The 47,307-nt window shown below is 40.2% G+C and carries 39 protein-coding genes and 1 pseudogene (1 of these 40 cut by a window edge); 9 read left to right on the forward strand and 31 right to left on the reverse strand.

The window, feature by feature from the left end; all coding sequences use genetic code 11:
- On the reverse strand, positions 1–1,324 hold the 5' portion of the coding sequence (locus GARC_RS05720; RefSeq protein ID WP_007617717.1) for a putative bifunctional diguanylate cyclase/phosphodiesterase. It extends 623 nt beyond the left edge of the window; only the first 1,324 of its 1,947 coding nucleotides appear in the window; it begins with the start codon at positions 1,322–1,324; its stop codon lies off the left edge, out of view.
- 371 nt (positions 1,325–1,695) lie between these two features.
- On the opposite strand from GARC_RS05720, the gene GARC_RS05725 reads away from it, so the two are divergent.
- Both GARC_RS05725 and GARC_RS05730 read left to right on the forward strand, forming a co-directional pair.
- Positions 1,696–3,429, forward strand: a complete 1,734-nt coding sequence (locus GARC_RS05725) for a GNAT family N-acyltransferase (RefSeq protein WP_039988862.1) — start codon at positions 1,696–1,698, stop codon at positions 3,427–3,429.
- A 136-nt stretch (positions 3,430–3,565) separates the two neighbouring features.
- Entirely contained in the window at positions 3,566–4,537 is a 972-nt protein-coding gene (locus GARC_RS05730; protein WP_007617729.1) for a D-2-hydroxyacid dehydrogenase, read from the forward strand.
- A 57-nt stretch (positions 4,538–4,594) separates the two neighbouring features.
- On the opposite strand, the gene GARC_RS05735 is transcribed toward GARC_RS05730, so the two are convergent.
- The 3 genes from GARC_RS05735 to GARC_RS05745 all read right to left on the reverse strand — a co-directional run bounded on the left by GARC_RS05735 (position 4,595) and on the right by GARC_RS05745 (position 8,765).
- Positions 4,595–7,798, reverse strand: coding sequence for a DEAD/DEAH box helicase (locus GARC_RS05735; RefSeq protein WP_007617731.1), 3,204 nt, complete (start codon positions 7,796–7,798; stop codon positions 4,595–4,597).
- A 332-nt stretch (positions 7,799–8,130) separates the two neighbouring features.
- Positions 8,131–8,334, reverse strand: a complete 204-nt coding sequence (locus GARC_RS05740; RefSeq protein WP_007617733.1) for a hypothetical protein — start codon at positions 8,332–8,334, stop codon at positions 8,131–8,133.
- Positions 8,335–8,342: 8 nt separating this feature from the next.
- Positions 8,343–8,765 carry a PH domain-containing protein gene (locus tag GARC_RS05745; protein WP_007617735.1) on the reverse strand — a complete coding sequence of 141 codons (423 nt, stop codon included), beginning with the start codon at positions 8,763–8,765 and terminating at the stop codon, positions 8,343–8,345.
- A gap of 430 nt (positions 8,766–9,195) precedes the next feature.
- Here GARC_RS05745 and GARC_RS05750 point away from each other — a divergent pair, with 430 nt between their 5' ends.
- On the forward strand, positions 9,196–10,203 hold the full coding sequence (locus GARC_RS05750; protein ID WP_007617736.1) for a hypothetical protein: 1,008 nt from the start codon (positions 9,196–9,198) through the stop codon (positions 10,201–10,203).
- A gap of 131 nt (positions 10,204–10,334) precedes the next feature.
- Here the strand turns inward: GARC_RS05750 and GARC_RS05755 are convergent, their stop codons facing one another.
- The 3 genes from GARC_RS05755 to GARC_RS05765 all read right to left on the reverse strand — a co-directional run bounded on the left by GARC_RS05755 (position 10,335) and on the right by GARC_RS05765 (position 11,948).
- The gene (locus tag GARC_RS05755; protein WP_007617737.1) at positions 10,335–11,015 is read right to left on the reverse strand and encodes a helix-turn-helix transcriptional regulator; all 681 of its coding nucleotides are present in this window, start codon (positions 11,013–11,015) and stop codon (positions 10,335–10,337) included.
- Between the two features lie 69 nt (positions 11,016–11,084).
- Positions 11,085–11,501 carry a GFA family protein gene (locus GARC_RS05760; RefSeq protein ID WP_007617738.1) on the reverse strand — a complete coding sequence of 139 codons (417 nt, stop codon included), beginning with the start codon at positions 11,499–11,501 and terminating at the stop codon, positions 11,085–11,087.
- Between the two features lie 33 nt (positions 11,502–11,534).
- On the reverse strand, positions 11,535–11,948 hold the full coding sequence (locus GARC_RS05765) for a VOC family protein (protein WP_007617739.1): 414 nt from the start codon (positions 11,946–11,948) through the stop codon (positions 11,535–11,537).
- A 272-nt stretch (positions 11,949–12,220) separates the two neighbouring features.
- On the opposite strand from GARC_RS05765, the gene srmB reads away from it, so the two are divergent.
- Genes srmB through hemW form a run of 3 tightly spaced genes read left to right on the forward strand, consistent with a single transcriptional unit; the run spans position 12,221 to position 15,266 of the window.
- Positions 12,221–13,480 carry an ATP-dependent RNA helicase SrmB gene (srmB, locus tag GARC_RS05770; protein ID WP_007617740.1) on the forward strand — a complete coding sequence of 420 codons (1,260 nt, stop codon included), beginning with the start codon at positions 12,221–12,223 and terminating at the stop codon, positions 13,478–13,480.
- A complete protein-coding gene (locus GARC_RS05775) occupies positions 13,481–14,098 on the forward strand; it encodes an XTP/dITP diphosphatase (protein ID WP_007617741.1) in 618 nt (205 codons plus the stop codon).
- Positions 14,099–14,102: 4 nt separating this feature from the next.
- On the forward strand, positions 14,103–15,266 hold the full coding sequence (gene hemW, locus GARC_RS05780) for a radical SAM family heme chaperone HemW (RefSeq protein ID WP_007617742.1): 1,164 nt from the start codon (positions 14,103–14,105) through the stop codon (positions 15,264–15,266).
- Between the two features lie 491 nt (positions 15,267–15,757).
- On the opposite strand, the gene GARC_RS05785 is transcribed toward hemW, so the two are convergent.
- The 23 genes and pseudogenes from GARC_RS05785 to GARC_RS05895 all read right to left on the reverse strand — a co-directional run bounded on the left by GARC_RS05785 (position 15,758) and on the right by GARC_RS05895 (position 41,485).
- Positions 15,758–16,540 carry a YggN family protein gene (locus GARC_RS05785; protein WP_007617743.1) on the reverse strand — a complete coding sequence of 261 codons (783 nt, stop codon included), beginning with the start codon at positions 16,538–16,540 and terminating at the stop codon, positions 15,758–15,760.
- A gap of 89 nt (positions 16,541–16,629) precedes the next feature.
- Positions 16,630–17,130, reverse strand: a complete 501-nt coding sequence (locus GARC_RS05790) for an Lcl C-terminal domain-containing protein (RefSeq protein WP_007617744.1) — start codon at positions 17,128–17,130, stop codon at positions 16,630–16,632.
- 15 nt (positions 17,131–17,145) lie between these two features.
- Positions 17,146–18,849 carry an Lcl C-terminal domain-containing protein gene (locus tag GARC_RS05795; protein ID WP_081587503.1) on the reverse strand — a complete coding sequence of 568 codons (1,704 nt, stop codon included), beginning with the start codon at positions 18,847–18,849 and terminating at the stop codon, positions 17,146–17,148.
- A gap of 98 nt (positions 18,850–18,947) precedes the next feature.
- Complete coding sequence (locus GARC_RS05800; protein WP_052151471.1) at positions 18,948–19,679, reverse strand: LrgB family protein; 732 nt, start codon at positions 19,677–19,679, stop codon at positions 18,948–18,950.
- The gene (locus tag GARC_RS05805) at positions 19,666–20,061 is read right to left on the reverse strand and encodes a CidA/LrgA family protein (RefSeq protein ID WP_007617757.1); all 396 of its coding nucleotides are present in this window, start codon (positions 20,059–20,061) and stop codon (positions 19,666–19,668) included. Before GARC_RS05805 ends, GARC_RS05800 begins: the two co-directional genes overlap by 14 nt.
- 26 nt (positions 20,062–20,087) lie before the next feature.
- A complete protein-coding gene (gene prsR / locus GARC_RS05810) occupies positions 20,088–21,446 on the reverse strand; it encodes a PEP-CTERM-box response regulator transcription factor (RefSeq protein ID WP_007617759.1) in 1,359 nt (452 codons plus the stop codon).
- A 30-nt stretch (positions 21,447–21,476) separates the two neighbouring features.
- Positions 21,477–23,496 (reverse strand): annotated as a pseudogene (gene prsK / locus GARC_RS05815) (XrtA/PEP-CTERM system histidine kinase PrsK).
- Between the two features lie 10 nt (positions 23,497–23,506).
- Positions 23,507–24,631, reverse strand: a complete 1,125-nt coding sequence (locus tag GARC_RS05820) for a beta-ketoacyl-ACP synthase III (protein WP_007617769.1) — start codon at positions 24,629–24,631, stop codon at positions 23,507–23,509.
- A gap of 133 nt (positions 24,632–24,764) precedes the next feature.
- The gene (locus tag GARC_RS05825) at positions 24,765–25,703 is read right to left on the reverse strand and encodes a hypothetical protein (protein ID WP_007617770.1); all 939 of its coding nucleotides are present in this window, start codon (positions 25,701–25,703) and stop codon (positions 24,765–24,767) included.
- A gap of 10 nt (positions 25,704–25,713) precedes the next feature.
- On the reverse strand, positions 25,714–26,403 hold the full coding sequence (locus GARC_RS05830; protein WP_007617771.1) for a hypothetical protein: 690 nt from the start codon (positions 26,401–26,403) through the stop codon (positions 25,714–25,716).
- Entirely contained in the window at positions 26,396–26,938 is a 543-nt protein-coding gene (locus tag GARC_RS05835; protein ID WP_007617772.1) for an RNA polymerase sigma factor, read from the reverse strand. The genes GARC_RS05830 and GARC_RS05835 overlap by 8 nt, the downstream gene beginning before the upstream one ends.
- A gap of 99 nt (positions 26,939–27,037) precedes the next feature.
- Positions 27,038–27,949: a hydrogen peroxide-inducible genes activator gene (locus GARC_RS05840; protein ID WP_007617773.1), complete on the reverse strand. Its 912-nt coding sequence runs from the start codon at positions 27,947–27,949 to the stop codon at positions 27,038–27,040.
- Positions 27,950–28,051: 102 nt separating this feature from the next.
- Complete coding sequence (locus GARC_RS05845) at positions 28,052–29,374, reverse strand: tetratricopeptide repeat protein (RefSeq protein ID WP_007617776.1); 1,323 nt, start codon at positions 29,372–29,374, stop codon at positions 28,052–28,054.
- A gap of 1 nt (position 29,375) precedes the next feature.
- Positions 29,376–29,921 (reverse strand): energy transducer TonB, encoded by a 546-nt coding sequence (locus GARC_RS05850; protein ID WP_081587505.1) that lies wholly within the window; start codon positions 29,919–29,921, stop codon positions 29,376–29,378.
- A 105-nt stretch (positions 29,922–30,026) separates the two neighbouring features.
- Positions 30,027–30,434: an ExbD/TolR family protein gene (locus tag GARC_RS05855; protein ID WP_007617782.1), complete on the reverse strand. Its 408-nt coding sequence runs from the start codon at positions 30,432–30,434 to the stop codon at positions 30,027–30,029.
- Positions 30,435–30,482: 48 nt separating this feature from the next.
- Positions 30,483–31,007, reverse strand: coding sequence for a MotA/TolQ/ExbB proton channel family protein (locus tag GARC_RS05860; protein ID WP_007617785.1), 525 nt, complete (start codon positions 31,005–31,007; stop codon positions 30,483–30,485).
- Between the two features lie 6 nt (positions 31,008–31,013).
- Positions 31,014–32,405 (reverse strand): MotA/TolQ/ExbB proton channel family protein, encoded by a 1,392-nt coding sequence (locus GARC_RS05865; RefSeq protein ID WP_039988866.1) that lies wholly within the window; start codon positions 32,403–32,405, stop codon positions 31,014–31,016.
- Between the two features lie 22 nt (positions 32,406–32,427).
- Positions 32,428–33,195 (reverse strand): DUF3450 domain-containing protein, encoded by a 768-nt coding sequence (locus tag GARC_RS05870; protein WP_007617789.1) that lies wholly within the window; start codon positions 33,193–33,195, stop codon positions 32,428–32,430.
- Between the two features lie 337 nt (positions 33,196–33,532).
- Positions 33,533–36,202: a TonB-dependent receptor plug domain-containing protein gene (locus GARC_RS05875; protein ID WP_007617793.1), complete on the reverse strand. Its 2,670-nt coding sequence runs from the start codon at positions 36,200–36,202 to the stop codon at positions 33,533–33,535.
- 78 nt (positions 36,203–36,280) lie between these two features.
- Positions 36,281–37,879 (reverse strand): hypothetical protein, encoded by a 1,599-nt coding sequence (locus GARC_RS05880; RefSeq protein WP_007617795.1) that lies wholly within the window; start codon positions 37,877–37,879, stop codon positions 36,281–36,283.
- 263 nt (positions 37,880–38,142) lie between these two features.
- The gene (locus GARC_RS05885) at positions 38,143–39,051 is read right to left on the reverse strand and encodes a porin (protein WP_007617797.1); all 909 of its coding nucleotides are present in this window, start codon (positions 39,049–39,051) and stop codon (positions 38,143–38,145) included.
- A gap of 476 nt (positions 39,052–39,527) precedes the next feature.
- Positions 39,528–40,796: an inorganic phosphate transporter gene (locus GARC_RS05890; RefSeq protein WP_007617806.1), complete on the reverse strand. Its 1,269-nt coding sequence runs from the start codon at positions 40,794–40,796 to the stop codon at positions 39,528–39,530.
- A gap of 11 nt (positions 40,797–40,807) precedes the next feature.
- Positions 40,808–41,485 (reverse strand): TIGR00153 family protein, encoded by a 678-nt coding sequence (locus GARC_RS05895; RefSeq protein WP_007617821.1) that lies wholly within the window; start codon positions 41,483–41,485, stop codon positions 40,808–40,810.
- 279 nt (positions 41,486–41,764) lie between these two features.
- Here GARC_RS05895 and GARC_RS05900 point away from each other — a divergent pair, with 279 nt between their 5' ends.
- The 3 genes from GARC_RS05900 to ppx all read left to right on the forward strand — a co-directional run bounded on the left by GARC_RS05900 (position 41,765) and on the right by ppx (position 45,960).
- Positions 41,765–42,268: a glycine cleavage system protein R gene (locus tag GARC_RS05900; RefSeq protein ID WP_007617835.1), complete on the forward strand. Its 504-nt coding sequence runs from the start codon at positions 41,765–41,767 to the stop codon at positions 42,266–42,268.
- A 76-nt stretch (positions 42,269–42,344) separates the two neighbouring features.
- Complete coding sequence (gene ppk1, locus GARC_RS05905) at positions 42,345–44,426, forward strand: polyphosphate kinase 1 (protein ID WP_007617837.1); 2,082 nt, start codon at positions 42,345–42,347, stop codon at positions 44,424–44,426.
- Positions 44,419–45,960, forward strand: a complete 1,542-nt coding sequence (gene ppx, locus GARC_RS05910) for an exopolyphosphatase (protein ID WP_007617838.1) — start codon at positions 44,419–44,421, stop codon at positions 45,958–45,960. Before ppk1 ends, ppx begins: the two co-directional genes overlap by 8 nt.
- A gap of 560 nt (positions 45,961–46,520) precedes the next feature.
- Here the strand turns inward: ppx and GARC_RS05915 are convergent.
- Positions 46,521–47,198, reverse strand: coding sequence for a response regulator (locus tag GARC_RS05915; protein WP_007617839.1), 678 nt, complete (start codon positions 47,196–47,198; stop codon positions 46,521–46,523).
- Positions 47,199–47,307 lie beyond the last annotated feature (109 nt).

Consider the following 47,307-nt stretch of genomic DNA (forward strand, 5'->3'; position numbering starts at 1 on the left):
GGCCTAGTTCAGCATTGGTCCAGCGTAATAACGCTTCAAAGGAGTAAATGCTGCCAGTTTCGATATTATAAATTGGCTGATAGAACAATTCTAATTCGTTATTTTGTATCGCAGACGACAATTTATAAGCAATGCTACTGGCACGTTTATGCACATTTTCCATTCCACTGATGTAATTAACCCACCTCTTTTTACCTAATTTTTTGGCTTGATACATTGCTGCATCGGCGCAGGTAATAAGATGTTCTATCTCATCACCGTCTTCAGGGAAACAAGAAATTCCAATACTAGCGGATAGAGATAGAGAACTGCCTTTAACATTTTCATAAGGCTCTGATATTTGTTTAATCAATTGCTCAGATAAAACATTTATTTGGCCTTTAATATCATCGTTATGGATCGCAAATACAAACTCATCACCGCCGAATCGGCACAATTGCCCTGACGAGTATTGATGTTGACGTAAACGATTAGCGACTTCTTTTAAGATCAAATCGCCTTTACCATGACCTAATGAGTCATTCACCATTTTAAAGCCATCTAAATCAATATACAGCAGCGTGAAAGGTGTGTTGTTATCAATACTCTGCGTTAACGCATGAGCAAGGCCTCTTCGGTTTAACAGGGCAGTAAGGGGGTCAGTCCATGCTTGTTCGCGTAACGTTTGTTCTATGCTTTTTCTTTCATGAATATTATATTGATGCAGAAGTATTGTGGCTTCCCCCTGTTCATTAATAGACTTGGTAGCAAATAGCCTATACCAGGTTTCTCCGACTTTAGTGCGCATCAACACATCTTGCTCAAAACGTAGTTCTTTAACCATGGATTGATATAAGTTGGTTAACACATCAGGATTACAAAATAATTGTTTAAGGTGTTTAACTTGATGACCAAATTCAGGAATAAAAGGAGGGTTACCACTTAGAAAATCACCATTTTCACGGTAAATCGATATTAAAGCTGTTGAACCTAATTGCAAATCTGAGTGTAAAACGTTGGTCGGTATCGCTTCGACTAGCATAGCCATGCTGTTGTTTTCTAATAGATACCCAGAAAATTGACAAAACGCTTGAGCAACTCGACCTTTGGGTGAAAACTGCCAGCTTTCTTGTATCACTTCATTGTTTTGAAAAGCCTGTTGAAATTGAAGCATGGTTTCTTTTACGGCTGCAGATAAGTCTGATTTAAAATCTCTGGTTAATAGCTCCTCTAAAGAGGGACTATCCCACAATTTCAGTGCTGCTTGATTGGCCCAAATCATACATAACTGATCAATATCAAATATCCACACTGCAGTATGTAATCTGTCTAACGCAATTTTCATATAAAAATAGTTCCAAGTTAAAATGAAATATAAGAGGCCACCCCATACAAACTAATCATATAACTTTGATTATACAACGAAAAACTAAGAATAATGGATACTATTCCAATGGCGGCTAATCAATAATCAGATGCACTTCAAACCAACTAACATCAGTTTTCACAAATACATTTAACGAGTCGGTCAATAACCGTTCTAATTGAATTAGTTTATCTGTCAAAAGCCAATACGTCGCTAAAGAAAATAAAATATCATTGCTGAGCATTAGATAACACTAAGCGCTGTCATCAAACCGCCACTTTAGTAGCACTAAAGTGTCACACTTAATGATTACCCTTAGCTCAGCCAAATCCTGAGCTGTAGGTAAATCTATGTTCACTGTGTCCGAAGTCCTTGAAAAACACTATCCCAAGGCGGTTAATAAGCCACTTTTATCGAAAACACTAAGTTTCGTGCTTAGGCATCTCTTACACGAACGAGAGATGCAAGAGTTTGCTAAAGAGTATCCCCATTACCAAGGTATAGACTTTGCTGAACAAGTACTGGAGTACTTTAATATCAGCTACTCTGCGCGAGATGTCGAAAAAGAGCGACTGCCCAACCAAGGCAAATTGGTAATTATTGCCAACCATCCGATCGGCTCACTCGACGCTTTGGCTTTAATCAAATTAGTCAGCGAAGTCAGGCAAGATATTAAAGTGATTGGCAACGACATGTTAATGGCACTCAAGCCGATGCATTCGATATTATTGCCGGTTAACAACATACAAGGCGGTACCGCAAAACAGCACATTCAAAATATCCAGGCACACCTTCAAGCCGAGGGTGTGGTGATAGTATTCCCAGCCGGCGAAGTATCGCGCCTACGGCCACAAGGCATTAGAGACACCCGCTGGCAAAGTGGTTTTTTACGCATTGCAAAACAAGCTAAGTCACCTATTTTACCAGTCTTTATAGACGCCAAAAATTCTCCACTGTTTTATGGGGTATCGATGCTCTACAAACCCTTAGCCAGTATGTTGCTGGTAAAAGAAATGTTTAACCACAAACGCCACCATTTACCTATGCGCATCGGCGAACTTATTCCCTTCGAGTCATACAGCAACAACAAAATCACCCGCAATCAACATGTGGCACTATTTAAAAAACACCTCTATAAAATAGGTCATAACAAACCCGGAATATTCGATACCCAAAAAGCCATAGCTCCAGCAGAAAACCGCGCAGAATTACAACACGCCTTAAAAACGCAATGTGAAGATTTAGGTGATACCAGCGACGGCAAGGTGATGTATCTATATCAACATCAAGGCAGTTCACCCATACTCAGGGAAATTGGTCGTTTAAGAGAATTAGCTTTTAGGGCCGTGGGTGAAGGCACTAACAAACGCCGTGATATCGACCGCTACGATGCATTTTATTACCACCTAGTTTTGTGGGATAAAGAAGACTTAGAAATTGCAGGAGCCTATCGTTTTGGTGATGCCAAAACGATCATCGAAAATCAATCAGTTAATGGCCTATATTCAGCAAGTTTATTTAATTACGGCCCTGCAATGGCTCCATATTTTGCACAAGGTTTAGAGCTAGGCAGAAGTTTTGTGCAGCCTAAGTACTGGGGGAAACGAAGCCTAGACTACTTATGGTTTGGCATTGGGGCTTTTCTGCATCGCCATCCTAGGTTTCGTTACCTATTTGGCCCAGTCAGCTTAAGCGACCACTACCCTAAAGCGGCCAAAGATTTATTGGTCCAGTTTTACACTTTATATTTTGGCCGCTCAGACGGCATTGCCAACTCTAAATTGCCTTATCTATTACCTAAAGATTATTCACATTGTTTTAGCGGTGAAAACTACAAAGCAGACTTCAACCAACTCAAACATCAGTTGGCGAATATGGCCATGGCCGTGCCTACCCTTTTTAAACAATATACTGAAACCTACCAAGAAGGTGGTGTACATTTTATCGACTTTAATATCGATCCAGACTTTAACCACTGCGTAGATGGCTTAGTGTTAGCAGATTTAGATACTTTAAAACCTAAAAAGCGCGCCAGATATATGCCGAGTCCAAAAATCAGTGAAACGCCAGCAAAGACAGCCTGACGTAGAAGAGTGTTTATTTAGTTATTAACAAGTTTGGTAAAAAATGGAAAATTTCACTTATTTCAATCATCTTCTTGAGCTTACAAAAATATACTCGTAAGCTCGAGCTCTCTTTGAGCTAGTAACAAGTAGCGCTATGCACGCAGTATTTTTAGATCAACAGACTTTCAGTTCAAACATTTCCCTGAGCGCCATTGAACAGCAGCTAGGTTCGTTAACTTGTTTCCCTACCACATTAACCGAACAAATCATCGAACGTTGCCAACATGCCGATATCGTCATAACCAATAAAGTACTACTAAACGCGCAAACCTTAAATCAATTACCCAAGCTTAAATTAATCTGTATTGCCGCTACAGGCACTAACAATGTTGACCTACACGCAGCCCTAGAATTAGGCATTGCAGTCAATAACGTCAGTGGCTATTCAACCGCTTCTTTAAGTCAATATGTGTTCGCGCAAATGCTTGAATACTTCAATCAAACCAGTCATCATAATCACAACACCAGCCAAGGTTTATGGCAACAAAGTCCCACCTTTTGCCATCATGGAAATGGTGTGAGTGAACTGAATGGAAAAACATTAGGCATTATTGGCAATGGTGATTTAGGTCAAGCCGTAGCAAAACTGGGGCTAGCTTTTGGTATGCAAATACTTATTGCAGAAAGGCCTAATGCAACCACTATTCGAACGGGTAGACACAGTTTTGAACAGGTATTAGCCCAAGCGGATGTACTCAGTTTACATTGTCCACAAACACCTGAAACAGAAAACCTAATCAACACCAATACTTTAAGTCAAATGAAACCAAGTGCTATGTTAATCAACACGGCTCGTGGAGCTTTAGTCAATAGTGATGACTTACTTGTTGCATTAAAAACTAAACAAATCGCCTATGCCGTATTAGATGTTTTAGAACAAGAACCGCCACCAGCAGATCATGTTTTATTAGCTGCTATTGCAGATAAACAATCAGGCGCGCAGCTAAACAACTTAAAGATCACCGCCCATATTGCCTGGGCCAGTATTGAATCGCAGCAACGATTACTCGATTTAATCGCAGAGAATATTGCCGCGTATAAAGCCGCGGCAAACGAAATAGGATGAAGGTTTAAGGGATACTCACTCTGAATTTTTAATGCAAAAACCCATTATTGTTTTTTCTTAAGCTAAAGGCGCTAATAATGTATCCAAAATATCATCCGTTAGACTTAAGTTACCTTGGCTGACTTCCTCTGATAATAGTGCACTTGCCAGCTCGGCTTTTCTCTCTTGGATCTGTAGAATTTTTTCTTCAATAGAGTTTTCAATAATCAATTTATACACAAACACTGGTTTGTCTTGACCTATACGGTAAGCTCGGTCAGTCGCTTGATTTTCTACTGCAGGATTCCACCAAGGATCAAAATGGATCACAGTATCGGCGGCCGTTAAATTCAAACCTACTCCGCCGGCTTTTAAGCTAATTAAAAATACCGGTACTTTACCCGATTGGAAGGTCTCAACCAGTTCTTGACGATTTCGACTACTACCAGTGAGTTTAACGTAAGCTATTTTACTCGCGATTAACTCTTTTTCTATCAAGGCTAACATGCTGGTGAACTGTGAAAAAATTAACACCTTTCTGCCTTCCTCAACCATCTCCGGTAGGGTTTCCATCAAAAACTCTAACTTAGCTGATTGATGAACAGATTTAGCGCTAGGCAAAGAAAGTAACTGAGGATGGTTGCAAACTTGGCGCAATTTTAATAACGCATCAAGAATTTCAATTTGGCTGCGCTGCAGACCTTTTGCAGCAATAATTTCTTTTAAACGAGAATCCATAGTTAAACGTACAGATTCATATAGTTCAGCTTGTTTACCTTCAATTTTTAGGGATTGTATAATGATGGTTTTTTCTGGTAACTCTTTAGCTATGAGTTCTTTACTACGGCGTAATATAAAGGGTTTGATACGTTGATTGAGAATGAGCTTACGCTCATGATCATTGTGTTTTTCGATAGGGGTTTTAAACAACTTAGTAAACTGTTGATAACCGGATAAAAATCCTGGCAATAAAAAGTTAAATTGCGCCCAAAATTCACCAAGATGATTTTCCATAGGTGTACCTGTCAAACACAGCTTATGCTCAGACTTGAGTGTCAACATCGCTTGATAAAGCTTGGTTTTAGGATTTTTGATATAGTGAGCTTCGTCTAAAATTAAATAATAAAAAACTTGCTGTTGATGTACCTCAATGTCTTTTAACACTAGCGGATAGCTGGTGATCACTATGTCATATTGATCTAATTTCTCAAAATGCTCTTGCCGTTTGGCCCCATTTATCACTATATAAGATAAGTTAGGGGTAAACTTTTCTATTTCTTTGGCCCAATTAAATAACACACTGGTTGGCGCAATAATTAAACTCGGTCCACTCAGCCGCCCCTGCTCTTTCTCAAGTAACAAATGACTGAGCGCTTGGATAGTTTTACCTAAGCCCATATCGTCGGCCAAAATACCATTTAGCTCATATTCTCGTAAAAACTGTAGCCAATTAAGTCCTTGATGCTGATATTCACGTAATTCAGCCAATAACAACTTGGGAATAGGTGCAGTCTGAATTGCATCAAAATTTCGTAGTTTTTCGGCCAGATGACGTAATCTATTTGCCCCCTTAGTGACAATACCTTGATTATCTAATTCACTGAGGGTTTGATGACTTTGAAAGCGTGACAAACGCATAGTGCCATCGTCTTGCAAAGCGCCAGGCATAAACAATTCGACAAACTGTTTAAGTAAAGGCCGAATGCTCTGATAAGACAGCGCAATGAACTTTCCATCAGAAAGCTCAACAAATACCTTGTCGTCACCCTCGACATAAGTTTGATCATTCAACAGCATTTCTTTTGGGAGTTGCTCTAAAGCACTGAGTAAAATAGGAAAAGCCGCGACACTTTGACCATCTATGTTTAAATTCAATCCAATCGAGAAAAAATCATTCCCTTCGTTTTGTTCGACATTGGCATCAAATACACTATCGGTATCTAACTCTTGATAATGAAAACTAGCATCATGTTCAACTTGCCATCCCTGCTTTTTCAACATTGGTAGCTGATTATGTAAAAACGACAAATTAAGATGTCGTCCTTGCAACACCATCAAATAACCTCTCTCAATGTTATTCTGTGTGGAGAAAGATTGTAATTGAGGAATAAAATTCCATGATTGAAGAGACTCGATGATCATTTTTTCAAAAGAAAAATCGCGATAAATGCTTTCTTCACCCTTTTGCGATACTACTTGATGTTTATTATTTAAGGGACTGACATGTTGCCCATCATATGCAAACCACAATGAGAGTTGCGTATAATAAGCTTGATTACTATTGGGCGTGGCTAGGCGTATATGAGGCACGGGGCGGGTCAAGCTAAACTCTTTTTTAAGTTTTGGCTTGGGCAATTTCTGTGCGACTTCACCTAAAGACATATCCAGTTTACTCAACACCCAAGGCATTTTTTCTTCAGAAAAAGCGGGACTGTCTAAAAACTGACCATCAAATTCACTATTTAAATCTGTTTCAACTAAACCCAAACTATTGGTTTTGCTATTGTAGTAACTAATAGGCTGTGACTTTATCAATTTAATATCAGCATTACTTTTTTCTAGTACCAAATTTAGCTTATGCACCGTCCTATTATTCTGCCACTGCCAGCTTGCCTTTAGAGGCTCGCCAAAAGAAATCGGATGATTGAGATCTGCGTCATCTTGCCAGAAACATCGCCCAGTACTCACCAATAGCTGCAGGGCTTTATGTGTCTCAATGGCACTGGAGTAATGTTTGCTTCTGATGGCAGAGCTAATAATTTGCACATCATTATCATCTACAAAAGGCTGTTTAATCAGGTAGCTATCTAAATTTTCAAAATTCAGGGTTCGGCTCCAACTACCATTCTTTTTTAAGCTAGAACTTTTGACTTCCAGTTGTAAATAATCACTACTATTCTGCTTAAGAAAATACAACAGTGCTTTTTTTTGCTGAAAAACCAAAGGCTCTTGATCTGAAAACTTATTCAGCCATTCTTGTATTGAGCTGTTTGATGCCGAACCAACATACATATGTTCAAGGTAATGGTGAGCCAGTGCAGCCGCATGTTTACAATCAGTTTTAAGGTAACAATTACAATATGCTTTGGCTTGATTTTTACCTTCATCATATTCAAATCGGGTTAAGTAAGTCTGATGTCTATTAGTCTCACTTCTAACAGAACCTCTCAATATATGCTCATCCACAGCAGCACTGAGAACAAAGTTTAATTGATGGAGTCTTGTGCCTTTCGCCCAAGTTTGTTTGCTTAAAGAGGCTTGTAAGTTAGTTTTGTTAAACATATTTAAATCGAGTACCCGATGCTAAGTTGAATTGACTAAGTGAGGAAACGCGATACAGCATATATCAATTGTTGTAACCTACTATTTTTTAAGATGTTTTTCATGAATAGGCGCGAATCAAATCGCCTTTCAACAGGGTCAGTATTTTGAGCTTGTTGATATATTAAAACTTTAAATAACAAAAATACGTATTTTGAAACATACAGAACCTGCCTTAGTAGAGTTTGAGGGGTCTTCTCTGACTGCTGTTGCAGATATTGTCTACATCTGGCTTATCCTACAACAGGATTAAGTCGCCGAAAAAGCTCGCGACCTGCCCCAATTTATTAGCCTTACGATGGTAATGACCACCAAACCAGCAACAACCCAGCGGACAAACCTAAAATAAATAGGCCCCATAAAGTCCCCACATTGGTTTCGTCACCAAATTTATCTGAAATTTTTAATGCGCGAGCAAAAAGGGCGTATCCCGACACTGATCCAAGCATCAATAAACCACAACCTACAACAAGTACTATATATGAAAAAACAGACATAATGACACCTACTCGAAATCAACTTCACGTACATTCTTTTTAGTTCGGCAAGCCTCTACGTGGGTTCTTAATTTTTCCCGAAGTTCTTCGCCATTAGATATCGCTTTTATCACTATTGTTGGGTGTGAACGATCAGATGTTTCTAGAATGATATTACCTAAAGAGAACATACGAAGGAAAAATGGCTGTTCTAACTTGTAATCTCGAACTCTATATAGCTCCAACTCGTCGGTTTCTTTATTAAGGATCCCATGTCTAGTGCGAATTCTTTCTGTAGTTAACTCATATTTAGTATTCTTAACATCGAGCCATTTCCATAAAATGACAAATAATGGGATCACTAACCAAAAAAATAACCCCAATAAAATATAACTTCCTAAATTGACTACTTGAGACGGGGTTCCTAACCACACATTTTTTTCTTCACTCATATATATCTCCTTCCCGCCATATTAAAATTCTGGTGATGCGGGTTATCTCCAGAAGCCCAACCAAGCTTTAGAATAACTCGTTTTAGGTTTTTTTATCCACAAACGATATCTGAGTTCATATTTTGGTTCAATCCTTTAGTTAATTTGAACTAGGATTGCTTAACCTAAACTCTGGTTATAAAAATGCTGTTCGGTGTAGATTTGTTTACTGTGATGCTAGCTATTTCCGGACTCAATGTAAGGTTGTAAAGGAAGAGTCTAATGTATTGCCTTGGGCAGATCCCCTAAATTATAAACTAGGCGATGCAGATAATTGACACGTTAAATCATCGACTTGTGCATTATAGCATGCCTACTTATTAAGCTATTCCATCTTACTTGATATTACTATATTCTTTTTTCTGGGGTTAATTCATAAAAGGGAATCAAAATGTCACAGCAACTCACCATGGCTGATTTTGCCGCCATGTCCGAACTTGCAACAGCGCGTCGTATGGCAATGCAAAACATGTTCGGCGGCACAAAACTTGTTTTTGGTAGCATGGAAAAGGTCCAGACTGGTAAAAAACTCATCCAGTCGGGAAAAAAGATCAAAAAGAGCGCTGACAAAGTCAAAAACGCAAGTCATTCCGGTGGTGGATTTGCTGCGCAACAACTGCAAACAGTCGCCAAAGAATTTATCAAAACCTGCGCTGACGTTGACAACATAGAAGACATTATAACTGCGTTAACCTCTGAAGTATTAAACGAATTAATTTCTGAGATCATCCCTTTTATCAGTGTTGCAGCAAGCGCCTTAAAAACCGCCAAAGCCGCTAAGGCTGTGGCTACTGATGCCAAGTCGCTTTATCATAGTCGGGAATACAAAAGTGGATTTCGTGGAGGTGACCCTTTGGCCGCCGCAGAGGCTGTCATTACGCTAATCAAACGCAATTTGGCAAAGGATTCAATCAATCTAGCAAGGCACAGTGCCGCCACCGGAGGCAAAATAGCAGGTCTAGTGTTAGATGGTGGTACCGCAACCACAGCAGCAATAGGCATGTGTAACGCTGTTGCTGCACTAGGCATGGAGTTATTTACTCTTGGCTTGGAAATCAAAGAAATGCAAGCCGGTAATAAACGCCTGAGTAGTCCTGCTACCTTAGATTTCACTGTCTTCAACGAATGCCCTATCCTCGGATGTTATATGTTGACCTGCGCTGATACGTCAACTGTCGCGAACTTTTTCATCGCCGACATTGGTATGCCAGGCTGGATGGACAAAGTCGAAGAAATCAAGAAAAAGAAAATGGATCCGTTACTCAAACTAGCAACCAAAGATATCGAAAAATCCCGCTTGCAACTCAGCGGGCTGCAAAGTGACAAAGGCACTCATACCAAGAAAGGGTTCTTTGCCAAGAAGAAAAGTAACGCATTGAAGTATTTAAGCCTAGCGTAAGAACACTCAGTATAAGACTTGGCTGCAATGAATTGAACAAGCTAGTTATTGTCAATGGTGTAAGTTGCAACTAGGTCTGACATATTGAATAAGCAGAACCCCATCAAAATTATTAGAGCATGTGACGATAATCATCCATGCTCTATACGCATTTTTTCGATAAAATCACTAAGTTCTTCCCCCTCTATTACTGGGAAAAAACGTTGCCTAAGGCTAATTAATACGATCCTGTCAACGCGAAAATTTCGAAAGTCATTTCTGAGTTCACACCAAGTCAGCAGAGTCCAACTGCCTTTCCATAAATGGATGGCGAGTGGACGTACTTCTCGGCTGGATTGTGCTTGTTTGGCATCTTGATAATCCATTTGCAGGTATTGTCGATTTTTGGCAGCTTTTCGTAAAAGATCTAAATGTTGAAATTCATTTGATGTGGCATAAAACTTAGGCGCAAACATTAATGAGTTAAATGTTTGTAATTTCTCAGGTAATACCGCAGATACTTTTATCATTGCTTGTTTGGCTGCACTTGCAAGTTCGCTGCCCCCCCATGCTTCTACCATTCTCATGCCGACTTGGATCGCTTCAAGTTCAGACTCGTTAAACATTAACGGCGGTACATCAACTTCACGGCGTAATAAATAACCTACACCAGCTTCACCTTCAACTGGAATACCGTTGACAATAAGATCTTGAATATCGCGATAGATAGTACGAGTAGATACCTCTAGCACTTCCGCTAATAAACTCGCGGTGGTTAAACGGCGGTTTTTTAACAACTGAATAATTTGAAAAAGTCTGTCGGCGCGGCGCATTTATTTCTCATATCTCATATAAAGCTAAGCCCAGTATTGAACTGGGCTTAGGTCCTATTTTCATTCTAATTACATTTGAGCGGCAAAATAAGCCATTATCTCATCGGTAGTCATTTCTTTTGTTTCATTTGAAAAACAATAATAACTCGGTCGCATGTCACTAAAATACTGCATATCCATTTGCAATCCAGGCAAATTTGGAAACAAACCTACTGGCATATTATATTCACCGGTTTCTTTAAACTTATAAAACAGATGAGTACCACATTCTGAGCAAAAACCACGGGAAGCCCAAGATGATGACTCAAACATTTTAACTTTATCATGCCCTTCAATTTTTACATTAGTACCACATTTCACCGCAAAAAATGGCGCCCCTCCCCATGTTCGACATGATTGGCAATGGCACACACTAAACTTAGGATCCACGTGCTCCACAAGGATTTTTACTGCACCACAAAGGCAATTTGTTTTTGAGTCAGACATGGTTAAGACACCTTGATTGGTAGAGCTATATAATTACAGATTTTGAGACCACAACCCAACTTTGTTTCCTTCACAATCAACAAAAATAGCAATGTAACCGGCTTCACCTTCTTTGATAGCCATTGGTGGTAATAAAATTTCGACGCCCGCTGCTTTAAGCGCATTTATTTTGCCATTCAAGGTTAAGCTGAGATATAAATATACAGTGCTGCCATCTCGACTTGGCACCATCATCTGGTGTTTTAAAAGAGCAAAACTGGGGTCAACTATGTTTGCTGTGTCAGCACTTGGGCCGCCTATATTGACAGTTTCAGCAATAGACATTTCCATGCCATTCATTACTTCGTGCTTAAACGATAAGCCAAAATGAGTTTGATAAAATGCCACTGCGCGCTTCATATCTGTAACGGCGATCTCCGCCCAGACTAATGGTGAGTGTTCTAACATTATGTATTCCCTAATAAATTTAATTCGAAACCGGTTGGTTGCGATGAAAAAACAATAACATTGTGGTACTGACAGCATGGTGTCAGTAGTCATTAAGTTTTTATTGAAAATAGCAATGAATTGACAGAGAAAATGAGGTAAAAACCATGGATTACGGTCTGCTGCGAACGATGTGCTGCACATGCATTAAAAATCAATAAGCAATTCCCTCGCCACTCCTTTATAATCCCCAACAATTCCCAAGCCAACGATAAAACAAGGCTTAAACATACATGTTTGAACAATTAGAACTAGATGATGAACTAATCCACGCTGTGACGGATTTAGGTTATAAAGAACCCACCAGTATCCAGTCGCTGGTTATCCCAGAAGCCATGAATGGTAAAGATATCTTGGCCTCTGCCCCAACAGGCACGGGTAAAACAGCTGCGTTTTTACTGCCTGTTTGCCAGTTTTTATTGGATTACCCAAGACGCCAACCGGGTTCAACACGGATTTTAATCCTTACTCCTACCCGCGAATTGGCTTTGCAAATTTTCGAGCAAGCCAAAGCTATCAGTAAATATGCGCCACATATCACCTGTGGTGTTATTACCGGCGGCATCAACTACGGTACTGATCGTGATTTATTAGAAAGTAATCTCGACATTTTAGTCGCCACACCTGGGCGTTTATTTGAACATATCGAAAAAGAAAGTTTTGATTGCCGTGATATCGAATGCCTAATTTTAGATGAAGCTGACCGTATGTTGGATATGGGTTTTTCTCCAATTGTTAACCAAATTGCTGCTGAAGCGCGCTGGCGTAAACAAACCATGTTGTTTTCAGCCACATTAGAAGGCAGCGGCATCGCCCGTTTTTCTGATGAATTATTGAATGATCCCGTTGAACTGGAAGCAGATTCAAGCCGTAAAGAGAAAGGTATAATTCATCAGTGGATACATCTGGCAGATAACGCAAACCATAAACTGGACTTGTTAATTCACATTCTAAGCACACAAGTAGAAACGGCTATAGTCTTTGTTAAAACTCGTGAACGTTTAGCGACCTTAGTCGGTCAACTGCAAGCTGTTGATATTGATTGTGTCTGGTTACAAGGTGAAATGCCTCAGGACAAACGTAATACTGCCATGGAGCGTTTTCGTACCGGTGAAGTGAAAATATTAGTCGCTACTGACGTAGCAGCCCGTGGTATTGATGTCGATAACATAAGCCACGTGATTAACTATGATATGCCGCGCACAGCTGATGTATATGTACATCGTATTGGTCGTACCGGACGTGCCGGTAACAAAGGTACCGCTATTTCTATTGTAGAAGCTCACGATATTGGTGTAGTACCCAAAATTGAACGTTATACCGAACAAGCACTAAAACGCAGGGTGATTGCCGCATTACGCCCAGTCAATAAAGAAGCTAAACCTCCTACTAAGAAAAAAATCAGCAATAAAACTAAAAAGGCGGTGATTAAAGCCAAGCGTACCGCCAAAATCAAAAGTCGTAAAAAGAAAGGGCGAGGACCAAAATCCTAAATGCTTGATTATAAAAATATAAATAAAGTTGTGTTGGCAACGGGCAACAAAGGTAAAGTCAAAGAACTTGCGCGCATGTTGTCTGACTTAGGTATTGAAGTCTTACCACAAAGCGAATTTGCAGTAACAGAAGTGGCCGAAACAGGTTCCACTTTTGTAGAAAATGCGATTATTAAAGCGCGTCACGCCGCGAAACAAACGGGTCTTCCAGCAATAGCTGATGATTCGGGTTTAGCAGTAGATGCCCTTGGTGGTGCGCCCGGTGTCTATTCAGCCCGCTATTCCGGTGACGATGCAACAGATCAAAGCAATATCATCAAGTTACTTGATGCGATGGCTGATATTCCAAAAGAGGATCGTCAAGCCAAGTTTTTATGTGTTTTGGTATTTATGCGCCACGCTGATGATCCCACGCCTATTATTTGCCAAGGTGAATGGCTTGGCGAAATCACTACTGAACAACAAGGTGAAAATGGTTTTGGTTACGATCCTGTATTTTGGGTCGAAACACAGAATTGTAGTTCTGCACAGTTGTCTCCCGAACAAAAAAATGTGTTAAGTCATCGCGGCAAAGCCCTAAAACTGCTGTTAGCCCAACTACAAAATCAATTAGGCTAACAACTTGTCAACACAATCACTTCCTCTAAAGCTGCCGCCACTTGCGTTGTATATTCATATTCCTTGGTGTGTGCAAAAATGCCCTTACTGTGATTTTAATTCTCACGGCCAAAAACAACAGGTGTTGCCTGAAACTGAATATATCAGCCACTTGTTAGATGATTTAGCTGAAGATGCTAAATTGGTAGGCAACAGGGCTATTCACAGTATTTTTATTGGTGGCGGTACGCCGAGTTTGTTTTCGGCTCAGTCCATTAAAGTATTATTAGATGGGGTAAAAGAAAGGGTTAATCTATTAGCCAATGCTGAAATCACTATGGAAGCGAATCCCGGCACAGTTGAAAGCCAACGTTTTGCAGATTATGTGAAAGCTGGCATTACCCGCATCTCCATAGGTGTACAAAGCTTCCAACCAGAAAAACTATCCGCATTAGGGCGTATACATGATGAAAATCAGGCACTTAAAGCCGCAGAGTTAGCCAAAAGCATAGGACTCAATAGTTTTAATCTTGACCTAATGCATGGCTTACCTAATCAGTCTTTAGAGGATGCATTATTTGATTTAAACACCGCCATCGCGCAACAACCACCTCACTTATCTTGGTATCAATTAACCATTGAACCTAATACACAGTTTCACTCCAAACCGCCTAAATTACCTGAGGATGAGCTGTTATGGGATATTCAAGAACAAGGTGATGCGCTGCTTAAACAAGCAGGATTCGAACAATACGAAATATCTGCATACAGTCAACCCGGACAGCAATGTCAGCATAATTTAAATTATTGGCGATTTGGAGACTACTTAGGCATAGGTTGTGGTGCCCATGGTAAAATCACCTTGGCCAGTGAAAATAAGATAATTCGCACGGTTAAGGTAAAACATCCTAAAGGTTATATGGATTTAACCCGCAGTTATACTAGTGATAAAAAAGTGGTGCCAAAGGAAGATTTGCCTTTCGAGTTTTTTATGAATCGCTTTCGCTTACTGGAGCCTTGTCCTAAATCGGATTACCCTGATTTTACTGGTTTCCCCTTAGATAACACCACAAAAAAAAATCTACAAAGCGCAATTACCCGAGGTTTGTTAGTTGAGTCAGATGATGAGTGGCAAGTCACACCTCTAGGCAGGCGTTATTTAAATACCTTACTGGAAATGATGGTTTAAGCTGACTGTGACATCCAGCCGTATATACCCCGTCATTCCCGCGAAGGCGGGAACCCCCAACAACACCTGATAAATCACTAAAGAACCTTGTTTTTATTATCTTAAAAAATTAGTGAGAATATAACTTTGCTATGGTGTTTTTATAACATCTCAATTTAGTTTACGGTAGCTATTGGTAGGTTCCCGCCTTCGCGGGAATGACGTGTAATAGCTTATAAATCCTCACCGTCTGTAATCTGCTATAACCGCTAAGTCGGACAGCGAGCTATGTCTGTCGGGTATTGGCACGAACGAGTCAATCAACCTTTAAATCCAACAATAATCTTATTCTTTAGTGGTGCCTCTGTGCTCGGCACTTGGTGTCTTCAGTGGTAAATTTTTTTGATTTTAAGATGCAGATAAATTGATTGCAGTAGGAAATTGGCACAAAACAAACTGCTAAATAAGTCAAACCTAGTACTGCCATGAATGAACCCTATTTGTGAAATGGGCTACTCTTCGAGATAAGCATTAGTACCAGTTACCAATACATTATATGGCTGCAGCTCTTTAATAGAAGCTCTAAGTTGATCTTCAGCCTGATCTAATTCTTTAAATTTATTACAAAACCATTGAGCTTTAAGCTTTAAGGTTTCGGCTTTGGGTCCTACAGTTTGACTGATCCCTTCGCCAATAGTTTCTAACTGGTTAGTTATGGCGGCAATTTTTTCTTCACTTCCCTCACCATTCGCCACCAGCCCACCGATAGCCGACAATATGCCACCAACAGAGGTACTTATCGCTTCTTCTAGATGTTCTTCTAACTCACGGTCAACTAAATCATCAACTTGTTCAAGACTACCTGGACCCATATAAAAATTATCTTTAGCGTGAATAAATTTTTCTTTGACGCTGAGTTGTACTCGTTCTAGGGATTTTTGAAGTTTTTTCTGGCTCTTATCATCTTTCACTAAGCCACCGTACACTTGCTCAATGGTCTCTATCGCTAGCTCTACACCTTCATTTGCCAACAATATCATCTTAGGCACAACTTGATGGATACCAGCCGACAACTCAGTTAGCTCTCGCTCTTGCTGCTCATCTAGCGCAATCCATTCACCTTGTACAATAAGCTGTGCCGGGTGGTTTATTTGATAAACCGCCCGACCACCATGGCCAATAACTCTGATTTGATGTTTGCTCACTACGACACCGTAATTAAGAGACACCTCACAATCTTTACTAGCATTAGCAGTAGAAATAAATAGCAGCAATGTAAGTACTAAAAAACGCATAGAATTCCGATAGATTTAAGCCTAAGTCCAGTCTGCCTTTAAATAAAATAAATGCAATATCAGATCAGATAAGACAGACAAAACTCAAGTTAATCTGCAGTTTTTACCAATCGAGTGAAAACAAAACGTTTTTTATCTTTAAGAGAATTACTGCTGTTAAAAAAGGCAATAACCCAGGCGCGTTTTGGATCAACCACAGAAGGTGTGGACGTCCAATAATCATCTGAGGAGGTATTCGGGAAGAAAAATTCATTAATGGCAGGGCGTACGCAGCTACGCTCGGTTAAACTTGCTAACTCTTTCATATTCGGCACTCGCCAACCCAATTGTTCAGCGTATTTGTAACCATGGGCTGCTTGCAACGCTTGTTGCCACGTCAGTTCACTTGCATCACCTGTGCAGGTTTCATTTTCCCATGTTTGCCCAAGACTACAGCGCATCCATACTAGCCCCAACGAGACATCAGTCACTGTGCCGTTAGCATTATCCACAAATTCATCGATTGTTAAGCTTGCATCAAAGTCTGGCAAGCAAGTTTGGCTTGTCGCCACATAGGATATAAAAAAGCAAAAAAGACACAGTACTCTCATTTAATCACCTTCATATTATCGCCCAGCCCTAACTAATCGCACTCTGCCTGCGGTTGATTTGTTTAAAAAATTATCATTACCCGTTGCAAAATCAATGGCCCATGCATTCTGAGCTTGTTCATTGTTAAAACCATCAGCACTTGCATCTTGGGTCCAATACCACACAGGTGCAGTTAATGAAGCGGTTGTGCTCGGAAAATAATTGGCATCAATCATAGGTGCAGCAGCTCGACCAAGATGTAAGATAGATAATAATTCATTATGTGTAGGCAGGCGCCAATCCCTAAAGTTACATAAGCCTTGTGAGTTAACCTCAGCGATATATTCTTCTGTGTTGCAGTTAGTTATCGAACAGCTAGTGTTAATACCGTTTTGATCACCGTCAAAACTTCCTTCATCGTCACTTTGATACCATGAGTAACTGTGGCTACTGCTGTGTAAAGTCGTATTAAAAGCCGCAGATTTTGACTCCCAAATCAAACCAGTAATGTTATCACGCACACAATTCCAAGCTGAGGTCTCATCATCAACTTCATCTCCAATAGCATCTAATCGGGTAAAATCAAAACCTTGTTCTCCCCTACCGGCTTTCTCAGACAAACCATTAGCATAAATAATATCTTGACCACGTTGACCATCTTGACCCGGGTAATCAGTTTGATAAGTGCTGAATATTTGCGAATCGCTTGCTTGTAAAATAACCCCAGTATCATTAAGTGCCTGGATCGGTAATGGTTTGATGGTGACAGTTAGACTGTCGTCGACTGAATTCCCCTGTGCGTCTTCGACTCTTAAAGTAAAAGTAACAGTTTCTGTGTCTGTCACTGCAGGCGCGATAGCGACAGTTTTTAATGCATTGAGATTTTCTATTTGTGGATCTTTTTCAAAATCGTTCAACCAAGTCACAAATAAAGGTTCAGATGCTGCCACTGGGGTGCTGGCAATACCGTTTAAATTAATGCTTTCTCCGCTAAATACTTGATGGCTGATACCGGCATCCACTTCAGGCAATGTATCTGCAGAACTTAGGATATTTAGGGTCACAGTTTCAATACTTTCAGCCCCTTCTTGATCAGTAACTGTCATTGCTATAGTTACTGAGTTAGCACCGCCAAGTATAGGAGTGGTAAAAGCCAGACTGTCACCCTGTAAACTAATACCTGTTAATACTGACTCACCGGCAGTTTGTTGCCATAAATATGCCGCAATAGGGTTATCTGTATCAGTGCTGTCCGTGTCTGTACTGGCGCTAGCATTTAAGATCACCCTATAACCTGCAGGAAATTGATTGTGATCTAATCCCTCAAATTGGGTCACTTGTATATCTGCATATGGGGGGATATTCACAGGGTTAACCTGATACACCACTGAATCCTCGCCTGTGTTGCCGTTGCCATCCGTCACATCAACCGTAAAAGTGTAAGTCAATATATTGGTTGTAACAGGCGCGGTAAAAGTCGCGGTGCCTACACTATTATCATTTTGGGTAATAGTGATATTGGGTGTCACTCTCCATGTATAAGTCAAAGTATCAGTCTTACCAGTAGCCTGAGCACTCAAGGTTACTGTGGTTTGTTCAGCAATGGATTGGTCAGCACCAGCATTGACTAGAACGTTTGGGGTAGGCGTGTCGTTGTCACTATCGAGAGCACTTCCCGAGCAGCCTAGCAAATAAACGCCAAGGCACAACACAGTCAAAAAGGATTTATGAAACGTCATAGTAGTAAGCAATCATCTATCTTCTAAAGCAATATATTAGCTAAATCTATGCAGTTACTGTACCAGTCGAACGCCGTAAATTTGGCGACTATCAAAGTTTATCCAAACAACATAAAAACGAGTGGTAGAACAATGGCGGTGAGTATGCCATTTACACATAAGGCCATTGTTGAAAACGCTCCCGTTTTTGCTCCTATCTGATGGGCTCTGGCAGTGCCAATGGCATGGGAAACAGTACCCAAAGCCAAACCTTGCGCCCGTGAGTCATCACAGCGAGTCAGCTTAAATATGATCTTGCTGAACATCACGCCCAATATGCCAGTGATCACCACAACACCAGCGGCAAGTTCGGGTATACCTCCAATAATATTTGTCGTATCCACTGCCAGTGGCGTAGTAATAGACTTAGTCAGCACAGACAATTTAACAGGGTCTGAAAAATCAAATAAGAACAACCAGCCAATCGCCAATAGTGGAGCAACACATCCACCTATGATAATCACTAACAAACCTTTACTTCCAGCAGCGTAGATTAGTCTAATTTGCTGATACAAAGGAATGGCCAATGCAACAGTGACAGGTCCAAGCATCCAGTTTATTGGTCTAACAAATATCAGGTAATCCTGCAGAGGTGTAGCACTCACAACACCTATGCACCCGATCAAAATAGCGCCAACCACTATCGGATGAAACAAGATGTTGTGAGCGAAATATTTATAAATCCATATCGCTAACCCATACGCAAATAAAGTAATGGTTATCCACAAGAGTTGTTCTATTGAAACAAGCTGTATAATTGATTGCCAATCCACAGTATTAACTTTCGTCATCTTGACTGACTGATTGATTCGAATGCCCGAAAAACCGTTGCCCTAGCCAAGATGTTAGATATAAGCTAATAAAAGTACTGAACATAATGGCAAACAAAAATAACCATAAGTTGTTACCCAACTGTTCAGCATAAAACCATGCAGCTACCAAAGGGGGAATAAAAAACAAAGATAAATGTCGTAAGCAAAATTGACTGACATATTCTAGGGGTTTGGGCACACGCCCCAAACAAAGTAGCCCCATAAATAATAACAATAAGCCCAACAAAGCTGCAGGCAAAGCAATATAGTGACTTAACCAAAAGCCCAAAAACCAAAATAAAATTAAGGTTATAAAAGCCAGAGTTGAATTTACAACATCACTTTTTGAGATTCTTGGCATTATAAACTCAACTCAATCAATTGTGGTTAGCTGCCAGTTTTGACATCTTCTAAATGATATTTTTCAATAAGTGAATACAAAGTAGGTCGCGTTACCCCTAAGAGCTCAGCGGTTTTAGACATATTATGTTCTGCCACTAAAAAGGCATTACGTATAGCACGACTTTCAGCAAGCTCTCTGACTTCTCGTAAATTGAGTGTGTCAATAATAGGCCCATCATCTCGCAACAATAAGCTCAAATCCTCAGCCTGAATATGGCTACCTTCCGCCATTATCACTGCAGATTTGAGTTTGTTTTGAAGTTCTCGAATATTGCCCGGCCATTTATGCTGTTTCATGGCCTTAATCGCTGAGTCACTGAAACCTTTTATTTTGGTTTTAAATTCCTCATTGTATTGCACCAAAAAGGTCTTGGCCAATAACACCACATCATTGTCACGCTCTCGAAGGGGCGGGATAATGATGCTAATTTCACCTACTCGATAGAATAAATCTTCACGGAAAGTCTGGTCTGCCACCATAGCTGGAATATCTCGGTGAGTAGCGCAAATCACTCGGATATTCACAGGTATTTCAGTTCGCCCTCCCACTCGTTCAATAACTCGCTCTTGTAAAAAACGCAACATTTTGGCTTGTAAACCAATAGGCATGTCACCAATTTCATCTAAAAATAAAGTACCGTCTTGAGCGGTTTCAATCTTGCCAGGTGTGGTTTTACTAGCGCCAGTAAATGCCCCTTTTTCATAACCAAAAAGTTCACTTTCAAGCAAGTTCTCAGGGATGGATGCACAGTTAATGGCCACAAAAGCGTTATCTTTACGCAGGCTGTGCTCATGAATACTACGAGCAAATACTTCTTTACCGGTGCCACTTTCACCGAGTAATAAGGTACTGATATCTGTAAGTGCGATACGTTCGGCTTTTCTACTCGCCGCTAAAATCCCTTCACTTTGGCCTATTATCTTGTCCATTGAAGGTGCTACTTCAGCCAAATGGCGATTTTCCAATTCTAAATTAAAAAGGTTAATCGCGCGGCTAACCAATATTTGAATGGTGTCTGAGTCTATTGGTTTTTGGTAAAAATCATAGGCGCCTAAATTCACCGCTTTTAAGGCATTTTTTTTGTCATTGTTGCCGGTTACTACTATGACTTTAGTTTGTGGTGCTAAGGCTAAAATTTCTTCTAGAGTAGCTAATCCTTCCGTTGCATTACTTGGATCCGGTGGTAAACCTAGATCTAGTGTGACTACCTTAGGCTCAAAACGCCGCAACTGTGCTATAGCTGAGGTTCGATCTTCCGCAAAAATAACCTCGTAGCCTGAAAAGCTCCACTTTAATTGTTTTTGTATCCCTAAATCGTCATCGACGACTAAAATCTTATCCATGTCTCAAAACCCTTTGCCCTTTGCATTTTGCTAGTTGGTTGGAATCCGCAATGTAAAAGTTGTACCAAGTTGCAGTGTACTTTGCACCAGCAACTGACCACCAATTTTTTCTAAATAGGCTTTAGCATCAAACGCCCCTATGCCCATCCCAGCGTTGCCTTTTGTTGTATCAAAAGGTTTGTACAAACGTGTGCGAATAAAATCTTCGCTCATACCACACCCGCTGTCTACTATATTGATCAACATATGTCTTTCATCGGCAGATAAATCTATCACGATTTCAACTTTACCATCATCATGGGTTGCTTGTTGTGCATTACTAATTAGATGGTACATAACATTACTAAATTTATCGTTATCTAAAACCACAGGTGTTTCACTGTTAACTATCACACTAGGTGTAGGTAAATAGGATGCACATTTTTGTTCAACAACTTGTATAACACTTTCTGATAATGTGACTAAGCTATCGGTACCATTATGTAAGGTGTTTTTTTCTAGTCAATTGACGAAGCATTTTGTCCATTCTAGCTTTGGTATGATGCAATGTTTCGAAGGTATCTTCAATAAACTCAGGGTTATCTTTATGCTGTTCGGCATTACTCAAAATAAGACCAATTTGCGCCAACACATTTTTTAAATCATGCACAACGAAGGCCGACATCCGTGTAAAGGCAGCAAATTGTGCATTTTCAGCGAGTTCTTGTGCTGCTTGATGATGAAACAAAAAGTTTGAAATTTGTGCATTTACTGCAGTCAAATAATCCCTTAACTCCCAATTGAGTCTTTTACTAGTGTTATCGGAACCTAGCATAATCACCATACCCCAGAATTTTTCGTCTTTATAAATAGGGATCACTAGCTGGAAGGAAACACCGTTCAATAGGGCATGATTAACCTTTAGATTTTCATAAATATAGGGCCGTGTTCTAAGCTCTTCAATATCAATTATCCAATTTTTAGTTTTAAAAAATTCGGAAAACACTAACAACACAGTTTGTTCATCTTTACTTAAATCAGGTTTCTCAATATTTGCCAAAACCTTCAGTTCGCCATTTTGTGCTTGAATAAAACAACCCGTTTGGTAGTCAACTGCCTGAGTTAGCCCTCGTAAAGCCGTTGCATATACATTTTCGTCTGACTCTTTGGTATTAAGGCAATGTGTTAACTTTAACCATTCATGTCGATAGTCAAATTGATTGGCAAAAAAGTGTTTAGTAATAAACACCTTGATTTTTGTCCGAAAACTCAAAGAAAGAAACAATGCCACTAATAGTGCTAAAGACAGGGCGATCAATACTACTTGAATAGTCGCTCCCCATTGTCCGCCTAAGTATTTAACCAGATAACCAAGCATAGCCATAATGAATAAATACCCGCCGGCTACCATCAGTAAAGTGCTATGCATCACTATGTCTCTAGATATATATATTTCTACCCCCCAATTTTTGACTCGCCTTATAGCCAAGACTAAAAATGGGATCATAGCTGAATAAATGTAACCTCTAGCAGCGATGTAATTAATGTGAATTTGTTCAACCATCAAAGCATTAGCGAAAGTGACAAACTCAAAAACACTGATGACAGCCAGATATAATACTAAAGGTTTTAACGCCCACCTATTGTCACCTGCCTGACGATATATAACTTCAAGTAAGACAAGCACTTGCAAGGCAATCACAGTCTGGAGAAGAAAGGTCCATGATTCTTTATGAACCCCTAAGTAGGGTAATGCTATCGCAGTAATCGGCAAAGCCAATATCAGCAAGGTTTCTTTTCGGCTTAATACTTCAATAATATTAGTAAAATTATCTTTTAAGCATGAAGCCAAAAAAAGTAACCAAAAGAAACTTTTGATATTATCGAAAAGTAGTAATTTTTCGATAGAAAGTGGGGTGAAGATGAACGGTGCGATAGACCATAAACATGTCGCTCCTGTGGCTAAAACCAACAGATACTTTGCTAACCCTGACTTTCGAACTGTTAATAACAGCAGTAAAAGAAAGGCGTAACCAATAGCACTAATTGCATAACCAACGGTTGCGATCATATCTTGCTCTTTATCGTTTTTTTAATACTAAGCTGCCAATCGAATATCCAGCCCCAAACGAACAAAGTAAACCAACATCACCTGATTGTAAGTCTTTGTGATGAAGATAAAACGCGATAATTGAACCAGCAGAAGCGGTATTAGCGAAGGTATCTAAGACTATTGGAGCTTCTTCTAAGGTCGGTTGTCTGTCGAGCAATTTACGGCTTATCAGAGTATTCATATTGATATTGGCTTGATGCAACCACCACCTTGAAACATCATTAGAACCGAGCTGATGACGGGCTAAATGCTCAGAAATATGCTCCACAGCCATAGGACAGACTTCTTTAAATACTTTACGTCCCTCTTGATGAAAAAGTTTATCCGCGGCAAAGGGATCAACGTCATTAGCACGGCTAACATAGCCAAAATTTGAGCGAATATTATTTGAGTATTGGGTAACGGCCTTAGTGCTCATGATTTCAAAAACATGTTCTGAATCTGCAGTATCGGCGCTTTCAATTACCATAGCAGTCGCCACATCACCAAAGATAAAATGGCTATCACGATCACAATAGTTAACTTGCGGCGAGGTTAATTCTGGATTAATCACTAACACCGTCTTAGCCGTACCGGCAGTAACCATTTCATAGGCACGATGTAGGGCGAAAGTCGCTGCCGAGCAAGCCACTAACATATCAAAAGCAAAACCTTTAATCCCTAAAGCGCCTTGCACTTCAATTGCCAATGCAGGATAAGAGCGTTGCGTGTAAGCACAAGCCACAATCACAACGTCAATATCTTCAGGTCTTTTATTTGCCGATTTTAAAGCGTCTCTGGCCGCATGGAGTGCCATTTCGGCTTGATCAGATATTTCTTCATCTAAACGCTCTGGAATACTTGGACGCATCCTGTCAATGTCTAAGATGCCATCTTTCACGTAGACGTAACGACTCTTGATACCCGAGGCTTTTTCGATAAATTCAGCACTTGAAAGTGGTTTAGGTTTAAGTTCACCTTGTTCAATCGCTAATTTATGTTGCTGGTTAAACTGTTCAGCATAAGCATTATATGCGATGACCAGTTCTTCATTACTAATGCTGTGGTCGGGTTTCCATAAACCAGAACCGCTAATTACTACAGAAGATGTCATGTAAAGTCCTAACTAATAACAAATTAGACCACAAGACTAATATTTATGTGGCTCAGATCTAGTTAGCTTATCGGTTTGCAATAAAAAAGTCAGCTTCAAGCTGACTTTTTACTCTAATAAGTTTGTTGCCTAATTAAAATAAATAAGTCTTGGCAGCTGTTAACAATTTATCTTTGTTAGATTTTCCGGTCACACAAGCTTGTATATCTTTGTGTTTGAATACATAAACCTTGTCGTGTGAACCAATCACACTGTCATTGTCCGCGTCGACAAAGTCAGACAATAAAAATGTCACATTTTCATCATCTGATAATGACCTAAGGCCAGCACCATAACGGCACAACATGTTACCTATAGTGTCTTCAAATAGCGATAAAGACTCTTTATATATCTTCTGATTAACAGCTTGGCGCTTCGCTACTTCCTGATTTCGTTCAGTTTCCAAATCACTACGAAACTTTTCTAATTCTCTAGTTTTAGATTCAAGCTTAGCGACTTCTTTGTTGAGTTCATTTTGGCGTTTTTCAATCTCTTTACGACGCTGAGTATCGGCATTACGTTTTTCAAACTCCAAGTCTCTGCGTGTCCGGTCGTATTCGCGTTTTTCCCAACCTAACTCTCGTTGCTCCTCGCTTAAATCACGCATTTTGTCGCTTAGTTCATCATCATAATGCTCGCCGTGCTCCACAATACTCATAACCATTCTTTCAATTTCATTTTCATCAATATCGATTTCAATTCGGCCTCCATTAGTATTAGGGGCAGTTGGAGCAATAGGGATACTATTCATTAACCCTTTCAAATCAAAACCAAAAAAATTACCACCGTGCCTGCCGCTATCTATTTCAAAGACCACACCTTGGTCGGCAAGGTAAAAAACCGATTCGGCACGAAAACGAATATTTTTGTTTGAACTTTGCTGTTTTAATGTCGCTTGTAAAATATTCAGCATAATACCTACTTCATTACGCACTTCTTTTATATTGGTTTCATTACTTTTAGCTTGTAGCGGACTGATAGCTAAACTACTAAAGGCCAGCGCCAATAAGGTCTTTCTAATTAATAAAGTCATGATTACATCCTCATTCGTTAATGGTGCCAATTTGGTCAGGCTTGGCATAAATATCTTGTTGTAACTTGTTTAATTGGCGCGCATAAAATAGTTGATCGTCGCCACGTTGTTCGTTGACATATTTAATCAGTTCGGCAAAGTCCTCACGTCTCTCTTTGCGACTGGCTCCGAGCAAATATTGGGTCAGCTGTGTACTGGTATCCATTTGTTGTTTGCTCATAGCCTGGGTGTATTCTGTTAACGCCAGCTGTTGAACTTGTTGAAACTCTGCTAATCGCTCATCCACTAACCTGTCGATTTCCTGGGTACTTTGCTTATCGGAAAAACTAATGGTCATGGCTCCGTCTTCCATACGCACTTGTAACCCCGTCAACACCATCACAATGGCTAACATAGAAGTGGCAAAAGATAGTGTTGGTAAACCTTGCCATTGCCACCACTTCGCTTTTTGTGGCATATCAAAGGTGCTTTCTCTATTCCAATTAGGGACTTCATTGCTATGGTAGTGTTCACTTTGCACAGCAAAGATATTGTAGGTCTCCACTTGCTTGGCAAAACCTTCGTCTTGCAGACAACGTTGCTCAAATTCATGCTGCTGAGACTCACTAAGTTGTTCCTCAACCCAAAGCCCCAATAACTGCTCGTTACTTAATCTAGATTTATTCAAGTTATCCCCCAACTGTGATTCATGTTTAGGCATAATCGACCTCCATTAAGGTTTTCAACTTTTCTAAAGCACCGTATAAGCGTGACTTGGCCGTGTTGGCAGAAATCCCCGTTTGCTCGGCAATTTCATCGAAAGTAAACTGACCAAAAAATTTTAATTCCACTACCGCTTTTTGTGACATCGGCAGCTGTTGCATAGCGCTCACTAGCTGTTTATTCTCCTGGCTAGTATGAATACTGTCAGCTGCACTAATTTCGTCACTTTCGATTTCTGGTGTATCGTCCAACCCTTGAGTGGGCTTTTTACGGCGATAAAACTCTATGCAACGAAAGTGTGCGATACGAAATAACCAACTTTTAAAACTCCCTTCATTTCTATAACTAGCTAAATTACGAAATACCGAAATAAACACCTCTTGCATTAAATCCAACGCATCTTCGTTTTTCCCCGTCATACGCATACCATAGTGATAAATGGGCTTTTCATAGCGCTTGAGCAAATTCAGCCAGGCTTGTTTATTGCCCTGCAACGCTTTTGCTATAAGTTGTTCGTCGGTTTTCTCAAACACTGTTTTTAATTCCCTTCGTTTAGGGTGTGTCCCCTTTGCTCAAATATAGAGTCGAGGGACAAAGTAAAAAAGTTTATTTTTTTAATAATTAATTTGAAATTAACGAGTTAATGTAGGAATAGGAGTCAAAGGAGCAACTAACTCTGCTAGATAACGAAACAGCCTAACCCGTGTTGTACCTTTGCGCCAAACCATGCCAATTTCGCGATAGGCCATATCCTCTGCAGGCATAGAAACTAAAGACTTAGTGCTTAATATATGATTTTGAATCGCCAACTCTGGCATAAAAGTAAATCCCAACTTGCTATTGGCTAGTTGCACTAAGGTATACAAACTGCTGGCAGCCAAAGAGCTCACTTGTTCCTTATGTTTTAAACCACAAGCACTAACAGCATGCCCTGTCATACAATGTTCTTGCTGCAATAAAAAAACACTATCTTTAGGCAAAGCCGATACGTCTAAGGGGACAGGTAAAGTTTCGACCAAATCGCTATGGGCAATCAAATGAAAAGGATCGTGGCCTAACACCAATTGTTTACAACCTGGGGTCTCCATAGGTAATGCTAAAATGAGTAAATCTAAGCCGCCTTCATTTAACTGTGTTAATAAATTAGCAGTGGTGTCTTCTTGTAATTGCAGTGTGATATCGGGGAGATGTTGCTTAACTTTGCCAATCAAACCTTCAAATATAAAAGGCGCAATAGTAGGAATAACCCCAATTTTGAGTTTACCTACTTGCCAATTCCCTGCACTTTTTGCGAAGTCGACCAATTCGTGAGCATCGCTTAACAGAGCTTTACTGCGCTTCACTAATTCTAAGCCAAGAGGTGTAAACACAAAGGTTTTGTGATCTCGCTCTAACAGCTGAGATCCAAATTGTTCCTCAAGATTCTGAATTGCGGTACTTAATGTTGACTGGCTAACATGACAATGTTGCGCAGCTCTATGGAAATGCTGCTCTTGGTGCAATACAACCAAATAATGAAGATGTTTAAGATTGGGCCATTTCATAACTATCCATCTATAAAAGCGATTAATATCACTATACTAGATTAGATTTACTGATAAAAAAAGCGCCATCGAGGCGCTTTGATAGAAAATTAAGACTGAGAATTAACTACCTACAGAAGCATAAGTCGCATATTGTTTTCTTTCGCCTTCAACAAACTTAGACCATTGTTGTGCCATGCCTCGGCTGCCATCATATTCCTGAGCTTTAGCAAGTTGATTTAAGGCTTCGTGGTACTGACCAACATTAAATTGTGCCATACCAATAACAAGATGCGACATACCTTCATTACGCAAACCACCTTTTTCTATGGCTTGTTGTGAAGCAGCAATGGCTTGTTGCCATTTGTCCATGTTTAGATACATTTGACCTAGTTGTGCGTGCAACTCGCCTGTTGCAGATAATTGAGCCGCAGCCAACATAACGGGAATAGCTTTCTCTGTTTCTTTAGCTGAATTCCAAGATTGCGCTAAAAACGTTAGGTTACGCTCATCTTCAGGTAACTTACCGGCATCAATAGCTTTTTGCATAATGGCGGCAGCTTTATATGGAAGTTGGTGGTAGTAATAAAGTTGTGCCAAATTGAACATATCAGAGCCAGTAGCGACAAAACTTTTTTGTTCAGCAATTTCCATGATGGCTAGTTGCTTTTGTTCTTGCCCAAGTTCGCCATACATACCGGCAAGTTGTAACCAGTATTTTGGCGCTTCGAATTTTTTCACTAACTTTAACAATACATTCTTAACGTTTTCTGGTTGCTTCAATTCAAAATAGACTGCTCTTTGCAACACATACCACTGTTCGTCAACTTGGAAACCTAAGTCATTGTTTTCAATCTGTAATACCGCTGCGTTGATGTAGTTAGACGCCGCTGCATAATCTTGTTTCTGGTACATAGCTTGCGCTTTTAATACCAAATTTTTAGCTGGAATATCTTTAGATGGATAAAGTCTCTTCTGAATAACTTCCCATTGCTCGATTTTTGCAATGGTTTGATCATATTTACCACGCATCATATATAGCTGCGCGAGGCTAAACAAAGTCGCTTGTTCGAAGCTTTCTGGAATGGGCTGCTGTTGCACCACATTCTCGAACGCTTCAATCGCCTGCTCGTAGTTTTCAGCTTCATAATGAATAAAGCCATAGAAGTTATACATCATGGCTTGTTCGTAGCTGTTCATTGAACCGGCTTTAGACTTAACGCTGTCCAGGACTTCAAAAGCTTCAGCTTGCTTACCCGCGTCAGCGAAACTTTGCGCACGAGATAACTGGTCATACACTTTAGAGCGCAAAGTAGGTACACGTTTAGTTTTACGCTCTACTTTTACTTCTTCTGCGTTAACAATACTGGTTTGTATTCCAGACATTAATACCCCTGTCATTAAGACAGGTGCTACTAAGTTAAGTAGTAATTTATTCATCGCCATTTTAGCCCCCTAGTTCGAATTTAACCCGCACTTCAACCCCAGATACTTCCATGGGTTCGCCATTTACGACGCGCGGTTTGTATTTATATTTTAAAGTGGCATCTAATGCCGCTTGCTCAAAAATGCCTGCTGGTTCTGCTTGTATCACCTTAGGACTGGTTACTGAACCTAACTTGGATACTGTAAATTCAACGTCTACATAACCTTCAATGCCCCGCTGTAATGCCCTTCTTGGATATACAGCAGCAACACGCACTATTGGTAAAAACTCGCCGTCGCCAGACTCCAGTGCTAAGCCACCAGCAAGAGAGACATCAGCAGCCACATCTGCACCAAAATCCATGCCGCTGGTGGCACTTTCTGGACTAGGCGCTTCCATTTGTGGTGGTGCCATATCCGGTGGAGGCTGTTCTGGCTTGGGTGGCTTTTTAGGTTTTCGGTCTTTCTTTTGTACCGCCTCTTCTTTTTTCACACGAACAAAATCCAGCACACTACCTTTAGGCGCATCTGTTAGCGCACTGCCACCACTTTGAATTAACGATTGCATCAAAAAGAACAATCCCAATGTGACAACAGCCGCCATTAATACAGCTAAAGCTAGTCTTGATAAAGTCTGCGGCATTGTTTTTGTCTTAGCTTGCGGCATGGCTGTTTAAGGCTCCTGAGCTGCAATAGACACATCTTCAATGCCTGCTGCTCGTGATGCATCCATCACTTTAATCAACACGTCAGTAGTGGCTTTTCTATCAGCTTGGATAACCACAGTGCCTTGGGGATTTTCAGCATATAAACGTTCGATATTGGCTTGTACTGCACGTACGTCCACTTTGCGTTTATTGATCCAGATATCACCTTTTGCACTGATCGCCACCAAAATATTAGCGCGGTCTTTTTTCACAGCTGTAGCCGCTTCTGGGCGGTTAACGTCTATGCCCGCTTCTTTAACAAAAGACGCAGTCACAATAAAGAAAATCAACATGATAAATACAACGTCCAGCATAGGTGTCATGTCGATTGTTGCTTCTTCTTCGTCCATCAAGTTTTGGAAATGCTGTTTCATAATAATCTCTTGTTGTTAACCCAATTCGCAGGATTAAGCTTTACCTTGCTAATGCTTTCGTTCTAGGCGCAGCGAGTCTTCTAGACTGGCTCTTTCTTTTTTTGCTGTTCTTGCTAACCATGTTGAGGCGAATACTCCCGACAAAGCACCGACCATTCCAGCCATAGTGGGGATAGTCGCTTTTGACACGCCCGATGCCATAGAACGTGCGTTACCTGAGCCTGAAATCGCCATCACATCAAATACTTCAATCATGCCTGTCACTGTGCCCATTAAGCCAAGTAGCGGACATAAGGCCACTAATGATTGGATAATCGGCACACCAGTACTGAGTTTTAACGACACCCGAGAAATCATCGCCTGGCGAATTTGCTCGGAGTTCCATGACGAGCGTTCAGCTCTGGCTTGCCATTTAGCTATCACCGCACTTTTATACTGTTTATGTGTCACAAACACATACATAGCGCGCTCTAAGATCATTAACCACATAACAAATATCAAGCCACCGATGATCAGTAGGACCTGCCCACCGGTTTCGGTAAAGTCGCGAATGCTTTCGAGTATTTCAATCATGATGAATTAAGCTTTGTTGCTGCTAGTAGCTGCGGCATGAGCCTCAGCACGCTCGGCAATCACGCCTGCCGCTTGCTCTTGTAATATATAAACAATGCTTTTGTTTCGAGTATTTAACACTGCGTATAACAAGGTCATTGGGATAGCCACTACCAAGCCTAATACTGTGGTCACCAAGGCTGTGGAAATACCACCAGCCATCAATTTAGGATCACCAGTACCGAATAAAGTAATGGCTTGGAAAGTGTTGATCATGCCCGAAACCGTACCTAGTAAACCCATCAAAGGAGCCACTACCGATATCACTTTAATGATGCTCAGCGAGCGACCTAACTTAGGTACTTCACCTAAAATCGCTTCGGTAAGATGTAACTCTAATGCTTCAGTATCTGCTTCTGGGAAGTCATCTTTGGCTTGCATAACACGGCCAAGGGAGTTGTTGTCTTTAAAGGTACTTGATTTAAGTTGACGATTAACCTTGGCACCTTCAATAGACAATGAGATAAAACGCCAAACCGCAATCAATAGTCCAACTAGACCTACAGCTAAGATGATGTAACCAACAGTGCCACCCTGCTCAACTCGCTCTTTCAAACTAGGGGCTTGTACTAACAACTTAAGAATTGAACCACCAGTAGGGTCTAAACCAAACTCCACCAAATCACCAGATGACTGCTGAAGCGCTACAGCGCTGTCGCCATAACGACCAGCCGGTTGACGTACTAGCTCAGCAACAGAGCCTGTGGTTCCGTTGTAATCTAGGTATTTACCATCGGCAGTCAAAGCGAAAGGTCCAACACGTAATACTTCTTTGCTGACTTTATTACCGCCAGCTTCAATGACGTCTGTGGTGAATGTGGTGACTTTGCCCGATTCGGTCATTTCACGTTGCATTTCAAACCACACACGCTCAATTTCTTCAATAGAGGCTAGCTTGGACGTTGACCCCATAGACTGTGCTAAGTCATCTAAAAATTCAGCACGACCAGGAATTTGTGCAGAAATAATTGAGTTTTGAAATTTGCTTTTGGTGTCGCCCGAAACTTGTTGCAGCACACCAAACAACTCTTTTAACGAACCTAAACGTTTGTTCATGGCTTCGTTTAAATCAGCCAATTTAAATTCGTTTTCTTCGAATTGGGTTTCCATCTTCTCAGAATTAGCCAAAGCTGCATCACGAGTTTGTTTGGCTTGGCGTAACATTTGGTCTTGTTCAGAACGTTTTGCAGCAAACTCTTTTTCTCGCTGCACATTTTGTTTGTTTTGTGCAAACTGACCTTGTTCAAGTTGTTTCAACAAAGCGTCTAAATTCAGCGCTTTATCTTCTTGGGCAACAACCAAATTGGAAACAAAACCAAGACTAGTTATTAGTAATATGTTTTTTAGGATGTTTTTCATGTTGTTCATCTTTATCACGCCCTTAATCCGTCATCGCTACAGGTAACATTAGAAGGTCTGGTGCAAGTTGTTTCTTCGCCATACGTAAACCTTTAGTCACTTGAGTACGGTAACTAGAAGGTAAAGCTTGCCACTGACGGGTTTGTTTATTCCAGGTACCTTGCAAGCTGGCATCACGAGTTTGATATATCAGTGCAGTACGACCCACACGTAAAAAATCCACATCCCGCTCTTGGCCTTCAATAGTATGTAAACCACTGTAGGCTTCGAGTGTGCGTCCGTAATCCATCTCAACTTGGTAAGCTTCCATCACCCTGCGAAACTTTTCCGACGGTGAAATATCGGCTCTGTCCATCATGGCTTGTAACTCAACAACACGTTTGTTTCTTTCTTGCGCAAGGAAAGGCACATCCAACTCAACAAACTGAGCAAGGCCGGTGATCATGCGCATCATAAGCGGAGTGATTTGGCGTTCGATAATACTGACACCATCAATGCCCGAATTTAAGTCGGCCATTTCTTGCATTTGATTATCAATTTGTTTTTGCAGTTGGCCGTTATAAACATCTAAACCGGTAATTTCTTTGTTGACAGCTTTGAATTGCTGCAGCTTGTCACCAATTTGATCGGTAATATTATTGATTTTTTGTTGAGATTTTGCTGCAGACTGATTAATTTCAGTGGCTTTTTTAACAGCAGGCTGAAGAGCCTTTTCTTCTTGAGCGACGCTACTTCCAGCCGTTACAAATATGGCTAAAAACGCGGCAGATATTTTGGTCAGTCGTGTCATACCTCAAACCCTAAAATTGCATAACAGTGATTTACTGTTATTTATAAACTGCGCAGAGGATAAGGTCTGAATGTGACAAATATATTACAGATAAATGACAGAACGATGATCACTTTATTATGTCAATGAGAAGGCGCTATTTGAGGATGACACTATGGAAAAACATCTATCAGAAAATGTTATCTAATGTGCCTAGCAATATATTTCAAAAAAGGATATTCAATTCTGGGGTAATTCGACAACCCCCTTTACGTCAACGTATTTCAGGATGGGACAAAATGTATAAAAACAGCCGCTATTAAAGCGGCTCTTTTAAAATAAACTATACTGGAGCTAATTAAAATTCGTAACTATAACTCACACCGAATGTAGTACCTATTTCACGTGTTCTAACCGCGACACCTGACTGAAGCACTTCTTGATTTGCACCCAATAAGTTTTTCACTTTAAATTTAACTTTAGTATTAAAGTCAGGATACCAAGTATAGATAGCATCTAAAGAATGAAATGGCTGTTCATAAGCATCGCCACGTCCACCTATACCAGATGCCAAGATACGTTCACCAAATACGTTATAAACTAAAGATCCACTATGCTCACCACCAGCTGAATCATAGTTTAATTGTAAGTTAACCACATATTTAGAATGGCCATTCATACGTTTAACAGTATTTGTTAAATTACCAGCATCCGCAGCTTCAATGATGACTTCTGAATCACTTAAAGTAAGGTTACCAGAAGTAAAGAAGCCATCAGCAAGCCAATTCAAGCCATATAACCACTCAGTTTCGATGCCATATAGTTCAGCAGAAGTACCATTAGTGAATGAAGCTGTATAGCTTGAGTCGCCTACGGCAAGAACCGATTCAATAGGGTTAGCAATGTCTTTGTAGAATAAAGATACGGCTAAGTTGTCACCATTATCGCCATACAACTCATAACGAGCATCATAGTTTTTCAATTGGCTTGATTCCAATGACAAGCTACCCGTTGTGCGGATATCTGTTAGCGGATCAAAATAGCCGACTGGAACCACTTCACGTAAATCTGGACGAACCACAGTTTCACCATAACCAAAACGCAGCTGATAACCCTCTCCGCCTAAGTAGGTTAAACTCAATGCTGGGTATATATCGTCTTCATTAATGGTGCGATCTACAATGCGATCTTGGCTGTAAAAGTTTTCAATATCATCACGACTAAAAATTAAACTTGATGTTTCAAGTGTCACCTGTTGAAAAGATTCAAAACGTAAACCACCACTAAAACGCCAGGAGTTATCATAAATAACATCGAATGCCCCATAGGCAGCTTGTATTTTCTGTGCGGCTAAATAATCATCAGCCTCAGGCGCTTCAGGTTCGTTAAATGACACCCATACTTCATTATTGTTAATAAAGTCATCAGTTAAATATGAACTTAAATCCAAAATACCGTCATTAGTATCGTTAACCGTGATACCGGCACCATTATTATTCACAAAGAAACTGGAGGTGGTGTAATAGCGGGCTCTATCCATGTAATCCCAACCACTTTTTAATTCAACTTCAAACTTACCCGTGCTGATGGGTAAAGTTAAGTTACCACCCCATGACTTCATAAAGTCACGCATCTCAACAAATTGATAATTAGCGGTACCATTACCACCGTTAATAGCACTATTTTGATATTCGTTATTTGCATAACTATCAGAGAAACTATAAGTGACATCTAGTGGAATATCAGTATGAACTTCTGACTCTGTATATTGCCAATCTGCGCCAAGTCCCCACCAATCCAGAAAAGTGTGCCTGCCTTTAAATTGGTCAATTTCTAACTCACGCTCTTCAAAAGTAAATTGATGTTCCCTATCAGCTTTGTCATCAACACTGATTGTGATCCCTTGGCTAGGGTTTTGGTTAATACCAATATCAGTTTCATCTTCATTATCTTGAATATAAATTTTACTGTAACTCACTTCATGAGTATCCAGACGATAACCTAAAGTGAAAAGTCCATTTAGCCGTTCATTCTCTGTTGTCACTTTAGAATCTGTAAAACTGTCGTAACAACTGTTATTGACATCATCACTTGACTCAAATGACGTTGCACAATCATCTGTTTTATTGGCACTCACCACAGCATTAGTACGTTCTGCGTAATTCCATTTATTATCATAAGCCACAGACGCCAAGAAGCCGAATGTTCCACCTAACCATTGTTCATCGTAAGAATTACCAATACCGCCTTGAAATGAATAATTAGGCGATAACGATCCATCTTTTAAGGTCATATTACGTGGCAAACTTTTTAACAACTCTTGATTCGTTGTAAAGGCTTGCTGAAAAGCAGTGGCATTATCTGTATCAGTTAAACCATGTTTTTCGATAATATTACGAAAAGAGAAATCACCTCGATAGTGAACAATAGCGCTCTCTAATTCATCAGGAAGTCCACTATCGTTTTTATCATAGGTAAACCCAGTTGAATTATTTGAGTTCCCCTCGATACCCAGTTGAAATCCTGCAACAAACTCTGAAGGCAGTGATTTAGTTCGAATATCAACACTACCACCACCAAATGCAGCTGGCATATTAGGTGAAAAAACTTTCTGTACCGATAAACTTTCAATGACATTAGTTGGAAAAATATCCAACGGAATAACATTACGGGTTAAATCTGGGCTAGGAATACTAGCGCCATTTAAACGAGCACTAGAATAACGCTCACCTAAACCTCGTACATATATAAATTTGCCATCAACCAAGGTCAAACCTGTCACACGACGCAAGGCCGATGCAGCATCACTATCACCCGTGCGGGCAATTTGTTCTGAACCAAGTATATCAGCGACGAAAGCTTGGTTTTTACGCTCTGCGATTACCGCTGCAGCAGTACCCTGAAGGCGATTACCAGTAGTTACCACTTCATCAATTACATTATCTTGCTCCTGGGCATATATAGCTCCCGAAACAAGACTTAATGCCACTGCTAACGAGATTTTACTCGTGCTGTATTGAGTCTTCATCATTTATCCCACACTTCAAATGAACAAAAAGGCGTAACTAGGTACCTAGCACGCCTATACCTTTGTCAATTAAACGACTTATAGTTCGTTTGCAATGGCATTGTCATAGGCATCTTTGGCCCAGTCGTACCAGTCACTTGAAGTATCTGTAGGACTTACCGCCCCGATGAAATCGACACTTTCAAAAAAGCTCGCATCGATAGTGGTTACATCAAACGGCGTTTTAAGATCTGCGATAGTGGCAAAACCGTTACTTGCTAACACATCTGCGTCACCACCTAAAATGCTGTTGTTATCTTCAGCAGTATCAGTTAACCAGTTAGTATAGGTTGTAGCGCCTACAGTCTCTGACTTAGCAAGTACCGCACAAGCAGCAACAGAGTTTTTCATAGACACAGCGCCATCAACTACTACTTGTTCAGCATCACCCGAATTTTCGAAACAGTGCGTTTGAGTCGCGGTAGTTTTAACCAATACAGTGTTGTACCAAGTGGCAGAGATAAAATCGTCTAATTTAATAGCAACAGAAGGGTTACCGTCACGAACTGACTCTTCGTCAATTGTTATCACTGTAACGTTAGCAATTTGAGGTGCAGAAGGAGCAACGTTATTGTCTTTTACTTTAGTACCGTCAGACTCAAAACCACCGTTCCCCATATTGATAGTGTTGCCCGCAGCGTTAACAACAGTGCCATGCTTGATAAGAATAAACTGAGCATTACCTTTCCAACCAGCATCAATATCGATACTGTCGTCTTGGGTATCAGTTACGACTATGTGCTTAAGGTTTACAGCACCACCAAACAATTCAACACCATCATCATATCCGGCATAGATGTCTACGTAGTCAATAGTTGTTCCAGATCCAACAGCAAACAAACTAAGAGAATTCAAGTCGTTACCTTCTTCTGCACCCGCTGGCAAACCACCTGCATAATGGATCTTAACGAATTTTAAGGTACCACTGTTATCAGTATTGTCGTTGCCACCGTAATAAGTCACAGCGCCTTCACTTTCAGCATTACAGGTTACTGCTGCACGCTCAGCATCAGAACATTGATCAGTAATACCAAATCCGTCAATCATAATGCCACCCCAGTCTTGAGGTTGAGCATCCGCAACCTTAAGGCTTGCAATTGCATTGGCTGAAGTGAATATAATTGGATTGCTATAGGTACCCACAGCCTCGATATTTGCGCCACGGTTAATTTGCACTCGTGATGATGAATCATCAAAGGCGAGAGTTGCACCAGCTTCAATTTCAACAGTTGGGCCTTCTGTAACAAGTACACAGCTATCTGATGTATTACAGTTTTCACCTACAACTAACGAACTTTTAAAGAAGTGAGCACCACCATTATCAAGTTTTGCTAATGTGATATCTGTCGTTAACGGGCTCGCAGGGCTAACAAAGTCTTTGCTATATTCACAATTACCATCTGTGTATTCACCTTGAACTTCAACACCACTTGTCTCATATGAAGCACAAGGATTTTCAGTAGTAGTCCCATCACCCGTGCCTGTATCATTACCTTCATTGGTAGTATTGGTAGTGTTATTACTATTATTAGTACTAGTGTCATTAACAGTAGGGGTAATATTGATGTCTCCACCACAACCAGCCAAAACTAATGCTGTTACGATTGCACTAGCTTTAAAAATATTATTAAGATCCATTGTGCTCTCCAAATGCGAGTAATTTTATAAGAATTAAAAAACGCGAGAAGAGTAACCAAGCAGCATGACAGTTTTGTTACATCAAAAAGATGTCACAAAAGTTTAATATTTGGCTTGGATTATTCAATACAAACCATTGTTTCCATTTACTGAAATTCAGACAAAAAAAGGCCAGCTAATTTAGCTGGCACAAAACCATCATTTTATTTTGAGAGCAAACAATCTATATAGAGGTAAATACAGAGCAATCATCCCTATTAAGATTAGAATTTATGTTCAAGTCCTACCGCCAACCAAGAGCTATCATCACTTTCTTGCAAACTTCTAGTTGAGGCCCATGCAAAAGCCTTAGTTGACTTACCTAATTTATAATCCACTCCAACAGAAGCACTGTCGTTGTTTCCCGCGGCTTGGAACTGACCTTTCAATTCAAGCTTACCCATACTGTATGCCACACTCACCATGGCACCATCTTTAGAAAGGCCCGTTGCAACAGATTCTTGACTATGCAAAATAGCCCCTAGTTTTAAGTTTCCAAATCTAGTCTGAACTGAAACACGCTGAGTGTCGTAACCATTCATATCAAAATCAGCGGCTACTGCAGCATACCATTGGTTTTTCTTAAGATTTTTATCACCGTAAACAACAGAAAAAGACTGTGCATCATTTGCTTCTAATTCATCTTGAGCCACATACGATACGCCCAAAGTAAATCCTTTGAACTCGGGAGAAAAATAAGTAATTGAATCCCCCATTCGATTCTCACCTTGCCACAACCCTTTTAAGTCAGCTTCATAGTCATTAAATTGATCAATCTTACCTTGGGACTGTTTTAACACAGTATCATTTCTGCCAAGTAAAACAGTCCCAAAGTCTCCCCTGAGTCCAACATATTGGTTACGGGCTTTAAAGTTTTCTGAACCAGACTCATCGGTGTAGTCAACTTGCCACTCGGCAACATAAAGTACTTCCAATTCATTATCTAATTCAAGATTACCCCTAACTCCTAGTCGAGAATTATTACTTTTTAACTCTGAGATGTGCCCGTCACCTTCATCTGATGACTGAGCCGAAACATTCACTTTTCCATAAAGCGTAATTGGATCAGCTGCACTAGCCGCCGACAAACTACATGCAATCAAAATAACCAACAATTTTTTACCACATTTCATAGTTTATATTCTCTATTAACAAAGATTATCCAAGTTAAACGCCTAACTCTATGATGAACTGCGCTTTAGCTTTAGTTTAAGTTTTATGACAGTTTTATGACAGCGTTATAACAGTTTTATACACAAAAACAACATTAGAGAATTAATATGCCACATTTGTGTTGATTCAAAATGCCAGAATGATTTGATAAATTTGCGCAGGGGGTGAATTTGAGTACAGGAATGGCAATCCCATTAAAGAAGTGTTCACTCAGAAAGCCCTAGCCGATTTTGGGCAAGGCGTCGCTGCGCAGCAATGGCAATCCTCTTTCAAGCAGCGAGAACGCAGTACAAAATCGACAGGGACTTCCCCGAAGGGCAAGGTTTAATGGAATTGGTATAAAATTTCAGGAGTGGAACTGGTTGCGTTTTTTTTCCATAAAAAAAGCCAGTTAGCTAAGCTACTGGCTTTTTTAGTTTATTTGTAATTTTAGTATTTATGGAGCAAAAATGCCTTTGATCATAAAGAAGAATACTATAGATAAACCAGCACCTGCTGGCAGTGTTATTACCCAAGAAACCACAATATTTCTGACTACACCTAAGTTAATTGCCGCTATGCCTCTAGCCATACCTACACCTAATACAGCCCCTACTAAGGTTTGCGTAGTTGAAATAGGTAACCCAGAACCTGATGCAATAACAACAGTACAAGCGGCTGCTAATTCAGCAGCAAACCCGCGGCTTGGGGTAAGGTGAGTAATGCCATTACCAATAGTTTTAATCACTCGATGACCAAACAATGCCAAACCAGCAACAATACCGACACCACCAAGGGGTAAAATCCACCAAGCTAACTGGGATTTTGCACCAATTTCACCACCACTTTCCACGATACTCACTACCGCAGCTAAAGGACCTATTGCATTGGCTACATCATTTGAGCCATGAGCAAAAGCCATACAACAAGCTGTCACTATCATCAGCACAGCAAACACTTTTTCTACGTTAGCAAATTGTGTTGCTCTTTTAGCGTTTGGATCAATTTTTATACGCCTAACATACAGCCAACCAACGATCCCGATAAACAGCGCGACACCAAAGGCAATCACAAAATCTTGACCATTTGGGATATGTAACCCAACGTGTTTTAGACCTTTTTTAATCGTCACCAAAGCCATAACAAAACCGGCAAGGGCCATATAAAAAGGCACATATTTTTTGGCGTTATCGAAAGGATTGTCGGTATCAAAAATAAGCTTTTGCGCAGATTGGAATATCAGAAAAGCAATAAAACCAGATATCGCAGGGGTGATAATCCAACTACCTACAATGCCTCCGACTTTACCCCACTCTACTGCATCTGCACTAACACCTACTGCGGCAAAGCCAACAATCGCACCAATAATGGAGTGAGTAGTCGATACCGGCCATCCAAGATAGGAGGCAAACGCCAACCAGATCCCAGCGGCAAATAACGATGATATCATCCCAAAAACTAATAGTTCTGGGGAGTCGATGAAAAATGCCGAATCAATAATGCCTTTGCGAATTGTCGAGGTCACTTCACCACCCGCCAAATACGCTCCAGCAAATTCAAATACCATGGCAATAAAAATAGCTTGTTTTATCGTCAACGCTTTGGAGCCAACCGAGGTCCCCATGGCATTGGCTACGTCATTGGCTCCTATGCCCCAAGCCATTAAGAAGCCAACCGAAGCGGCGACTACGATTAACACGAAGCCGTAATTGTTAATAATATCCATTATATGATCTCTTAGTTGGCTAACATCAATTCGAGGCGAGAACCGACTCGTTCGGAAATATCGGCCAACTCGCCGACCCAATCAATAATGCTATATAAAAACATCACGTCTACCGGATTGAGATCTTTTTCGAGTGCCAACAATCCTCTTCTAAGACCAACTTGTAATTTATCAGTATCGTCTTCAATTTCGTCTAAGCGTTCAATCATGTCTTCAACAACACGTAATTCGCGGCCTCTAAAACCTGTTTCTAAAAGATCATCAAGTTCGTTAATCACTTTTTTGGCTTGATTGGTTGCGTCCAAACAACGCTTCAAATAGACCAAAAAAGACTCGTGAAGCTCTGCAGGAATAGCCAATTGACGACCTAAAATACGCCCAGAAATGTCTTTCGCTTTATTTGCAATTTTGTCTTGTTGTGTCAGTAGATCCAACACGTCTTGACGTTGAATTGGCATAAAGATCCCGACTGGTAAGCTAATTCGCAGTTCACGTTTTATCACATCAGCTTTTTTTTCCAACATTGAAATTTCTTTCTGTTGTTCTTGTGCAGTTTTCCAGTCTTGAGCATATACAGAAGCAAAAAAGGGTAATAAGCCTTGGCTGCATTTATGTACAATATTGATATGGTCTTCTAGGGGTTTAAGCGGTGATTTTGCAAACACCCCCAAGAAAGAATTTATTGGCATAACTTTTCTCTTCGATTTAAAACATGGTTAACAATAGGCTATTTTGCGGATCCTCCGCAAATATAACCAACAATTATAAAACCACAGCAATAATATCAATTGAATGTGGCATTATGATTACAAAGAAAACTTTTTAACTTTTAAGCATTCACCATAACCGATATTCACTAATATTTACGGATCAAATAATACCTTACATACAAGATAGAATGTATTAGGCTATTTAGTAGAGCATCGGGCTCTCTTCTTTTAACTTTATTACAGATATGTGACACTTTTATGAAACCCATAATATTTACTTTAGTTGGCAGCGACAAACCAGGATTAATTAGTGATTTAGCCAAAACGGTCTATGACATGGGAGGCAACTGGTTAGGTAGTAACTTTTCACACATGGCTGGACATTTCGCTGGATTTGTACAAGTCGATTTGCCCTTAGAAAAACATCAAGCACTTATTGAACGTTTATCACAGCACCCCGATCTAAAAATACACTTGTTACCTGGGATCACCGATATCCCTGCTGAGCCACAAAGTGTCATAATCGATATTATGGGCAATGATAAAACCGGTATTGTGCAAGAGTTAACGCAAATATTCAGTCAGTTTAACCTCAACATAGTCAAATTTGATTCCTGTCTTGAAAGTGCCCCTAATTGGGGTGGTGAGCTTTTTAAAGCTAAAGCCATCATTACTGTTGCAGCTGATTTTGACGTAGAAATGTTAAGAGAGAAATTAGAAAGCGTCGCTAACGATTTAATGATTGATATCGAAATACAATAAACTAAATGACTGTTGTCATTAGATTGTCATAATAGCAATAGACGATTGCTAACATTAAATATGTTAAGAGCAATATATGCCTGATATCGAAAACATTTATTACCCTAAAGAACTAAGCTGGCTTTCATTTAATCAACGAGTATTACAAGAAGCAGCCGATGTAAACAATCCAATCATTGAACGTATAAGATTCCTCGGTATTTATTCAAATAATATGGATGAGTTTTATCGAGTAAGAGTAGCTGATGTTAAACGCAAGATATACATTCACTTAAACGAAGGTGAACTGGAAGAAGCTGAACAAACCAAATTGTTGATGGAAAAAATTCAGGAAAAAGTCCTAGGCATGACCAAAGATTTTGACCGTATTCATTCCCAGGTGGTAAAAGGATTAGCCAGATACAATATATTTTTACTCGGCGAAGAAGACCTCAATGACTACCACACTCAGTGGTTGAGTAATTATTTTAAGAATAAAATTTTACGGCATGTCGCCCCGGTATTACTGAATAAAAAGGTCAAATTACTGTCTCGATTAAATGACTTTGCTACCTACCTTTATGTTGGCGTGCATAAAGACGATAAAGCCATTGCTTACGCAACTATTGAGGTGCCAAGCCAAAACATGTCACGCTTTGTAGTGATACCTCCAGAAAAAAGCCGTAAAAAGAAATATATCATTTTGTTAGATGACATTATTCGATTGAACTTGGACAGTATTTTTAAGGGGTTTATTGAATTTGATTCCCTTGAGGCCTTCTCTTTTAAAATGACCCGAGATTCAGAGTATTCTCTTAACGATGAAATTGACGAAAGTTATGTAGACAAAATGTCTGAAAGCATGAAACAAAGACTGATAGCGGAACCTGTTCGGGTAGTACACGACAGCAGAATGCCCAGTGACATGCTCAAGGATTTAAAAAAACGTTTGAAAATATCTTCATACGACAGTCTTATTTCCAGTGGTCCGTACCGTAACTTTAAAGACTTTATAGGCTTCCCTAATGTTGGACGTGACTATTTAGAAAACAAAGTACTCCCGGCTCTGACATCTAAAGATTTTTCGGGCTACGACACCGTATTTGACGCTATTACCGCGAAAGATATTCTACTGCATTATCCCTACCACCGTTTTTTACATGTGACCGAATTTATTCGCCAAGCTGCGTTCGATCCTAATGTGAAACATATTCGCTTAAATATCTATCGCGTAGCGAGTCAATCAAGAGTCATCAGCTCATTAATTGATGCAGTGGATAATGGCAAAAAAGTAACAGTGGTGGTTGAACTGCGCGCTCGATTTGATGAAGAAGCGAACATTCAATGGTCTAAAAAAATGACGGATGCGGGTGTACAAGTTGTATTTGGAATGCATGCGTTGAAAATTCACAGCAAATTATGTGTGGTCAGTCGCGAAGAAAAAGGGCAATTAATTAACTACGCCCATTTTGGCACCGGTAATTTCAACGAAAAAACCGCGAAGATATATACTGACTTTAGTTTATTTACTCGTAACCAAGAGCTCGCTAATGAAGCCGAAGCCGTGTTTACATTTATTCAGCAACCCTATAGAAGACAAAAATTTCAGCATCTGCAGGTGTCTCCACTTAATGCACGAACCAAAATACAAGCCTTAGTGCGCCAAGAAACACAAAATGCAAACGAAGGACTAAAGGCTGAAATAACCCTAAAAATCAATAATTTAGATGACAAATTACTCATCGATGATTTATATAAAGCCAGTCAAGCTGGGGTGAAAATAAAAGCGATTATCCGTGGTATGTGTTCTTTAGTTCCAGGGGTAAAAGGTTTAAGCGATAATATTAGTGTCATCAGTGTTGTTGACCGCTTTTTAGAACATCCAAGGGTGATGGTGTTTGAAAATGCAGGAGACACAAAAATGTTTATTTCTTCTGCCGATTGGATGACCCGTAATATGGATTTTAGAATTGAAGTGGGGTGTCCTATCTATGACATAGATTTAAAACGCAGAATAATAGATATATTAAATATACAATTTAATGACACACTTAAAGCCCGAGTAATAGATAAACAACAAACCAACCATTACGTCACCAGAGGCAATCGTAAAAACCTGCGCTCTCAAACTGAAATCTATCGTTATTTAAAAGCCCTAGAAAAGGACAAAAATGCCTAACACTGATACTGTACTCGATTCAACCTTCGATAACGTAGAAATAAGAGACGCTAGCAAAGTCGCCGCGTTAGACATGGGATCAAATAGTTTTCACTTAGTGGTTGCGCGTATTGTTGCAGGCTCAGTGCAGATATTACACCGAGTAAAACAGAAAGTACGCTTAGGAGATGGTTTAGGCACAGACGGCGCATTATCTGCAGAGGCCATACAACGAGGTCTAGATACATTAGAAGTGATAGCAGAGAGCCTACAAGGTTTTGAGCCCGACTGCGTAAGAGTCGTTGCCACTCACGCATTAAGAAAAGCCAGCAATGCAAAAGAGTTTTTAAAAGCCGCTAAGAAAGTATTTCCTTTTCCCATCGAGATCATATCAGGAGCAGAAGAGGCGCGGCTTATCTATCAAGGCGTCGCTCATACCAATCATCAACAAGGACAACGCTTAGTTGTCGATATTGGTGGTGGTTCTACAGAGTTTATTATTGGTGAAGGTTTTGAAACAAAGGTATTACGAAGCTTACAAATGGGCTGTGTGAGTTATACCAATCGCTTCTTTAAACAAGGTGAACTAAAACCCAAAGCCTTTAACAGGGCCATTACCAGTGCTCAGCAAGAGCTGGAGATGATCGATAAAAAGTATAAACAAATAGGCTGGAATACCTGTATTGGGACATCAGGCACCATCAAAATTATTATCGAGCTAGCGGCGCAACTTGATAGTACCAATAGAGATAACCATGTGTGCCTAACTGATTTGCTCACATTGATGGATTTATGCTGTGCAGCGGGAAATAGTAAAGATTTGCAGATACAAGGTCTAAGTGATGATCGCCGTCCGGTTTTTGCGGCAGGTTTAGCCATTTTAATTGCTGCTTTTAGAAGCTTAGATATACAGGAAATGGAATTTTCACAAGATGCGTTACGTGAAGGCCTATTGTATGAAATGGAAGAACACTTAACCCATCCAGATATACGCCAACGCAGCGCCGAGAGTCTAGCCACTCGTTATGATGTTGACGTGGCACAAGCCAAACGAGTACTTAGCACTACCATGGCACTGCATCAGCAATGCAAAAAAGCATGGGGGATCGACAATAAAGAGCTAAAAAACATGTTGGCTTGGTCTGCCTTGTTACATGAGGTAGGTTTACAAATTAATACCCGCGGCATTCAGCGCCACTCCGGATATATATTGCAAAATATTGAATTACCCGGATTTGGGCAGGAACAACAAAACTTATTGGCCACCTTAACCAGGTTTTATCGTAAAAAAATCAAAGCAGCAGAAATACCAGAATTCACCCTATTAGCACAAGAGCAAGTGTATAAGCTAATCGCGTTATTACGTCTAGGGGTATTACTTAACATAAAACGCCAAGACGATATTTTACCTGAGTTTTCAGTGACAGCCGAAGCAGATAACTTACACATCCAATTTCCCGATGACTGGCTGCAACACAAGCCAGTTTTGGGTGCGGATATTGAACGTGAAAGTGATTACATTCAAGAGTTAGGTTTAACCTTGAGTTACAACTAACAACACTGCACTAAGATTAAAAGGGGAAAAGCTCAAGCTATGGAATAGTCAGTACCTAACCTGACAACCATTAATAATAGAGCCAAACAAATCTGACGGGGGACTATGTGCCAATACCTGTCAGACATAGCTCGCTGGCCGACTTAGCGGTTATCGCAGTTTGCAGACGGTGAAGATTTTTAAGATATTACACCTCGCTGACGGCGCAGATATTGAAGATATTACACGTCATTCCCTCGGAGGAGGGAACCCACTAACATTTACCGTGCAGCCAATTTAAATCGTTTAAAAACAGTATGAAATGAGTGTATTTCAATCAATTTTATCTTTGAAAATAAGATACTTTATTGCCATCTACAGATGTTGACGGGGGTTCCCGCCTTCGCGGGAATGACGGAGAATAGACGGGAGGATGCCACCGTCTGCTTCCTCAGTATAGACGATCGTCACCGCTACTTAATCGTATGTCTGCAATTCGTTCAAAACGGCTTGTCAGATTAAGTCAAAGCTTATCGTCCTAAACTGTAGGATCGAATGTGAGCTACTACAGCTAATAACTTTCACACTACCAACTTATAACCTACACCATAAACCGAGTAGATCCAGTTTTCATCGCCAATGGCTGCTATTTTTTTTCTGAGTTTTTTAATGTGGCTGTCGATAGTACGGTCACTGACAATTCGGTGATCGGTATAACATGTGTTCATAAACTGATCGCGAGAGAAGATCCTACCTGGCTCAGTACTGAGCAAAGATAACATTTTTAACTCTACCGAAGTTAAAGCGATGGACTGTTGCTCTATTGCCACAACCATCCTGTCGGCGTCGATGCTAAATGGCAAAGAAATCTTTGATGCAGAGCTTGCCCCTTTGACCCGTCGTAACATTGCTTTTACTCTAGCAACAACTTCTTTAGGACTAAAAGGTTTACAAATATAGTCATCCGCACCAATTTCTAAACCCAGTAAGCGATCAATTTCCTCAACCTTAGCTGTGACCATAATAATAGGAACTTGGCTTGTTTGGCGGATCGACTTACAAATTTCAATTCCATTTTTACCGGGCAACATAAGATCAAGCAAAATCACATCGGTATGGTGCTTTGCAAGCCAAGGCTCTACATCTAAACCATCATGTACACAGCTAGTCTCATATTCAGACACACTCAAATAATCTACCAGCAAAGAAGCGAGTTTTTTTTCATCTTCAACAATTAAAACATGTGATTTTTTAGTCATAGCCAATTACTCCATGGGTAATATAATCAAAATCCCTAAACCACCTAAATCAGACGCAAACGCACTGATTTTACCATGATGGGCTTCTACAATTTTTTGGCAAATAGAC

Source organism: Paraglaciecola arctica BSs20135 (assembly GCF_000314995.1).
GTDB classification, from domain to species: Bacteria; Pseudomonadota; Gammaproteobacteria; order Enterobacterales; family Alteromonadaceae; genus Paraglaciecola; species Paraglaciecola arctica.

Excerpts from the sequence above, each read along its gene's own strand:
- GARC_RS05725 (WP_039988862.1), top strand. The coding sequence starts at position 1,696 with ATGTTCACTGTGTCCGAAGTCCTTGAAAAACACTATCCCAAGGCGGTT.
- GARC_RS05730 (WP_007617729.1), top strand. The coding sequence starts at position 3,566 with ATGCACGCAGTATTTTTAGATCAACAGACTTTCAGTTCAAACATTTCC.
- GARC_RS05735 (WP_007617731.1), bottom strand. The coding sequence starts at position 7,798 with ATGTTTAACAAAACTAACTTACAAGCCTCTTTAAGCAAACAAACTTGG.
- GARC_RS05740 (WP_007617733.1), bottom strand. The coding sequence starts at position 8,334 with ATGTCTGTTTTTTCATATATAGTACTTGTTGTAGGTTGTGGTTTATTG.
- GARC_RS05745 (WP_007617735.1), bottom strand. The coding sequence starts at position 8,765 with ATGAGTGAAGAAAAAAATGTGTGGTTAGGAACCCCGTCTCAAGTAGTC.
- GARC_RS05750 (WP_007617736.1), top strand. The coding sequence starts at position 9,196 with ATGTCACAGCAACTCACCATGGCTGATTTTGCCGCCATGTCCGAACTT.
- GARC_RS05755 (WP_007617737.1), bottom strand. The coding sequence starts at position 11,015 with ATGCGCCGCGCCGACAGACTTTTTCAAATTATTCAGTTGTTAAAAAAC.
- GARC_RS05760 (WP_007617738.1), bottom strand. The coding sequence starts at position 11,501 with ATGTCTGACTCAAAAACAAATTGCCTTTGTGGTGCAGTAAAAATCCTT.
- GARC_RS05765 (WP_007617739.1), bottom strand. The coding sequence starts at position 11,948 with ATGTTAGAACACTCACCATTAGTCTGGGCGGAGATCGCCGTTACAGAT.
- srmB (WP_007617740.1), top strand. The coding sequence starts at position 12,221 with ATGTTTGAACAATTAGAACTAGATGATGAACTAATCCACGCTGTGACG.
- GARC_RS05775 (WP_007617741.1), top strand. The coding sequence starts at position 13,481 with ATGCTTGATTATAAAAATATAAATAAAGTTGTGTTGGCAACGGGCAAC.
- GARC_RS05785 (WP_007617743.1), bottom strand. The coding sequence starts at position 16,540 with ATGCGTTTTTTAGTACTTACATTGCTGCTATTTATTTCTACTGCTAAT.
- GARC_RS05790 (WP_007617744.1), bottom strand. The coding sequence starts at position 17,130 with ATGAGAGTACTGTGTCTTTTTTGCTTTTTTATATCCTATGTGGCGACA.
- GARC_RS05795 (WP_081587503.1), bottom strand. The coding sequence starts at position 18,849 with ATGACGTTTCATAAATCCTTTTTGACTGTGTTGTGCCTTGGCGTTTAT.
- GARC_RS05800 (WP_052151471.1), bottom strand. The coding sequence starts at position 19,679 with ATGACGAAAGTTAATACTGTGGATTGGCAATCAATTATACAGCTTGTT.
- GARC_RS05805 (WP_007617757.1), bottom strand. The coding sequence starts at position 20,061 with ATGCCAAGAATCTCAAAAAGTGATGTTGTAAATTCAACTCTGGCTTTT.
- prsR (WP_007617759.1), bottom strand. The coding sequence starts at position 21,446 with ATGGATAAGATTTTAGTCGTCGATGACGATTTAGGGATACAAAAACAA.
- GARC_RS05820 (WP_007617769.1), bottom strand. The coding sequence starts at position 24,631 with ATGACATCTTCTGTAGTAATTAGCGGTTCTGGTTTATGGAAACCCGAC.
- GARC_RS05825 (WP_007617770.1), bottom strand. The coding sequence starts at position 25,703 with ATGACTTTATTAATTAGAAAGACCTTATTGGCGCTGGCCTTTAGTAGT.
- GARC_RS05830 (WP_007617771.1), bottom strand. The coding sequence starts at position 26,403 with ATGCCTAAACATGAATCACAGTTGGGGGATAACTTGAATAAATCTAGA.
- GARC_RS05840 (WP_007617773.1), bottom strand. The coding sequence starts at position 27,949 with ATGAAATGGCCCAATCTTAAACATCTTCATTATTTGGTTGTATTGCAC.
- GARC_RS05845 (WP_007617776.1), bottom strand. The coding sequence starts at position 29,374 with ATGGCGATGAATAAATTACTACTTAACTTAGTAGCACCTGTCTTAATG.
- GARC_RS05850 (WP_081587505.1), bottom strand. The coding sequence starts at position 29,921 with ATGCAATCGTTAATTCAAAGTGGTGGCAGTGCGCTAACAGATGCGCCT.
- GARC_RS05855 (WP_007617782.1), bottom strand. The coding sequence starts at position 30,434 with ATGAAACAGCATTTCCAAAACTTGATGGACGAAGAAGAAGCAACAATC.
- GARC_RS05860 (WP_007617785.1), bottom strand. The coding sequence starts at position 31,007 with ATGATTGAAATACTCGAAAGCATTCGCGACTTTACCGAAACCGGTGGG.
- GARC_RS05865 (WP_039988866.1), bottom strand. The coding sequence starts at position 32,405 with ATGAAAAACATCCTAAAAAACATATTACTAATAACTAGTCTTGGTTTT.
- GARC_RS05870 (WP_007617789.1), bottom strand. The coding sequence starts at position 33,195 with ATGACACGACTGACCAAAATATCTGCCGCGTTTTTAGCCATATTTGTA.
- GARC_RS05875 (WP_007617793.1), bottom strand. The coding sequence starts at position 36,202 with ATGAAGACTCAATACAGCACGAGTAAAATCTCGTTAGCAGTGGCATTA.
- GARC_RS05880 (WP_007617795.1), bottom strand. The coding sequence starts at position 37,879 with ATGGATCTTAATAATATTTTTAAAGCTAGTGCAATCGTAACAGCATTA.
- GARC_RS05885 (WP_007617797.1), bottom strand. The coding sequence starts at position 39,051 with ATGAAATGTGGTAAAAAATTGTTGGTTATTTTGATTGCATGTAGTTTG.
- GARC_RS05890 (WP_007617806.1), bottom strand. The coding sequence starts at position 40,796 with ATGGATATTATTAACAATTACGGCTTCGTGTTAATCGTAGTCGCCGCT.
- GARC_RS05895 (WP_007617821.1), bottom strand. The coding sequence starts at position 41,485 with ATGCCAATAAATTCTTTCTTGGGGGTGTTTGCAAAATCACCGCTTAAA.
- GARC_RS05900 (WP_007617835.1), top strand. The coding sequence starts at position 41,765 with ATGAAACCCATAATATTTACTTTAGTTGGCAGCGACAAACCAGGATTA.
- ppk1 (WP_007617837.1), top strand. The coding sequence starts at position 42,345 with ATGCCTGATATCGAAAACATTTATTACCCTAAAGAACTAAGCTGGCTT.
- ppx (WP_007617838.1), top strand. The coding sequence starts at position 44,419 with ATGCCTAACACTGATACTGTACTCGATTCAACCTTCGATAACGTAGAA.
- GARC_RS05915 (WP_007617839.1), bottom strand. The coding sequence starts at position 47,198 with ATGACTAAAAAATCACATGTTTTAATTGTTGAAGATGAAAAAAAACTC.